Here is a 56346-nt window from a genome sequence, read left to right on the forward strand (position 1 = left end):
CGCCGCCACCGCCGCCACCGCCGCCACCGCCGCCACCGCCGCCACCGCCGCCACCGCCGCCACCGCCGCCACTTCCATTACCCTAAAAAATGTAGGGGCCGCTGAAACAGCGGCCCCTTTACATTTTTTAACCTGTCCGATTTTCAAAAATCAAAAATGTCCTCAAGAAAATCAGCCACCCGGCTTTTCTTTTTCTTCCGGTAATATTTGTCTTTTTTACCCCGGTAGCGGTCTTCATCTTCATAGCGCCGCTCATCACCCCGGTCACGCCTGCGGTCTTCCCGGTTCCGATCCTCATCCTGCGAGCGGTATTCACGACGCGCATCCTCTTGATGATCCTCGCGTTGGCGTTCGAGGCGTGTGTCACGTGACGAGGGAGGCGGTGGCGGTGCAACAGGTTCTGGGTTCGCAAGTTCCGGGGCAGGCCCAGCCTCAAATGCAGTACGGTCAATGATTTTATCAAGCTCACCGCGATCCAGCCAGACACCCCGGCACTGTGGGCAATAATCAATCTCTACCCCCTGACGTTCTGTGATCACCAGCTGCGCGCCATCCACCGGACATTGCATCTATTTCTCCTTCTTTGTTGACAGAAAACTGGGAACGCCAGGCGTGATTTTCAACCCACGGCTTTCCACCCGGCGGAAATCTGCAGGCGTTATTGCATAACAAGTGGCTGCCACGCAGGGTCAGGCCATCAAAACAAAGGCAAAAAGAATGAACTTCAGAAATCTGCGCGCCCCGGCAGCCATGGCCACCCTGCCCCTGCTGGCCGCCTGCGCCACCCCCTATGAACAATGCGTGAGCTTTGCCAATCGCGATGTGTATCAGATACAGCAGGAAATACGCCATCACCGCGCAAACATCAGCCGGGGCTATGCGGTTCACCGGCAATCCGTACCTTACACCGTGGCGAAGGATTGTGTGAATGAGGAAGGCACGACTTACCGCTGTGACGAAGTTCTTTACCACACGGTTGAAACCCCGGTGGCAATTGATGTGGGTTCAGAAGAACGCAAACTCTCGCGCCTGCTGCAGGATATGCCCGGTATTGAACGGGATGCCGCCCTGGAAATCAGAGGCTGCCAGGCACAGTTTCCGGAAGGCTAACGATCAGAAGACAGCGCCCACATCGTACATCACCGGTTCAAACCCTTTGAACAGTTCGGCCATGGCGCGATTGCGTGTGCGCATCTCAGGTGTGCGCAACATCGCCTGAAAATCTTCCCGTCTGCGCCATTGGGAATAATTCGCAATCCGGGTCTGGGCGTCATTCACGTGAAGCCCGGCGCCGATAAACCCCGGCTGATGAGAAATGAACTGTGCATAGGCATCTTCCAGGGATTCAAAAAGATCCTGGCACGTGGCCGGAGAACATTCAAAGGTCGTAATCACCGTCTGACGATCACTGTTTTCCCCGGGACGGATGGCTACGCTGGCTGTCGTATTGGCTGTCATAAGCTCCTCCTGTTCCAACAGGTTCGCACAGGTTCTGAAAAAAACAAAGGGCGCTGTGATGCGCCCTTTGCCCTGCTCCCCCTGCCAGCTGGCAGATCTGTTGATCCTGTCGCGTCAGTTTGGATTATCTACACGGGCGACCACGTGAATTCGCCCGCGTGATGGATTGGCCCAGGTAACCTTGACCTGATCCTTATCCGGGCCGGTTTCTGGTGTGACATAAGGCATATCCGTGGCCTGCGATCCGCCCGACATGATCGCACCTTCAGCGGTCACCGACATAACATTCCGCGCCCGTCCGCCAAAAGGCATGTGGGGTTCGAAATCCACCGTCCAGGTTTTGCTGTCTGTCGCCTGATCGAATTCCACCATCGCCGGGCTATGGGTTTTCTTGGTCACCGCAGTATATGTATTTCCTTCCCAACGCAGGTTCCGGCAACGACCAAAATCAAGGCTGGCAAAGCTTGAATCCAGCTTATCAACCTGATCCACCTGCCCGCTTAAGGCCTTAAAGACATTCCCGGAAACATTCATACCGTGAATAAAATGCCCCCCGCCATAAGGTTTCACGACAATCCAGTTGAACCAGGGCGCAACGTTGCTTGCGATAAATACATTGTCCGAAATCGTCAGCCCGCCGAATGAGTTTTCAGACTGAAAACCGGGATGGCTGTCGTATTCATTGCTCCACTCAATAAAACTGTTGTCCACATAATTGCCAACAAATGTTGTCGTACAATTCCCCAGCGCAATGATCACGCCCGGCATGCGCAACCCATCCGGAAAATCATCCCCCTGAAACCAGTGATTGTTCGCAAAAATATGGCCGCCGCCGCCCACAATGCCAAAATGGGCGAAACGGGTTGAACGATTGTCCCGGATCTTATTGTCGTTCGCGTTGGAATTAAAAGCGATCGAAACACGGCTCTGCGCCGCGAGGGATCCTTCCCCGGAAAAGAACTGGCAACGGTCAATTAACATGCCCTGACAGCCGCGCCCCGGTGAGGTGATGCCTTTGTCTTTCGGCTGGGTAAAGAAGCAATCCCGCACATGAAAGACAAGACCACCGGTTGCCAGCATCACCCCATTGGCTCTTTTTGACAGCAGAAATTCGATGTCAGACAGAACAAAACGGCTGAGGTTCGTGAAACCACTGAAATCAAGCGCATATTTGTGTCGCGTGAAAGTGTAGTTCTGCGTGCCTGCCGCATCATAAAGTGGCTGAGACAAGGTGACTTCCTGGGCGCTGACATTGACCTCCCGGACATAGATCTCACGACCAACACCATTGCCGGATACACGCGCACCAATCGGGATTGCGGCAATATTCGCAACATTGCTCAGGACCAGATTGTCTGAAACAGAATAGGTGGCAATCGAGGTCACGACCTCATCATCCCAACCAGCCGAAGCCGCACAGTCCAGCATACCGTTGCGGATCACACGACGGGATTTATAGGTGGTCTTATTGCCAACCGCCGCCTGCACATCAATCGGTTCCGTCAGTGTGATCTGACGCCCGCCAAGGTCCAGCGATTCATGGTCTGAGAAGTTGAAAAGCACCGCAATCGCACGCTTCAGCGCCTCAACCTCATCACCAAAAGCATCAATATAGGCCGGTAGATGATAATCTTTGGTCAGGGTCAGACGTTTATCAGCTGGCATGGTCACCGTGCCGGTAAACTGTGTCGGGTTTTCAAAAGTCACATGATCGGACAATAGGTAATTGCCTTCGGGAATGACCACTTTGCGCCCGTTCGCCGCAGCGTCAGCCGCCTCAAAGGCTTCCATATTGTCGGTAACACCATCCCCGATCGCGCCGTAATCCACCACATCCACAGTGTCGAGACGCTTTCCAACAAAGACATTGCTGATGTCTTCAATCTGAATGTCATCCACCCGGACAATCGCACCATTCGGGCCGGTAATATCAATCCCGAAATGACCGTACACCGGTTCACGCCCCCAGGGCATGTCCACTCCACCACGGGTGCCGGTGCCGACAATCGCGCTGACTTCAAACACTTCACCATGCCCGGTGATGGTGACAGAAGGCCCGGTTTCAGGAAGCCCCGCCACATGGCTGTTGCCTGCCGTCCCGGCCCAGCCAGCCACCCGCACAGAAGGCAGCGCACCGCTGATCACTTTCACACGTGTTTTAATCTGCAGATAGCACCCCGGCAGGATCGGCGTTTCACCCATATAGCGGATCTTCTGCGTGCCGGACAGTTTCAGCAGCTCAAGGCAGCCGCTGAAATCTGCATCGGCCGGTACAAAAGCCGCAGTTGGGCTGGTGTTATAGGTATCGGACCCCGGCGTGCCATCGCCTGAAGACCAGACATCAAGCCCACCCCGGAACTTCGGCGGCATCAGGACAAGCCCGTCTGTCACTGCTTTATTCATCACAAACCCCTTTTCGCATTGCGTGAAGGGCGGCAGCTTCCGGTGATCCGGCTGGCCCGCGCCCTGACGCGAAAAGAGGTATCAACAAGCGATTAACCCAGGCTGAGACCACCGTACGCTGCCCCTTGCCCTGCAGGTGTTGCCATGCAAATCTCTGGCCTATGACAGAAAACCCTGACACGCCCGTAATCGAATATTTCTACTCTATTCATTCCGCCTTTGCCTGGATTGGCGCGCGGAAGCTGGAAGACATCGCAAAGGCGTCCGGCCGCGGGATCATCCACAAGCCCTTTGATTTCATTCCGGTTATCACCGCCGCCAATGGCGGCACCTACCTGAACATTTCAGACGCGCGTATGAAATATTTCTTTGGCCGCGAAATTGATCGCTGGGCCGAATATCGGGATCAGCCCTGCATTCACACGCGCCCAAAATGGCATGATGAACCCCAGGCGCTGGCGTCCGGCATGGTTCTGGCCGCACAGGCGCAGGGCCTGAATGCAGATGCATTGTCCCACGAAATTCTGGGGATGCATTGGCGGGATGACGGCAATATCAACGGGCGCGATGATCTGGCCAGGGCCTGCCAGGCAGCGGGCCTTGATGCGGAACCCCTGCTCCAAGCCGCCCTCACCCCGGATATTCAGGCCCGGTTCATAGCCTGCACAGACGAAGCCATCACACGTTCGGTCTTTGGCTCTCCCACCTATGTGCTGGATGGCGATATGTTCTACGGACAAGACCATCTGGAGATGATGGAACGCGCGACCAAACAGCCATTCCGCCCCTCACCCGAATAAAAAGGCGCGCCTGAACCCCCAGACGCGCCTTTCAAATTCAAATTATGTCAGATCACTCAGACAAAAGCTTGCCATCCAGACCATCCCGGATCAGCTGAATGCTTTCTTCAACACCGTAAAGCGCCATGAAGCCCCCAAAACGTGGGCCCTGGCTTGCGCCCAGCAGCACTTCATAGAGTGTCTTGAACCAGTCACGCAGCGGTTCAAACCCGTGGTTCTTACCGATTGCAAAAACGATAGACTGCAGGAATTCGTCAGATGCGTAATCCACCTCGGGCAGCGGATCATCATTGCCCATGTCAGCGTTTTTCTTCGCAATCATCGCCAGTGCAGCATCGCCGTCATCCAGTGCTGTCACCAGATCCTCAAGCGCTGCACGTTCCTGTTCAGATGGCGCGCGGAACACACGTTCCGGCTTTACGAAATCATTGTAATAACGCACCGCAAAACCAGCCGCCTGATCCAGATCCGGGTGGGTTTCAGCAGAGGCCTCAGGCGCATACCGCTGGATAAAGCCCCAAAGCTGGTCTTTTTCCTCAGCCCCGGCAACCGCCGCCAGGTTCAGAAGCATCGCAAACGGCACAACCATATTGCTTTGCGGCACATCACCATTGTGGATATGCCAGACCGGGTTGTTCAGCTGTGCTTTCATGTCTTGCGTATGGAAGGCACGCAGCTGCTGGTGATATTCATCCACAGCCTTCGGGATCACATCAAAATGCATCCGCTTTGCAGTTTTTGGCTTGAGATACATGAAATATGACAGACTTTCAGCGCTTGCATAGGTCAGCCATTCATCAATGGAAATCCCGTTGCCAGAGGTCTTGGAAATCTTCTGACCATTGGCGTCCAGGAACAGCTCATAGGTAAAGTGATCCGGCGCGCGATGGCCCAGCGTGCGACAAATGCTGTCATAAATCGGCGTGTTGGTGCTGTGATCTTTGCCGTACATCTCAAAATCCACGCCCAAAGCGGCCCAGCGCGCGCCAAAGTCAGGCTTCCACTGCAATTTCACATTCCCGCCGGTGACAGGCAGGGTCCATTCTTTGCCGTTTTCATCGTCAAAAGTGATCGTATAGGTTTCGGCACAGACCTTTTTCATCGGCACATACATCACGCGGCCGGTTTCCGGGTGGATCGGCAGGAAGATGGAATAAGTCTGGCGGCGTTCTTCGCGCAGAGACTTCAACATCACCGCCATCACATCATCATATTTATCAACCGCGCGCTTCAGAACCTCGTCAAACTGACCAGAGCCATAAAATTCTTTGGCGGAATAGAATTCATATTCAAAGCCAAAGGTATCAAGGAAACGACACAGCATCGCGTTGTTATGATCGCCAAAGCTGTCGTGGGTGCCAAACGGATCTGGCACAGATGTCAACGGACGCTGCAAATAGGCTTCCAGGTCTTCCGGGTTTGGCACGTTAGACGGCACTTTGCGCATCCCATCCAAATCATCGGAAAAACAGATCAGCTTGGTCGGGATGTCAGAAATCACTTCAAAAGCGTTCTTAATCATTGTCGTGCGCGCAACTTCGCCGAAGGTGCCGATATGCGGCAGACCTGACGGGCCGTAACCGGTTTCAAACAGCGCATAACCCTTTTCTGGCGCGCCCTTAGCAAAGCGTTTAAGCACCCGGCGGGCTTCTTCAAAGGGCCAGGCTTTGCTTTGCATCGCGGTATCGCGCAGTTCAGACATCGTGTTCTCCATCCGGCCCGTTTATCGGGGCACATCATCAAGCGGTGGCCCAGTGCCACCCATCCGGTCTCTCTATGTTGCAACTGCGGCGTAAGTCAAGAAACAGCACCTTATTGCGCAGTGTTTTTGCGGCCCTTTTCCACGATCCAGCCCAGAATTTTCTGAACGTCTTCCCCCGCAGCCAGACCATCCCGCGCCGCGGCAAAATACCCCCGCGCAGATATGACAGCAGGCCCGCGCAGGCGTTGCAATGCGCCTGTCTCAAGGAAACTGTCCAGAACCCCGTCCCAGCACAGGCACACACCCTGCCCCGCAAGCCCGGCGTTCACAACCATCGCGTAAGAGTTAAAATCAAGCGTACGCGCCTTCCGCGGCACCGCCTGCCCCGCATTTTCAAACCAGCCCGGCCAATCATGCCAATGGGTACTTGCGGCTTCCATTGTCAGCAACGTCATCTGATTGATGTCATATTGCCCGGACGACATCTTACGCCGTTCCAGATACAGCGGGCTGGCCACCGGATATACATCATCCCCCAACAGGCGCTGTTCCCCCTGCACCCCATCGTCAGGCAGGCCAAAGCGGATCAGAATGTCACCGGGACGCTGGGTTTCACCATACTCCCGGCTTATGATACGAATCGTCAGCTCAGGGAAGCTGTCTTCCAGTTCGCCAAGATGCGGAATCAGCCAGAAGCCGACAAAACCAGACGGCGCAGAAATCGTCACCACTCGTTGTTCGGCCTTCTGCCGGATCTGTGAAACTGCGGCTTCTATCTGTCCGAACCCACCGTGCAATGCTTTCAAAAGGTCCCTGCCATACTGGGTCATTCGCACAGGTTTGTGGCTGCGATCAAACAAAGTGCAGCCCAGGTCTTCTTCCAGTGACGCGATCCGTCTTGAAACTGCCGGTTGTGAAACATTCAACTCTGCAGCAGCGGCTGTCAGCGTCCCATGGCGTGCCGCAGCATAGAATGCTGTCAAACCGGAAAACGGGGGGAGTCGCTCCATCTATCATAACCTCAACGTATAATGTTATTCACTTTTAGCTTATTGCGCGAATTGGGGAAACCCTTCTATTCAGATCACAACAACGCCATGCAACAGGATGTCCAGAATGCCAAATCTGCCCGAAATTGCCCCGGACTCTTCAGAGTTTGAAAATCTGACCGCTGATAACCTGCCCCATGCCCCACTGTCGGTAAATGCGGCACAGATCCCGCTCGCCGGTGGTACTGACCCGACATATGGCGAAGTCCAGTGGCGCACCCTGATCAATGGCACGGAAACCACAGAACGTGATCTGGTGCTGGGCATCGCAGAATTCGGCCCCGGCCACCGCCTGAAACCCCACCGTCACGATCCGGGCGAATTCTACCTGGGCCTTGAGGGCAGCGGCATTGTCACCATCGACGGCGTCGAACATCCGATCACCCCCGGCGTTGCCATCTATATTCCCGGCAATGCGGAACACGGCACGGTCGCCGGCCCGGACGGGCTGAAGTTCACCTATGGCTTCCCAAACGGGCGGTTTGAAGACATCGAATATCGCTTTACACCGGAAACGTAAGCACCATCTGCGTTTCCTGTCCCCGGCACAGCGCGGGAGTTGAACCTCCGGCGCTGTGCCCCTATGCTGCAGTCAGGCACAAGACAGTTATAAAAGGACGCCCGATGTCTGAGCAGATCCCACATTCCTTTACCCCGCAGGATGCGCTGGTTGCGATTATGTTCGCCGAAAGCGCCTCAGACGAAAACATCGGCACTCCTGAGCTGCTGACAATTGAACGTATCGTCAATCACCTGCCTATTTTTGCAACCTATGACGCAGACCGCCTGCGCACCGTCAGCCAAACCGTTCTGGATCTGTTTTCTGAGGAAGACGGGCTGGATGCGCTGTTTGGCCTCGTGAAAGACGCCTTGCCAGAGGTTCTGTTTGAAACCGCTTATGCGCTGGCCTGTGATGTGGCTGCCGCCGATGGCCGCCTGAAAGAGGGCGAATTGCGCATGCTGGCAGAGATCCGCTACGAGCTGGACATCGACCGTCTGCATGGCGCAGCGATTGAACGCGGCGCACGTGCCCGTCACATGGTTCTGCCCACCGGGGCTTAAACCCGTAACGACATCGCGAAAAGCCGCCCTGTTTCAGAGGCGGCTTTTTTCATGTCCGGTCGAGATGTAATCCTGCACCATCTCCCGTGCCCGTCCGCAGGCGGCAGGAAGATCAAGCCCCAGCGCCCGGAAACAGGCGATATAGGTGGCAAGCGTACAGCCCGTGCCCCGCCTGCTTTGGGTCAGACGCGGTCCACAAAAAGACAACTGCCGATCACCCAGAAACAGAACATCACAGCTGTTCTCACCTGCTCCATGCCCGCCCTTCACCAGCACAGCACATGTGCCGTGCCCCCGCACAAGCAGGGCCTGCCGGTTGAGATCCTCAGTTTTCTCGCCGCTTAGCCAGGCTGCCTCATCCAGGTTCGGCGTCACCAGTTCTGCCCTGGTGACAATCGGGCTTAACCCCATCTTGTCACTCAGCATACCGCCGGAACTTGCCCTTATCACCGGATCAAAGATCACTGGCAGATCGCAACCTTCCAGCATCTGCGCAATGGCAGATGCCACCTCGCCTGCCCCAACCATGCCGATCTTCACCGCCCCGACCTTTGCATCGCCCAGCGCCGCCTGCATTTGCCTCCCAATCAGATCTGTTGGCACCGCATGCACGGCCTCCACCGCCTGATCCGTCTGCGCTGTCACGCAGGTAACAACCGGCCGCACCATCACGCCCAGTTGCGCGGCCGCTGTAACGTCCCGGCTGATCCCCGCCCCGCCACTGCTGTCTGTCCCGCCAATGGCCAGAATGACAGTCACCGACAGACCTCAAGCCATTCCCGCACCCGCGCTTCCGGGTATTTCGCCTGCATGACATCGGTAACGACCGCAACGGAATCCGCCCCGGCCTGCAACACACCCGGCGCACGTTCCAGGGTTAACCCGCCGATCGCAACCAATGGCGTCTTCCCTGCCATGGCTTTCCAGCGCGTCACGCGTTCCAGCCCCTGCGGCGCCCATTTCATTTTCTTCAACAGGGTTTCATAGACCGGCCCCAGGGCAACATAGGCAGGATCATAAGAAAGGGCGCGATCCAGTTCTTTCTCATCATGGGTAGACAGCCCGTATTGAATACCGGCCCGGCGCAAAGCTGCAAAGTCGGCAGTTTCCATATCTTCCTGTCCGAGATGAACAAAATTACAATTCAGATCCAGCGCCGCCTGCCAGTAATCATTCACCACCAGCTGCGCCCCATGCACCGCGCAAATATCGCGCGCGCGGGCGATCTGACGGCGGACCTCGGCTTCCGGTTCATCCTTAATGCGCAACTGCACCAACCTCACGCCCTGAGGCACCAGAAGTTCCAGCAGGCTGACGTGACCTGTGATCAGATAAAAACGTTCCATTATGCAAGCTCCGCAATGCCGAATACCGGGGTGGATGGCACGGCCATATCGCGTTTTGGCATAGGGTCGGCCAGATATCCCCGACGCCCGGCCTCGACCGCCTGCGCCATGGCCTGCGCCATCACCGCAGGATCACCAGCTTTGGCGACGGCAGTGTTCAACAGAACCGCATCACAACCCAGTTCCATCGCACGGGCCGCATCAGATGGCCGCCCGATACCGGCATCAACAATCAGCGGCAACTCCGGAAAATGCGCCCGCATAGACCGCAGCGCGTCCGGGTTGCGCAACCCCTGACCTGACCCAATCGGCGCGCCCCAGGGCATCAGAACCTCACAGCCCGCCGCAATCAGCTTTTCCCCGACCACCAGATCATCGGTGGTATACGGGAAGACCTGAAACCCTTCCCTGGTTAGTTCCTGTGCCGCCTCAACAAGGCCAAACACATCGGGCTGCAGCGTATCCGAATGACCGATGACCTCCAGTTTGATCCAGGTCGTGCCAAAGATTTCCCGCGCCATATGGGCGGTGGTGATCGCCTCACCAGCGGTGTGACAACCCGCTGTATTGGGCAGAATTTGCACATTCAGATCGCGCAGCCTGTCCCAGAACCCTGCCCCAGACCCGGCGCTGCTTTCGCGACGCAGGGATACCGTGATAATGTCGCAGTGACTGGCAGAAATCGCATCTTTCAACACTTTGGGTGAAGGATATTGTGCGGTTCCCAAAAGCAGGCGCGAGGATATTTCTGTTCCGTAAATCAGCATCCCTCACCCCCCCTGCATTGGCGCGAGGATTTCCAGCCGGTCTCCGTCTTTCAGGACCGCCCCCGCACGAAGTTCCCGCGGGATAAACAATCCGTTCAGCGCGGTGGCTATGCTGGGCGTCGTGTAGTCAAGTTCGCTCAGCGCGGCTTCAACCGTGTCAGCTGACACGCTGATTTCTTCCGCATTTACAATGATCTGTTTCATGATGCCTCTTGTCTCTGAGGTGAAAGATGTGCAGCCGCCGCACGCGCAAGTGCGGGCGCTATCAGAAAGCCGTGACGGTAGAACCCGTTCACATGCAATGTCTCGCCCCGCCATTGAACCCGCGGGATGTTGTCGTCAAACGCCGGGCGCAAACCACTGCCGGTTTCCACAATCTGCGCCTCTGCAAAACCCGGATGCAGTGCAAATGCCGCACCCAGAAGTTCCAGCATCGCGCGTATCGTCACCGGGCCAGGGGCATCCGATTCAACCATGGTCGCACCCAGCATGTAATAACCGTCCCCGCGCGGAACGACATAGACCGGCACGCGCGGATGCAGCAGACGGACGGTCCGGGTCAGATGAACATCCGGCGCATGGATCAGCGCCATTTCCCCGCGCACAGCCCGCAAGCCAGGCAGATGTGCGTGCATGCCCCGGCAATCCACATCAACGCGATCCGGTGCCTGGGTATCCCAGAGAATCTCAACGCCCAGACTTTTTACCGCATTCACCAGATCCGTAAGGGCCTGGCGCGGATCAAGATGGGCTTCGTCCTCAAAGAACAATCCACTGCTGAACCGTCCGGACAAAGCCCCCTCCAGATGGCCGATCTCATCCCCGCTCACGCTACGGTGCCGTTCGGTACGGCGGGCAAAACGGGCAAGTTCCGCCTGATCACGCGGCGGGGCGACAACCAGCGTGCCGCGCCGCGTGACCGGGGTGAACTGCGCCCACCAGTTGATGGCACCAGCGCCAAGGCGCACGACCTCAGGTTCTGCGGTTTCGCCTTCGCACCAGGGGGCAAGCATCCCCCCGGCAAACCAGGAACAGCCATTGCCTGCAAGCCCTGGGGCGCGGTCAAAGATCCGCACCTTTTCCCCGCGTTTGGCCAGTTCATACCCACAGGCGAGGCCGGCAACACCGGCCCCTGCGATAGTGATCATTCGCCCGCCTCAAGGGCTGGTTCCTCAAGCGGCATATAAAGTTCTCCCCCCACACGGAACTTTTCAGCCATGGCTTCCATACCTTCTTTCTGTGCCTCTGCCCGGATGTCATGGGAAATCCGCATGGAGCAAAACTTCGGCCCGCACATGGAACAGAAATGCGCAACCTTATGGGCTTCTTTCGGCAGGGTCTGATCGTGGAATTCCCGCGCAGTATCCGGGTCCAGCGACAGGTTGAACTGATCTTCCCAGCGGAATTCAAACCGCGCACGCGACAGCGCATCATCGCGCCGCTGTGCCCCGGGCAACCCCTTTGCCAGATCCGCCGCATGGGCTGCGATCTTATAGGTGATCACCCCGGTTTTCACATCATCCCGGTCCGGCAGACCCAGATGTTCCTTCGGCGTCACGTAACACAGCATCGCACAGCCGAACCAACCGATCATCGCGGCCCCAATGCCCGACGTGATATGGTCATAGCCCGGCGCAATATCCGTGGTCAGCGGCCCAAGCGTATAGAACGGCGCCTCATCACAGCACTCCAGCTGCTTATCCATGTTCTCTTTGATCTTATGCATGGCCACATGGCCCGGCCCTTCGATCATCACCTGACAATCCTTCGCCCAGGCGATTTTGGTCAGCTCGCCCAGAGTTTCAAGTTCAGCAAATTGTGCTTCATCATTGGCATCCGCAATGGAACCAGGGCGCAGACCATCGCCAAGGCTGAACGCCACGTCATACTGACGGCAGATGTCGCAGATCTCATCGAAATGTTCATAGAGAAAGCTTTCGCGGTGATGATGCAGACACCATTTCGCCATGATAGAACCGCCACGGGACACAATCCCTGTCACGCGTTCAACGGTCATGGGCACCATATGCAGACGCACACCGGCATGGATTGTGAAGTAATCCACGCCCTGTTCCGCCTGTTCAATCAGTGTGTCGCGGAAGACTTCCCAGGTCAGATCCTCGGCAATGCCGTTCACCTTTTCCAGCGCCTGATACATCGGCACGGTTCCGATGGGCACCGGTGAATTGCGCACAATCCATTCGCGGGTGTTGTGGATGTTACGGCCGGTGGAAAGATCCATAACCGTGTCCGCGCCCCAGCGGATCGACCAGACCATTTTATCAACTTCTTCCTCCATGGAGGACGTCACGGCTGATGTGCCCATATTGGCGTTGATCTTCACCAGAAAGTTGCGCCCGATGATCATCGGCTCTGATTCAGGGTGGTTGATATTTGATGGGATGATCGCGCGGCCTGCGGCAACCTCATCACGTACGAATTCCGGTGTCACATAGTCGGGGATATTTGCCCCCCAGTCATTGCCATCACGCACCTCTGTTGCAGCCTCGCGCAGCTGGTTTTCGCGGATGGCAATGAATTCCATCTCAGGCGTAACAATGCCCGCGCGGGCATAGGCAAGCTGGGTCACGGCCTTGCCATCCTTGCTGCGCAGCGGGCGCGGTTTTACAGGGAATTCCGGCGTCAGACGATCACCTTCGACAAATCCGTTATCAGCGGCCTGAATTTCACGGCCCTCATATTCTTCCACATCACCACGGGCGAGGATCCAGGCGCGGCGCAGTTGCGGCAGGCCCTTGCGGATATCAATCTGCACATCCGGATCCGTGTAAACACCAGAGCTGTCATAGACCGGCAGCGGCGGCTCACCAGCGGTGGGATGCACAGCAATTTCGCGCATCGGCACGCGGATATCCTGGTAGATTTCCCCCGGCACATAGATCTTACGCGCGGCAGGCAGACCACCTGTGGTGATTTTCGGGTTGGGTATATTCATTTTGGCGCTCCTCAGGCTCATAGCAAAGAAGACACCAGATGAGTGTGGGGAGGAGGCAAAGGCAGCCTTCCGGGGGCTCCCTTTATCTTCGGCGCGCAGTCTTCAGGTGATCAGCCTGGTCGTGCGATCCTGTGCTTCCTACGCCAGTGTCAACTGGGTCAGGTTCAAAGGGTCGCGACAGTGCAGCACGCTGCTATTCGCCTCTCAGTCCCTCTCTGGGACTCCCCTGCGTTCTTTTTGGGTAGTGCGTTCATCTGGCCGTAGCAAGAGAAAATGATAAGGCCAGACGGCAGAAGGTGGAAAATGCTGTCAGAAAGCAGAAGCAACCACACAAACAAGATACAGCAAGGCACTGATAAAAATCGAAAATATCAACATCACACCAAGCACTCACAAAATAACGCACCCGCACGGCTTGCCTCACTCACATGCGGAAAACTCATACCTACTGACAGAAAAACCGCTTTTTTGTTGTGAAGTATTCAGGCTATTCCTGTCCCGGGTGATATGCATCACCCACCTCATACTATGGGAGAAACGGATGGAAAACCTCTGGGCGGTTACAGCTCCGACGTGCGGACCCTATGCACGACTGGAAGCCGACATTCAGGCGGATGTTGCGATCATTGGCGGCGGCTACACCGGGCTGTCTGCAGCACTGCATCTGGCAGAAGCCGGGAAATCCGTTGTCTTGCTGGAAGCCCGCACCATGGGTTACGGCGGGTCTGGCCGCAATGTTGGCCTGGTCAACGCCGGGCTCTGGACCCCACCGGATGAAGTCGAAGCCCTGATCGGTGAAACCGATGGCAAAAAGCTGAACGCCACCCTGGCCGGTGCGCCCGCCTATGTCATGGCGCTGATTGAAAAACACGGCATTAAGTGTGAGTTGACAAAAACCGGCACCCTGCATTGCGCCCATAGCGCAAAAGGTTTTGCCGATCTGGAAAACCGCTTTGTCCAGCAAAAAGCCCGCAAAGCCCCTGTCTCACTTCTGTCCCCCGAAGAGGCCGCAGAACGCATCGGCTCTGATCGTTTCGCCGGTGCCCTACATGACGCCCGCGCGGGTACAATTCAGCCGCTGGCCTATGCCCGGGGCCTTGCTGTCGCAGCTGATAAAGCCGGGGCACAGCTGTTTGAGGACAGCGAAGTCACCACGATGGATCAGGATCAGAACGCATGGCATCTGCGCACCCGCGAAGGTTCTGTCCGTGCGAAGCATGTGATCGAGGCCACCAACGCCTATGAAACCAGGCCTGACAGCCCACGCTATACCCCCGTCTATTACATGCAGGCCGCAACCGATCCCCTGCCCGCCGACCTTCTGAAAACCATCCTGCCCGGACGCGAAGGGTGCTGGGATACAGCGATGGTCATGTCGTCTTTCCGGCTGGATGCCGCAGGACGCATGATCATTGGTGGCGTCGGACAGATGGATGGTATTGGCGAAACCACCCATCTGAAATGGGCGGCCCGTAAGATGATCAGCATTTTCCCACAACTGGAAGGCCGCAGCATGGCGACCGCCCTGCATGGGCGCATCGCAATGACCAGTGATCACGTCCCGAAGATCCTTCAGACCGGTGACACAAAAATCTCGATCTTTGGTTATTCAGGCCGGGGCATCGGGCCGGGCACAGTCTTTGGCAAAGCCGCCGGAGACTGGGTTCTGAAAGCCGACAGTTCTGTCCTCCCCGTCTCACCAGTAACGCAGTATCGCGAAAAACGCGCGGGTCTTATGGCGGCATATTATCGTGCAGGTGCCATCGCGACCCACATGACAGACGCCCGCCGGACGTAAGCTGAAAAGAAAAAGGCGCCCGTGGGGGAAACGGGCGCCAGGGTGGAACGAGGGACAGAGGGAAGCGGATGTTCCAATCGTGCTTCCTCTCATACATTTAGGTACGAATCTGAGGATAGGAAGGGTTTGTAACCGCTTCGTGAAAATCCTGTGCAGATATCCGCCTGGACGCCTTAGCCTTTGGTCACCGCATACAGCCCGACAGCCGCTGCGTTTGAAACGTTCAGCGATCCGAAGCCACCCGCAAAATCGACCTTTACCAGATGATCGCAGGTTTCTTTCGTACGTTCCCGCAGCCCCGGCCCTTCAGCGCCCAGAACAAGCGCCACCGGACGGCCACTGTATTGCGCTGAGGCCTCTTCAATGGTCATCTCAGCCGTGCCATCCAGACCCAACAGGATGTAACCCATCTTGCGAAGGTGTTCCATCGTGTCCGCCAGGTTCTTCACCCGCAGATACGGCTGACGTTCCAGCGCACCGGACGCAGTTTTCGCAAGCGCCCCGGTTTCTGGTGCAGAATGGCGGTGTGGCGCAATCACGGCGCGGGCCCCGAACACTTCCGCAGACCGCAGGATCGCACCGACGTTATGTGGATCCGTCACACGATCAAGCAGCAGCAAACGCGGCACCTGGCCATCCGCCGCCATGCAACATTCGTCAATGCTGCCCCAGTTCAGTGGCTTCACCTCAAGTGCTGCCCCCTGATGCACGGATTGCTTGTCCAGCGGCACGTCAAATTTGCGCGGATCGGTCATCTCTGGCTCAATCCCGCTTTTGGCAATATCTTCCGCCAGCTTGTCATACGCATTCTTCGTCACAACCAGCCGCAGCTTTTCCCGCTCCGGGTTCAAAAGCGCATCCCGCACAGCATGAAGGCCAAACAGCCACAGCGTCTCCTGCGCGGAAGCGCGGCGCGCCTGTTCTTTCTCAACAACCCATTTTGGCTTTATCATCGTCTGACCCCTGATTTGCGGTCTTGGAACACCGCCTGAATACCGCTGGCTAAAATGAACCCTGTCGCCGCCGGACGCAAGCAGACATTTGTTGTGAAATTTTGCCAAAAAATCTGCGTTTTCCTGTTGACGCCCCCCGCCGGTAACTATAGATCCGGCGACAGGTTGGGCGACAGGCCGCAAGGTGTGGCAGGGGACTGTAACTCCCTCGAGGCGACTCACGCCTGGTTCGATTCCAGGGTCGCCCACCAACCTCCTAACACTCTCCGCGATTTGATATAACTGCTTAGGCAGGGCGCTCCTTTTCGCGTCGCCCCCTCCCCTCGTCATCCGTCTGGCAGAGGATGGTGATGTCCGTGGATGTGCCGGTTTCTTTAAAATCTTTAATGCGCCGGAGGATCGAAGTTTAAACTCTTTAAACAGGGGCAAGGTCAGGCTTTCCATCCTTGACCCGTGCGGTCCGACGCGGGAGGCTGTGCGGGTTAAGAAAAAGTTATTGGAGCATAAACATGACCAAAGCCGGAATTCGCCTGACGCCTAAAGAACCTGATTTTGAGCCAGGTTCACGTGGGTTCACATACAAACTGGATGGGAACGGCGAACCGACAACTGAAGGTGTGGAACAGATCGACTTTCTGGATCGAAGCGCGACCGGCAAGAAGCTTTCAGATCTTGTTGACCGCTTGGAAAGCCCGACAGTGATTGCGCTGGATGGTTCATGGGGCAGTGGAAAATCCCAGTTTCTGAAACTCTGGTGTGGTGCGCATCAGATTGAGAATGACGGCAAAGCCGACGTGATTTACTTCGACGCCTTTGAACATGATTTTCTGGATGATCCGCTTGCCTCTTTGATAGCCCGGCTTGGGGAAACCCAAGAGCCGGGCAAAATGCAAAAGGTCAAAACGGCGCTGTTCAGGTTTGGAAAGCCTTTTGCGCGTGTCGCGCTGGCTGTGGGCACTGCCGGAGCTTCAGAAGCCACGGCGGCTGTCGGTGATGCGCTCATAGGTAAAACGGCTGAAGAAATTGAAAAGCTTTCGGAGAAATTCTGGGCGCGGGAGACAAGCAAACTAGCCGCGATGCAAGAGTTTCGCCTCGCTTTGACAGCGTTGACTGAGCCAAACGATGGCATGCCGACAAAAAAGCTGGTCATTATCATCGACGAGTTAGACCGCTGCCGTCCGGATTATGCGCTGTCGATGTTGGAGGTGATGAAGCACTTCTTCGCCCTGGATGGCGTGCATTTTGTGCTGGGTGTGAACTTGAAGGAGTTAGAGAACTCGGTGAAGGCGCGCTATGGGCAGGGGATCGATGCGGCGCGGTATTTGCAGAAATTTGTGCATGTTGAGTTGAATTTCTCGGCGTCAACAAATTCTAGAGGAGGTGGCCTTCCTGTGTATTATGAAACGTTGCAACGAAAAATGCATGAGGGTGATTCCTGGATGCACGCAAGGATCCTAATGTTGCTTGGTAGAATTCCCGCTGAATTTGAGCCATCTCTAAGAGACATTCAAAAAATCATCGCGAGCGTCGCAGTTTGCTCGGACACCAACTTTATTCACGAGCTGGAAATGACGGCGCTCGCAATGATGACCATTCTAAAGGTTGCCAATCCTACACTGCTCAGAGACATGTTATCATCTGAGGCTGGGGTGGAAAATGTATGTCGGTACTTTGGCATTTCTGAGCGAGACAAATCTGCGTTTAGTGATGAGCGTGGTCACATGTATTGGGTTGCCAAACTGACACAGGATCCCGGAACAACTTTGACGGATGAATTTAGCGGAGCATTCAATGGGGTGGGAGTTGACAACGCGAACAAACATCTGAGAACCAGTTTTCTTCCCAAAATTTACAATCGTACTTTAGCGACGTTTTCACTGAATATCTAACCCCCATTGCCCCGGCAGACCCCCTAGGATAAAAGCGCCCTCAAACCTTATTCAACGGAGCATCCTCATGGCCGCTTATCAATATGTCTATCACATGGACGGTGTGTCCAAAACCTACCCTGGTGGTAAGAAATGCTTTGAAAACATCAAGTTGTCCTTTCTACCGGGCGTAAAAATCGGTGTGGTCGGCGTCAACGGTGCCGGTAAATCCACCCTGATGAAGATCATGGCGGGCATGGATAAGGATTTCACCGGCGAAGCCTGGGCCGCTGAGGGTGCGCGCGTGGGTTATCTGCCGCAGGAACCAAAGCTGGATGAAAGCCTCTCTGTGCGTGAAAACGTCATGCTGGGCGTGAAGGCGAAGAAGGACATTCTGGATCGCTATAACGAGCTGGCGATGAACTATTCTGACGAAACCGCCGAAGAAATGGGCCGTCTTCAGGATGAGATCGATTCACAGAACCTCTGGGATCTGGATTCTCAGGTGGATGTCTCCATGGAAGCCCTGCGCTGCCCTGCGGATGATGCGGATGTGGCAAGCCTGTCCGGCGGTGAAAAACGCCGCGTGGCCCTGTGTAAGCTGCTGCTTGACGCGCCTGACATGCTGCTGCTTGATGAACCAACCAACCACCTGGATGCGGAAACCATCGCCTGGCTGCAACAGCACCTGATTGATTACAAAGGCACAATCCTGATCGTCACCCACGACCGGTATTTCCTTGATGCAATCACCGGCTGGATCCTGGAACTGGACCGTGGCTCAGGCATCCCGCATGAGGGCAACTATTCGTCCTGGCTGGAAGCCAAGGCAAAACGCCTGGAACGCGAAGCCAAGGATGACAAATCCAAGCAGAAAACGCTTGAGCGGGAACTCGACTGGATGCGTCAGGGCGCGAAGGCCCGTCAGGCGAAATCCAAAGCCCGTATTTCGGCTTATAACGAACTTGCCAACCAGTCCGAGCGCGAAAAACTGGCCAACGCCCAGATCGTTATTCCAAACGGTCAGCGCCTTGGGAATAAGGTGATTGAGGTCAATGGTCTGAAGAAAGCCATGGGTGACAAGCTGTTGGTTGAAGACCTGACATTCGCCCTGCCACCCGGTGGTATCGTTGGCGTGATCGGCCCGAACGGCGCCGGTAAAACCACGCTGTTTAAGATGCTGACCGGTCAGGAACAGCCGGATGAGGGCACGGTTGAATATGGCGACACGGTGCAGCTGTCTTACGTGGATCAGTCGCGTGACGATCTGAAGCCGGATGAAAACGTCTGGGAAGCGATTGCCGATGGTCTGGATGTGATCCAGCTGGGCGATGCCGAAGTCAACGCGCGGGCTTATTGTTCCGCCTTTAACTTCAAAGGGTCCACCCAGCAGAAGAAGGTTTCTCTGCTGTCCGGTGGTGAACGCAACCGTGTGCATATGGCGCGCCTGCTGCGCTCCGGCGGTAACGTGCTGCTGCTCGATGAACCGACCAACGACCTTGACGTTGAAACCCTGCGGGCACTGGAAGACGCGCTGGTGGATTTCGCCGGCTGTGCGGTGGTGATTTCCCACGACCGTTTCTTCCTCGACCGGATCTGTACCCACATGCTGGCCTTTGAGGGCGACGCGCATGTGGAATGGTTCGAGGGCAACTTCGCGGATTACGAAGAAGACAAAAAACGCCGCCTCGGCCCCGACGCCCTGGAGCCAAAGCGGATCAAGCACAAGAAGTTTGTGCGTTAATTTTAAAAGGCCCCGATTTTCGGGGCCTTTTTTTTCTGATAGCCCTCTTTAAATTACTTACCGGAGATCACAAATACTTACTCAAATAACAACTTAAAGGATATTCATGCTAACTTTTTCTCTCCCATCATTCTTGAAAATGTGTCAACTAGACAGCCATGGCCGACACGCTGCACTAGATGCGAAACTAAATAAACCAAACTCCGGATATCCATTTCATCGCCCCCTGCGAGATGCAATAAACGCGCATATCGATGGTGCAGACCAAGCAGACATTGATGAAATTCTAAATGCACCTTCTCAAGAGCACCAAAGGCGTTACAACCGAAATGCATTTGATGCTTTCGTCAAACGTTTTGGAAAAGACAAATCTATAGCAATCGTACGCGAAACGGAGATTTACCCAGTTCACGCACATGGAATCGAAATCACTGTTAGCCCTTGGTTCTCAACTGTTGAAAACGGGCACACATACTTGCACGTCGTTTGGGCGACTAGCAAACCAGCATTGGAAAGAAGAAACGCAAACATTGGCTGTCTGATCTTGTCCGAGAGTTTTTCCTCTACGCGCTACGGGAATAGTACATTTTGCGTGATGGATCTTACAAAACCAATCCGTTTTTCAGATAAAACTGTTTCAGCAAAAACATCTGTGATCCTCGATGATGTTTGCAGGTCCATTTCAAGTTTAGCCAAACAGGTTTAATTTCGAGAGACAGCGCCTGACCCTGGGTGGGTGCGAAGCGCCCTCCCGTGGGGAGGGGCGGGCGCTACCCGGCTTTGCCGGGTGGGCGGAGTGGCGAAAATCACCTTTAAACTCTTTAAACTTCCAGCGTTTCGAGGTTTAAAGAGTTTAAAGAAACCCAATGAAAGCCCCCATGCGTCACCATCTGCCACATGCTGCCCCAAACGAGACCATTGGTCTGCTGGGCGGGTCGTTTGATCCGCCGCATGAAGGGCATCTGCATATTTCGGAAGAGGCACTGAAACGGTTTAATCTGGATCGGATCTGGTGGCTGGTGACACCGGGCAACCCTTTGAAATCACGCGGCCCTGCCCCGCTGGATCACCGTCTGGACGCCTGTGAAAAACTTTTACAGCATCCGCGGATTGAGGCCACAGATTTTGAACGCCACAGCGGCACGCGCTACACGGCGCAAACCCTGCAGGCCCTGTTCAAAACCTATCCCCGCACCCGTTTCATCTGGCTCATGGGCGCCGATAATCTGGCGGATTTCCACCGCTGGGACAGCTGGAAATGGATCATGGAAAACGTCCCTGTCGGCGTGCTTGCCCGCCCGGGTCAGCGCACCGCTGCCCGGATCAGCCCTGCAGCGAAACGCTTTGAATTTGCACGGATTTCCGGGAAAGAAAGCCACCGACTGGCCCATGCAGACAGCCCCGCCTGGTGCTTTATCAATGTGCCGATGAGCAAAGCGTCCTCCACCGCGATCCGTGCGACAGGTGCCTGGAAAGGTGGAGCCGGCACGCAAAGCGGTTGAGATCACGCGCGGCCTCTGGCACAAATCATTTCATGTGTTTGCAACGGTTTTACAGGGCTTTTTCATGACCTCAGTTTTTACGCGCCGCGATGTGCTGGCTTCCCTTCTGGCAACCTCCGCTACCGCCGCCTGCGCCAATGCCCCCGACGTCAGCCCCTATCCCACCGCGCGCCCCGCCAACGCCCGCGCCCTGGCTGCGCCTGGCGCTGAACGGCTGGTTGCCGCTGCAGAACTGGGCAACAGCGCGAAGGTCGGTTTTGTGGTGTCCGACACGCGTACCGGTGAAATCCTTGAGGCGAAAAACCCCGTCCTGCCCCTGCCCCCGGCCTCTGTCACCAAGGCCCTGACCACGCTCTATGCCCTGTCGCATCTCGGCACAGGTTATCGTTTCACAACAAAGCTTTACGCAGATGGCCCGATTTCCGGCGGGCGGCTGAATGGCAATCTCTGGCTGGTGGGTGGCGGCGATCCGACGCTCGACACCGATGACATGGCCACGCTGGCCCGGTCCCTGCGCGCCGCCGGTGTGACAGAGGTCAGCGGAGAATTCCGCGTCCAGGCCACAGCCCTGCCCTATATCGCAGAGATCGACCCGGATCAGCCGGAACATGTGGGCTATAACCCCGCCATTTCCGGGCTGAACCTGAACTTCAACCGTGTGCATTTTGAATGGAAGCGTGCGGGCAGCGGCTACGATGTGACCATGGACGCCCGCAGCGAAAACTACCGCCCGGATGTCAGCACATCACGCATGGAAATCGTCAGTCGCGATCTGCCGGTCTACACCTACAGCGCCCGCAATGGCCGTGATCAATGGACAGTCTCGCGTCAGGCGCTTGGCGGCAGCGGCAGCCGTTGGCTGCCTGTGCGCCATCCCGAGGCTTATGCGGGCGAAGTCTTCCGTACCATGGCGCGTGCAAACGGCGTGTCACTGGGGCAACCCCGCATGGTCAGCGCCGCCCCCGCCGGGCGCGTGATTGCGCAACATCATAGCGAAGAACTTCCGCTGATCCTGCGGGACACGCTGAAGTATTCCAACAACCTGATGGCCGAGATATCAGGTCTCAGCGCAAGTGCAGCAACGGGCAATCGCCCCGACAGCCTTCGGGCCTCTGCACGGCAAATGGGATCCTGGCTTGAAAGCCGGATGGGCATGCGACGCGCCCGGTTTGATGACCATTCCGGTCTGGGCGAGAACTCACGCGTGTCTGCATCGGATATGGTCGGGGTTCTGAACGCCGCCGGCACCAGCGGCCCGTTGCGGCCTTTGATGAAGGAAATCCGCCTGAAGGAAGAAAACGGCGGCGGCGCGGGCAGTCATCTGATTGATATCCGGGCCAAAACCGGAACGCTGAACTTTGTATCATCGTTGGCCGGATACATTCGGACGCCAGGCGGTCGCGATCTGAGTTTTGCGACCTTCACAGCTGACCTGCCCCGCCGTGCCGCCATCGCCCGCAATGATCGTGAGGCCCCGACTGGCGCCCGCGGCTGGTCCCGCCGGTCCCGCGCGATGCAGTTGAAGCTGATTGAACGCTGGGCCGCAGTTTACGAAAGATAACCCCAAAACGAAAACAGACCGGCCTGATCAGACCGGTCTGCGTCCACACAATATTGCAGGATCTTATTCGCTTGCAGCGGCTTCTTCTGTCGCTTCTGCTTCAGGTTCCGCGGCTTCTGCCGGGGCCGGGCTGTGGCTTGCAAGGAAAGCCGCAAGATCCGGGCCGGAATCACCGAAACGCTGGGGGGCCATCGGCGAACGCAGGCTAGCATCGTCATTCAGCTCACGCAGGTAATTGGTCGGATGTTCGGCATAGGCCTGGATGTTTTCCTGATCCCAGACCAGGCCATTTTCAGCAGCCGCCTTGATACCTGCAGAATAACGGAACCCTTCCACAGAAGCTGCCGCGCGACCAATCACGCCAAACAGGTTCGGGCCGGTACGACCACCGCGCACGATCACATTGTCACCATCAGCGATTGCATGGCAGGATTTGCAGCGGTTGAAAGCGCGTTCGCCAGCGGCGGCGTCACCTTCAGCAAAAGCAGTGAGGGGGGCGAGGGCAAGAGCTGCCGTCAGAAAAATAGTGCGGTTCATGATTGCCTCTTCAGTAGTACATTACACGCGTTCTTCTACCAATATAGGCCAGCCTGCCCCGGGTTGTTACCGTGTTATTGTCGCAGGGGCTGTCTCAGTGAATTTCCGCCACAATAATAGATATTCGAGATGTTTTATGGTACCATAAATCAGGTTGTAACCAGTTCATTTGTTCCAGGCATTTTTACAGGACTCAGAACAATGAAACAGCAGATCAAAATTTCAACTCTTGGCATCGCCCTTTTGGCGACCACCCCACTGCACGCATTTGAATTTTCCGGGGGCGAGGTGTTCGTCAGCCGGCTGACCGACGACTTCAGCGGCACAACAGAACAAACGGATATCATCGGTGGATCCGGCGAATTGCGCTTTGGTGCCTTTGGCCTTCAGGCCGATGTCAGCAACCGGAACTTTGTTGCAGGTGACAACATTCCTTCCTGGGGGTTACACGGATTTTACACCTTTTCTGAGAACCTGAAAGCCGGGATCCACTATGGTCAGGAAGACTGGAATGGCTTTCGTTATTCCAACACTGGAATTGAACTCGCCTATCAGCGAGGCGCCTGGGATCTCGAGGCCTACTTCTACGAAGATCACGGGCTGGATGATGACTGGGATTCGACCGTTGGCGGGCTGAACGCAGAATTTGGCCTGAATGAACAGTTTTCCCTGCACGGTAATCTGGCCGTCAGCGGCGGGGATGATGATATCATTTACTATGGTATCGGCGGAACATGGCATCATCAGTCAGGTGCATTTGTCCGACTGGATGCCGGACGATTTGATGACCGGGATCGTGGTGAGGATGCGAATGTCTTCGCCCTGCGCGTCGGGTTTGAGTTCGGCAATGGCGTCACTTTCAGCCATCGCAACCTCAACGAAAATCTGCCCGGTTACGGAAACTGACCCACCAGGCGCAGGTGGTTAATCTGTCTGCGCCTCAAACACTTCGGTGAAGCACCGTTTCAGCGCCACATCAACATCATCCATCGTGACCGGCAGGCCCAGATCCACAAGGCTGGTGACACCATGTTCGGTAATCCCGCAGGGCACGATACCGCTGAAATGATCCAGATCCGGTTCCACATTGATCGAAATCCCGTGAAAACTGACCCATTTGCGCAGGCGCACCCCGATGGCGGCGATCTTATCTTCCTGCGGAGCACCGGTGATCGTCAGCGGCCTGTCATCCCGCTGCACCCAGACACCCACGCGTCCGTCCCGCTGTTCGCCCTTTACGTTGAATTCAGCCAGGGTTGAGATCACCCAGGTTTCCAGCTGTTCAACAAATTTGCGCACATCCCGCCCGCGTTTCGTCAGATCCAGCATAACATAAGCCACACGCTGTCCCGGCCCGTGATAGGTGTACTGGCCGCCGCGCGGACTGTCATAGACAGGAAAACGATCGGGATCGGTCAGGTCTTCGCGCCGGGCAGAAGTACCAGCGGTGTAAAGCGGCGGATGTTCCAGCAGCCAGATCGCCTCTCCGGCCTCCCCGGCTGCAATCTTTGCGACGCGGGTTTCCATCTCACGGCAGGCCACGTCATAATCAACCAGCCCCGAAGAAATCATCCATTCAACCATGTCGCGCCCTTTCCCGAGTCTCCCGTAGGTTTTAGCGCCCCCGTTTCAGAATGACCAGGACTGAAACCCACCCCGGAAGGTAACAAAGCACCGCCGCATTGACAAAGGCCAGAATTTTTCATCTTCCGGTGTTTTTTCCTCTTTCCTTCCGGCTTTCCCCTCGCTATGAAGCGACCACAGACTACCTGATCACGTGCGGTCGTGGCGGAATTGGTAGACGCGCAGCGTTGAGGTCGCTGTGGGGTAACACCCGTGGAGGTTCGAGTCCTCTCGACCGCACCATTTTCTTAAAAAATGGCACAATCCTATTAACCAGATCAGGATAATTGCTTCTATTGCGTAGCACTACGTCCACATTGACACCCAACCGTATACCAAACCAGGCGGTGCGAGTGGGGTCTGAACAACACCCACATGCAGGTCACTGGCAGCAGTAACAATAGTTACATTATTTGACGTCAGGCCAATGTTACTTATTTGCTTCGTTGTGGGATTGAGATTAATTCTGTTTTGCAAGCTTCGAAAGAAAAGCAAGGCGAAGAACAGTGTTCGAGAGGCAATTGATCTCTGCTGGAAGAAGCATCACCTGTCTGCATGTTCAGATACTCGGATATAGACACAGTTTCATTGTCTCCGGTTTTGCAATACACCGGAACCCAGGTGACCCCCTGGACGCGATAAACGGGGCTGGTTACATCCGAATTTGCTATTCGTTGCGATACGATATCTGCTATACACTGCCCGTCATCGCAGGTTTCCCGCGTCATGTTGACAAAGGCAGACAATTGATACATGCCTTCCGCGTCTGGCACGTATTCATCAGGTGCTTGATTGATAGAGAGGATCGGATAACTTCCCCGAGTAAGGTTTCTATCTGCGTAAATACTTCTCCAAAATAACAAATTTTCACCGACATTCAGACCGGTGTTCCAGGTGAACTCCCGGGGTTTCTCACACAGAGATACTAAACGTGAAAACTCACTTGATATGTCAGGCCTATCCTGGAGCTCATAATCACCGCAATTGATAATCTGCAACACAGGATAAGCAGACTGCTTGTAATAACGCACACCGAAAAATGTCCCGGCGATGCAAGCGGCAGAAACGGCGAGCACAACTATTTTCAGGCGCATGTTACTTTATCTCATAAAAAGTTGTCAGGTATTCGAATGATGAAGCTACACAACCTACACGCGCTCTGTCATGCCCTGCACAGGTTGCCGGTTTTTCAGGTGGCGCTGAATGAGGCGTTTCTGCTTTGCGCCGTCGGGAGTGTATCGCGCAGCAACCGGCACATAATCGGGTGCAGTTAGCTCTGGAAAGATAGCCATGATTTCTTCACGGGCCTCCGGGGACAGAGCCGCGAGCGTCCCTTTGCCGGTATAAAGGCTTTCCGTTGCCGCGTCTTCAGCAAAGACGACCTCATGATTGGCCAGCAGAATGTGGAAATACTCTACCTCTGTTACATTGGTATCAATCGCGATCCCTGGAAGGGCCGTCAGTCTGATCGCAGGTATCAAAACATCGGCCTGCCCAAACATGCGCAATGCGATCCTGGAACTGACCAGCATTCTGTGCTGACGTGAAACCAGAAGATCACGTTCAGGAAGACCATTCCCCAATGCGCCTGCGCAAATACGAACGGGCCAGAGCCTAGGATTTGCCGTCAGCGCGTGCAGATCAAACTGTTTTGAACCGATCCAGAGGATCTCCGAGTAGTGGCCGGTTTCGGTCTGGACTTTGACACCGGGGCGAAGTGTTTCCACCCTTTTCGCGCCGTCACGGGTCGCAATCCGGGCCCCACGTGTAAAACACGGCGCAATCAGATTGAAATCCGGGCCGCTGGCGCCGGTTGGGTTTTGCTCTCCGGTCACGGTCAGAACCGTCCCAGGCGGAGGAATATCGCCAAGCCATGCCGCGGCATCTGGTTCCTGCAGGCCGCTGTTGGGGGAGAAATTGAAACTCATCAGACGGTATGAATTTCCATCTGAACCAGACAAAACTAAGATATAGCTTGGCGTCACCACCTGCCCGGCACCATAGCTTGAACCATTGAAATTTACGTTTGCCGCCAGTGTCTGATTGCTATGCGCTTCGTCGAAAATCGAATTGGCATTATCGACCACAGTGACGCTTGCCGAAGTTCCACCACTCAGCCAGGTCAGCGTATCGCCACTGGAAAGTTCAGAAAGATGCGTGCCATCTTCAATAGGAAGGTGGCCCGGATTATCGGGATTCAGAAAGTTATCTGCCGAGAAGATGGCAAACTGAAACTCTGCCAATGTATCAACTACCTGTACTACGGATCAACATGTGCTCTTTGCGGCACGTTGTGCGTGATTACAGCATAAATGAATCTCTGTCTAATTGTGTTTTGATGCGGTGATCAGACAGGAAGATCAGCGAGGCCCCGGCCCTCTGCAGCATCGCCACCGGAAAGGGTTACGTCCCCTTCACCCGCCCCAGGATGAACTGCAACTCTTCAGACAGGCGGACACGTTCTTCAGGCGTCAGGAATGCGCCAAGCTCCACCTCGCGCGCGCCGTCCCCCCGCAGGGTCAGATAGTGCGGCACAGGGCCTTTGTTGCGGTGCAGTGTCACTGTGATCCAATAGGGATTGGCCTGCCATTCCCGGATCGCGCCTTTTGGCTCTCGCCGGGTCAGATGTACTGTGTCTGCGGTCAGTTCCAGCACTTCGGTCAAAGTCCCATCGCGGTAGCTGCGGTTAATGAAGAACCAGATCAGTGCAATGGCCCCCAGCAGAAAGGGCAGCATCACCCACAAAGGCCCCTGCCCCAGAAGCGCCAGAAGGGGCAGAAACAGCAGCGCTGATGTTGCCGCCATAAAGCGCACAAAATCTTTCTTCTTCAGTGAACGATAGGGCCAGGCCGTCAGAACAAGCGGCCGGCCTGCATCCACATGCGCATAAAAAGGGGCCCCGGTTTCCACCGGAGCCCCTGTATTCATGTCAGACCATTCATATGGCATCTGTGGCGAACCTCAGATTAATGTGAATGACTGCGATCCCACTCTTCCTGCTTTGGCAGGATTTCGAATGTGTGCTCTGGGGGGGGGGACGGCAGGGTCCATTCCAGAGTATCTGCATATTCGTTCCAGTAGTTCGCTTCGGTTTCTTTCTTACCCCACAGCAGGGAGTAGAACATCACGCCGAGGAAGAACAGGAAGGATGCGAAGGACAGATATGCACCATAAGAGGAAATCTCGTTCCAGTAAGCAAATGCCTCAGGGTAGTCGATGTAACGACGTGGCATGCCCTGACGACCCAGGAAGTGCTGTGGGAAGAAGGTCAGGTTTGCACCGATGAACATCATCCAGAAGTGTACGTGACCTGCCCACTCAGGGTATTTCTTGCCGGTCATTTTGCCGAAGTAGAAATAGATACCTGCGAAGATACAGAAGATCGCACCCAGGGACATCACGTAGTGGAAGTGTGCAACCACATAGTAAGTGTCGTGGTACAGACGGTCCATACCAGCCTGAGACAGCACAACCCCGGTGACACCACCAACAGTGAAGAGGAAGAGGAAGCCAAACGCCCACATCATCGGCGCTTTGAATTCGATCGAACCGCCCCACATCGTCGCAATCCAGGAGAAGATCTTAACACCTGTCGGCACCGCGATCACCATCGTTGCCATCATGAAGTAGGACTGCTGCGACAGGGACATACCAACGGTATACATGTGGTGCGCCCAGACAACGAAGCCCAGAACACCAATCGCGATCAGCGCCCAGACCATTGGCAGGTAACCAAACACAGGCTTGCGAGAGAACGTCGCAATCACGTGGCTGATGATACCAAAGCCCGGCAGAATGATGATGTACACTTCCGGGTGGCCGAAGAACCACAGGATGTGTTGGTACAGGATCGGGTCACCACCCTGGCCTGGCTGGAAGAAGCCTGTGCCAAAGTTACGGTCCATCAGCAGCATGGTGATCGCACCCGCAAGCACAGGCAGAGCCAGAAGGATCAGCCAGGCTGTGATAAAGATAGACCATGCAAACAACGGCACTTTGAACATTGTCATGCCCGGGGCACGCATGTTCAGGAAGGTTGTGATGATGTTGATCGCACCCAAAATGGATGAGGCACCGGACACGTGAACCGCGAAGATCGCAAGGTCCATAGAGTACCCGCCTTCAGAGGTGGACAGCGGCGGGTAAAGAACCCAGCCCACACCGGAACCGGACTGACCATTACCACCTGGTGCCAGCAGAGACGCCACACCAAGGGCAACACCTGCAATAAACAGCCAGAATGACAGGTTGTTCATCCGTGGGAACGCCATGTCAGGCGCACCAATCTGCAGCGGCATGAAGTAGTTACCAAAGCCACCAAACAGCGCCGGAATAACCACAAAGAACATCATCAGAACACCGTGATAGGTGATCATAACGTTCCAGAGATGGCCGTTTGGCGTACAGAGTTCATCTGTCGCAAAGAACCGTGCCCCTTCAAGGCACATGTACTGAACACCTGGTTCATGCAGCTCAAGGCGCATGTAAACGGTGAAAATAACAGAAATCAGACCCACCAGCGCCGCAGCGATCAGGTACAGGATGCCGATATCCTTGTGGTTTGTTGACATAAACCAACGGGTGATAAAATCACGCTCGTCATGGTGCTCGTCGCCGTGAATGGCTGCGTCTGCCATGCGGAGTCTCCCCAAAAATCTTCGTTCCGATACAGGAATCAGGCCCGCAAGCGGACACAGATCACCCATACATTTGAAACCGTCTTAGAGATATTCACACGCAGTCGCAACGATGCAGAGCGTCGCAGCAGGGAATTTCAGCAAAAAATATGCTGCCTGTGCAGTGATTTCAATCGCACGGCGAAGGAAACCTCGCACTGCACCGGATCAACTGCGTTGGACGCGACGGTGATTCTGAACGTCCGAAAGGATCACCACGTTTCCGTCAGACAGTGCTTGATCTCAAGTTAACTTGAGGAATTATCACCTGAGATCAGTACAGAATCACAGCCAAAAAGGAATGCCCCATGTCTGATCCCAAACCCGCCTATCTTGTCGCCAGTTCCTTCATGCCAAAGGGGCATCCCCCGTTGGACCCTTACGGCGAAGCCGCTCATCCGATCCTGGAGAAATGGGGCGGCGAGCTGATCGTTGCAGGAGAAACCGGGCAGTTCATGGATCACTTTGAAGGCGAATGGAAAGACAATGCCCGCTTCACCCTGTTTAAATTCCCAACCATGGCAGCACTACAGGGCTTCTGGCGTTCTGATGAATATCAGACCGTAAAACATCTGCGCACGGATGCAATCCCACCCAACTTCACCTTTGCGGTAGAAGGGTTCGATGCAGCGGAATGGGCCCGGGAAAATCCGGATCATGCCTATAACACCGACACCCCGGAGGATCAGAATGTTTGAAATCGCGCAGGGTCTTTGGCAGCTGCCCGTTGAACGCCGGTTCGGAACTCTGAACAGTCACGCCTATCTGATCGAACACGCGGAGGGCATGGATCTGATCTATGCCTCTGAAAACGACCGTAGCCTGGCGGGCGTAAACCGTATGGGTGGCGTTCAGCATATCTATCTGAGCCACAACCACGAAATTTCGCCAGGCGTGTTTCGCGCCCGCCAACAGCTGAACAGCAAGCTGGCCGGGCACCGCGCGATGCAGAAATATATGCCGGAAGGCACAGAACTGGACCTGATGCTGGACCCGGCGCAGAGGCAGATCCTTCCCGGTGGGGTTGAGGCCATATATACCCCGGGTCACACCGACAATAATATCTGCTATCGCGCGATCCTCGCGGATGGAACGCGGGTGTTGTTTGTCGGGGATGTCATCTACCCGGATCATGGCGTCTGGAAAACACTGGTCATAGAAGATGACGGTGGCACTCACATGGATATGCAGAACAGCCTGCAACATCTTGCCGGGGTTGAGGCCGATCTGATCCTGCCCTCAGTCTACCTTGGTCAGGCCCCGGACTGGAAAGCCCAAAGCCCGTTTTGCGCATGCCCAGAGCTGACCGCAGCCTGATCTGCACCTACAAAATGCGTCCCCCGGAATGATCAGTTCGGGGGACACCCTAAGGGGCAACGGTGTTCAACTGAACAAACCGAAGAACAGATACAGAAACCAGGCACATAAAGCGAACATCATCCCGAAGATGATTACGTCTGAACCCGAAAAATGATTGCCGGCCCGTCTGGCAATGCCGGCCTCGGCCCGCATTGGCTGAACATCAGTATACAAGGCCTGGCGGATGGATGTTTCAACCTGTTCAAACTGCAGAAGCGGGTCTTTCAGATGTCCTGCTGCGAGCCAGGTGGATGTGGCCACGCCGACGGCAACACTCAATTCCGATGACGAAACCCGTGGTACATCACCGTTATGGTCGCCGTTGTAGCCGTTATCAATCCAGTCCTGTTCAGGTGCAATCCAGGGGCGTGCACGATAAATGCGATATTGCAGTTCCAGCGCATTGCTCAGGCCGTAACATTTCGCAAAGCGTGACAGCTCTGCTGAAACCTCTTCACCTGTCACCCAATAGCTGAACGCAGATGTCCTGAACTGAAGGCTGGCAACCACATCCCAGGCAAGACCAGGATAGCTGTTCAATTCATACTTTCTGGACAAAACCGTGAGTTCAGCCAGAACCCATCGCGCCGCATCGATTACTGTATCGCGCCCATCCAGACCGTATCGATTAAACAGCTGCACGCCAACTTTCTTCAAGAATGTTTCATTGTCCCGCAACCAAAGCAACGCCTCTTGCCCGCCCTCTCCGAACTCCTGCACAAAAGCCCGCAGATCCTCGTTAAGAGGATTATAAAAGTCACGCTGCTTAAAGAAGATTTCTGAAACGGGCGTATTTTCATCATAACAATACGTGCCATCCCGGTAATCCGGGCAAAGATCGACGCGCCCCCCCAGAAGGTCCACCGCCTTCGCAACTGAATCCGGGTTGTTTGCAAGGTCTGCGCTGCGACAGGCATTCACCAGTTGGTTTAGCATCTTAACGGCTGCCTGCATCTGTTCTGATTTAAGGCTGCTTACGCTGTCATCTTTTGGATGCACACCGGCTGTTGCGTGTTTCATAAAGGATCGAAAGCGACAAAGCACACAAAGTGCCTCAAGGCCCGCATCACCGAATTCATCCTGAATTGCGCGGATATTATCCTGCAGGAAGCCATTCAACACACCCGCGCCATATCCGCTTGTGTCAGCGATCAGCTTGCGCATGTCATCGATTGTGATCAGGGGTTTGGAATACCGAGACAGCGCTTCGGCCTCTTTGTCTGCCATGTCCGAAGCGCGGGAATAAAACGAGGAAACTCTGAAATCATCCTGGAACATATCAAACTCACTTTACAAAAAAGCACCCCCCGGAAAACCGGAGGATGCTTTTAAATCACGGTCTGGTCAAATTCAGCCCAGCTTATCTTTAACCATTGGACCAACGGCACCGAAATCCATCTGGCCGGTGTATTTGCCCTTCAGGATGCCCATGACTTTACCCATATCACGGATGGATTCTGCACCGACCTCGGCAATCGCGGCTTCAACTGCGGCGCTGGCTTCTTCTTCAGAAAGCTGCTGCGGCAGGAAATCTTCGATTACGATGATTTCCGCGCGCTCTTTCTCAGCCAGCTCAATCCGCCCGCCTTCTTCATAGGCGCGCGCGCTTTCCTGACGCTGCTTCACCATCTTACCGAGAATGGCGAGAATTTCAGAATCGCCGATGCTTTCATCACCGCCCTGCCCGCGCAGAGAAATCTCACGATCTTTGATCGCGGCATTGATCAGACGCAGGGTCGACAGACGCGCTGCTTCTTTGTTTTTCATCGCCTCTTTCAAAGCGGCGTTGAGCTGGTTACGCATATTCCTGTCCTCATCCCGGGGGCACGCTGCGTGCAAATTTCGAACCCGGACCCTATCTGGTCTCACGCGGCGTTACAACCGGGTAACATATTTCACACCCGGTACACTGATACATGTCAAAAAATGCTGACATTCTCCCCGCACAGCCCTTGACCAAAATACGCCCTCCCCCTAGGTTCCGGCGAGTTTGAGCTGGAGAGTCGCCCCATGTCCACCGGAAACAATATTCCCGAAAATGCAACCGCCTGCCTTGCCCTTGCTGATGGCACTTTGTTCTTTGGACGTGGCTTTGGCGCCACCGGGGATTGCGTGGCAGAGCTTTGCTTTAACACCGCGATGACCGGGTACCAGGAAATTATGACGGATCCGTCCTATGCTGGTCAGATCGTCACATTCACCTTCCCCCATGTCGGCAACACCGGCGTCACCGCAGAAGATGATGAAACGGCTGATCCCGTTGCTGCTGGTATGGTCGTGAAGTGGGATCCAACCGCCTCATCCAACTGGCGCGCCGAGGCTGAGTTGACAGACTGGCTGAAAACCCGTGGTCGTATTGGCGTAGGAGGCATCGACACCCGCCGCCTGACCCGTGCGATCCGCCATGCCGGTGCCCCGCATGCGGCCCTGGCCCATGATCCGGATGGCAACTTTGACACCGACGCGCTTGTTGCAAAGGCCAAAGCGTTTTCCGGTCTTGAGGGTCTGGATCTCGCGAAAGACGTGACCTGCGCGCAAAGCTATAAATGGGACGAACAACGCTGGGCCTGGCCTGAAGGTTACACCCGCCAGGAAGCACCAAAGCATAAAGTCGTCGCACTTGATTACGGTGCAAAGCGCAACATTTTGCGTTGCCTGGCCTCTGCTGGTTGTGATGTGACCGTTCTGCCTGCAAATTCCACTGCCGCAGACGTTCTGGCCCATAACCCCGATGGCGTGTTCCTGTCTAATGGTCCTGGTGACCCTGCGGCAACCGGTGAATATGCTGTTCCGATGATCAAAGAGATCCTGAACACAACCGAGCTGCCCGTCTTCGGGATTTGCCTTGGTCACCAGATGCTGGCCCTGGCGCTTGGTGGTAAGACCATCAAGATGAACCACGGCCACCACGGTGCAAACCACCCGGTGAAAGATCTGGACACCGGCAAGGTAGAAATCACCTCTATGAACCACGGTTTTGCTGTGGATGCGGACAGCCTGCCTTCAGGCGTGGTGCAAACCCATGTGTCCCTGTTTGACGCAACCAACTGCGGTATCCGCATGGCGGATCGTCCGGTTTATTCGGTGCAATACCACCCGGAAGCAAGCCCCGGCCCGATGGATTCCATGTATCTGTTTGAACGCTTCGCAGAGGCGATGGACGCCCGCGCTTAACCGCCGGTATCTTCCGATTTTTTTAAAGCCAGCGAAGTATCTTCGCTGGCTTTTTTATTCACATATCCCCGCCAAACCTGTGGATAAACCCGTGGATATGTTCTGAATAAAGCTAAAAATAACCATATTAACTTATCTTTAACCAGTTTGACTCATCTGTGGATCACCCCGGAGAGAACACAAATGAACAATCGCGTTGTGAAATTTGCCCACACAGGAAATACCGGCCTGCGATCTGGTGAAGTAGATTGGCTGCAATCTGCCCCGGTTGTCGAACTGCGCACAGGGAACCCGGTGCAAATCCCACCTTCCACCGGAAGGATCAGCCCGCTGGAACAGATCCTGCGGGATATGAATTGCGTGCGTCCGGGTGATCTTCTGAAAGCGATCACCATACACGCACGGCAGGACTGTTCTCTGGGCGACATTCTTCTGGCCCGGGGCATGATCTCAGAGGATGACCTCCTCTCTGCTGAGGAACGCAGATGGAACTGCTGCCATATCAATCCGGAAATCCATGCGCCAGATCCGCGTCTGATTGCCCTGATCGGCACACGGTTTTGTCTTGAACACAGGGTCCTGCCCTGGCGGCAGATCGGGCAAAGCATCGTCCTTCTGACCAGCGATCCTGATCATTTCGCCAGGGCGACTGCCGTATTGCCAGATACGTTCCCGCCCGTTTCCATGGCGCTTTGTACGCAACGACGCCTGACAAATGCCCTTCTGGATCAGAACCAATTGTCCCTGGCGCAAGAGGCCGAAACCTGCGTTGCAGAAGACGAAAGCTTCCGAAGCCGCAAACACCACCTGCTCCGCTGGAAACTTGCGATACCCGGCATCGGCATTCTGGCGGCAGCTGTGTTTTTTCCCGCTGTATTTCTGGCGGGCCTTTTCTTCTGGTCCATCCTGACGCTGATGGCTTTCACAATCATGAAGGTCGCCGCCTGCTTTGCCCAACAAAAACACCACCGGGAACAGGCAAAGCAGGAAGCGCCCCACCCCCGCCTGGCTCCCCCTATCCGCCTGCCCAGGGTTTCGGTTCTTGTCCCCCTGTTTCGAGAAAACCAAATCGCAGAACAGCTTATCAAGCGTCTTTCTTTGCTGGAATATCCGCGTGAGTTGCTTGAAATTTGCCTGGTCGCGGAAGAAGACGACCTGGTCACACTGCACGCCATTTCCGAAACCGAACTGCCCGACTGGATGCGCCCGGTTGTCGTACCCGCTGGCAAGCTGCGCACCAAACCACGGGCCCTGAATTTTGCGCTGGATTTCTGTAGCGGGTCCATCATTGGGGTCTATGACGCAGAAGACGCACCCGACCCGGATCAAATCCATAAAATTGTTCGGCGCTTCAGCGAACGTGGACCCGAAGTCGTTTGTCTGCAAGGGGTTCTGGATTATTACAACGCCCGCACCAACTGGTTATCCCGCTGCTTCACTATTGAATATGCCACCTGGTTTCGTGTGGTTCTGCCGGGGATCATGCGCCTTGGTTTTGCGATCCCCCTGGGCGGAACGACCCTGTTTTTCCGACGCGCAGCGCTTGAAAAACTTGGACGGTGGGATGCCTATAATGTGACAGAGGATGCTGATCTTGGGATACGCCTGGCCCGTTACGGCTATCGCGCCGAGATCATCGAAACCGTCACCCATGAAGAAGCAAACTGCCGGGTTATCCCCTGGATCAAACAGCGTTCGCGCTGGATCAAAGGTTTTGCTGCCACCTGGGCTGTGCATATGCGTGCGCCCCGGTTGTTATGGCAGCAACTGGGGGCCTGGAAATTCCTGGGGTTTCAGATCATGTTCCTCTGCACCCTCAGCCAGTTTGTCCTTGCGCCGCTGCTCTGGTCTCTCTGGCTGGTTCCACTGGGGATCGGCCACCCATTGCATGCTATTCTGCCGAACTGGGTTTTTCTGTCTGTCGCCGGGCTGTTCATTCTGACGGAAGCCATCACAATCGCTGTCGGTATCTATGCCGTGTCCGGAAAAGAACACCGTTTTCTAAGCCTCTGGGTCCCCACCCTGCACTTCTATTTCCCGCTGGGGGCGTTGGCGTCCTACAAAGGGCTGTGGGAGTTGATCCTGTCCCCTTTCTATTGGGATAAAACCAGCCACGGCCATTTTCAGCCCGCTGACAACGCAGATTAATCCGTGCTTTCACTTTCCGCATTCAGACGCAGGCGGGTCTCAAAGGCTTTGGAAATATGCGCTTTCAACGCCGCAGCTGCGGTTTCAGGATCGCGCGCTTCAATCGCACGCACAACCGCATCATGTTCATCCAGAGCCGCCTGATCACGCCCCTCCGCCGCAAGCGACGTCGTCGCCAGAAGCGCCATAGAGCGATGCACAAGATCCAGCTGTTGCACAAGATACCGGTTGCGCGACGCTTTATGGATCTGGTGGTGAAACCGCCGGTTCGCCCGTGACAGGGCCTCGGGATCGCCCAGATGCGCCCGGTCTTCCTCAACCATCTGACGCAAAACGCGAATTTCCTCATCCGCCGCCTGACGCGCCGCAAGCCCTGCGGCCAGACCTTCCAGTTCTGCACGCACCACGTACAGTTCCGCCAGCTGGTTGTGATCCAATGAGGCCACAATCAGACTGCGCCCGTCACGTGTCAGCAGAGACTGCGTTTCCAGCCGCTGCAAAGCTTCGCGGATCGGTGTGCGCGACATGTCAAAGCGTTTCGCCAGCTCACTTTCCACCAGGCGATCTCCCGGGCGATAAACCCCATGATCAATTGCTTCCAGAAGCCGGGCATAAGCATCTTTGTTCGGGCTGAGCGTGTCTGTCATGATCTCTCTCATTGCAATCTACGTGACATTAGCCCCGCGCCCGGTCAGGGACAAGGGCTGTGCATGTCAGAAAAACAGCATTGCGGCATCGGGACAGAACCAGCTAAACCCAACTCACGCAACAGGATTACACTTATGCCAGACACCAACCGCCTTCGCGATGATTTCAGCCATGTCAGCCACTGGGTCTTTGACCTTGATCACACGTTGTATCCACCGGAAATGGCCCTGTTTGATCAGATCGAAACCCGCATGAGCGCCTGGGTCCAGGATGTGCTGAAAGTACCTGCTGCGGAAGCTGATCGTCTGCGCCGCCATTACTGGGAAAAATACGGCACCACACTGGCCGGTCTGATGCGCGAACATAATGTCGATCCTGAACGCTACCTCATTGATGTGCATGACATTTCCTTTGATCATATGACAATTGATCATGATCTGGTCAGCCATATCAAAGCCCTGCCCGGCCGCCGCATCGTCTATACCAACGGATCCGAACCCTATGCGCGCAATGTGCTTGCCGCGCGCGGGCTAAGCGATTGCTTTGATGCGGTTTATGGGGTTGAACACGCGGATTTTCACCCAAAACCCGAACGTCAGGCCTTTGATAAGGTCTTTGGCCTGGATGGGGTCGACGGCACGATTGGTGCGATGTTTGAGGATGACGCCCGCAATCTGGCGGTGCCCCATGCGCTGGGAATGCAATGCGTGCATGTGGCGCCGGAACATGAACCGGCGGATCACATCCATCACCACACCGATGATCTGACGGCTTTTCTGTCGCAGCTCACAGCTTAGCCCTTTCCCCCGCGCAAGCTCAGGCATAGGGTCAGCCCATGGAACGGACACACTGCGATATTCTCATTTCTGGCGGCGGGATCGCCGGAATGTGCGCCGCCGCTGCCTTTGGCAGTAAGGGATATTCTGTCATCTGCGTCGATCCGATGCCGGACAATGCCGCCTCAAAGCCCGATCTGCGCACAACAGCTTTTCTGCAGCCATCCCAGGCTTTGCTGGAAGCCGCTGGCCTTTGGGAGGGCCTAGGCCCGATTGCAGCACCTCTTCAGGTCATGCGCATCGTTGATGCCGGCGGGGAAAACCCGGAACCCCGCGTGGTGAAGGATTTTGACGCAGCAGATCTGTCGGACGCCCCCTTTGGCTGGAATTTCACCAATATGGCAATCCGCAAGGTCGCGCTTGCCCGCCTTAAAGCCCTGCCGAATGTAGAATTTCGCGCAGGCACCTCAACCACCCGCATCATGACACGTGAAAGCGAGGCCCTGGTCACTCTGTCTGATGGCAGCCGGATTTCCGCAAAACTTCTGATCGGCGCGGATGGCCGTCACTCCCCCACACGCGATGCTGTTGGCATTGATGTCAAAACCACCCGATATGGCCAGAAAGCCGTGGTCTTTTGTGTCAGCCATGATGAACCACACGGCAATGTCTCAACCGAAGTGCATCGCTCAGGCGGCCCTTTCACGCTTGTGCCCCTGCCGGATCAAAACGGGAAACATAGGTCGGCCATCGTCTGGATGGATCACGGGCCGGATTGTGTGGCGCGTATGGAATTATCTGATGATGAACTGTCCGCCGCCGCCACGGAACGTTCCGCCGGGATCAACGGCACACTGACCGTTGAAGGCCCTCGCGCGGTCTGGCCCATCATCAGCCAGATTGCCCCACGCCTGACGTCTGAGCGCACCGCCCTGATTGCCGAAGCCGCCCATGTTGTGCCGCCCATCGGGGCCCAGGGCCTGAACATGAGCCTGGGTGATCTGCGCGTATTGCTGGAAGCGACAGAAAAACATGACCTCGGCAGTCGCGCAATGCTGGATGCTTATGAAAAAGCCCGCCACCCGGAAGTGCGCCTGCGTGTGACCGGGATTGATATGCTCAACCGCGCAAGCATGGCCGGCGCACAGGGCCTGCGGGATATGCGCGCGGGTATGCTGAATGCTTTCTACGCAGTTGGGCCGGTGCGTAAAACGCTGATGAAAGCCGGATTGGGGATCAGGTAACGGGGGCCAGCCCCCGCCCCTGCGGGACTCCCCCGGAGTATTTGGGGAAAGATGAAAGGCGGCCGATAGTTAAGGGCCGCCTTTATTGTTTCAGCCAAACACCTGATCAAGTGCAGTTTCAAGCCGCGCAACAGACGCATCGACATCATAAAGCTTATCAAGGCCGAACAGACCAAGGCGGAAGCTTTTGTAATCTGCGCCCTCTTCCACCATCAGCGGCACACCGGCAGCGATTTGCATGCCCAATGCACCAAAGGCTTTGCCCGTCTGCACCTCCGCATTGTCAGTATAGCTGACCACAACGCCTGGTGCGCCGAACCCATCAGCCGCGACAGATTTGATGCCACGGTTTGCCAGTGCTTCGCGTACACGCGTGCCCTGCTCCCATTGTGCGGCCTCAAGCTTCTCAAATCCATATTCGCGGGTTTCGACCATTGTATCCCGGAACGCCTTCAGCGCATCAGTCGGCAGGGTCGCGTGATAGGCATGACCGCCATTCTCATAGGCTTCCATAATCGTCAGCCATTTCCCCAGATCCACAGCAAAGCTTGTGCTTTGCGTGGCTTTCACCACATCGCGGGCCCGTTCATTCATCATCACAAGACCGGCGGAAGGGGACGCAGACCAGCCCTTTTGCGGCGCAGAAATCAGCACATCCACGCCACATTCCTTCATATCCACCCAGGCACAGCCCGAAGCGATACAATCCAGAACAAACAACCCGCCATGTTCATGCATCGCATCTGACACAGCCTTCAGATAATCCTTTGGCAGGATCATCCCTGATGCGGTTTCCACATGCGGTGCAAACAGAACCTCGGGCTTTTCTTCCCGGATCTTCGCGACAACTTCATCCACCGGACAAGGCGCAAACGGCGCATCCACACCATTGCCCTGACGCCGTGCCATCATCACGATTTCTTCCGCCGGGATCGCGCCCATCTCAAAAATCTGGCTCCAGCGGAAACTGAAAAACCCGTTGCGGATCACCATCGCGTTTTTGCCAGTCGCCAGCTGACGCGCCACCGCTTCCATCGCATAGGTGCCACCACCAGGCACAAGCGCCACGTGATCCGCATTATACACATCCTTCAGGATGGATGAGATATCACGCATAACGCCCTGAAAGCTTGCGGACATATGGTTCAGCGAGCGATCCGTGAAAACCACGGAAAATTCCAGCATTCCGTCCGGGTCAATGTCATTAAGAAGTGCGGGCATCAAAGCCTCCTGTCAGATGTTTCACAAGTCATGACCTGAAACAGCCCCTCTGAGAACCCCGCATGGCACAAAAGATTTTCACGAAATGCCACAAAATATCGATGGCTTATTGCAGAGGCCCTGGCAGTTGTTCTTCGCTGAGCAGCACGTTTGCCTCAATATTCCCCACCCCCGGCAGGCTCATCATGCGACGGCGCAGGACCCGTTCAAAATCCGCAATATCGCGGGCAACAACCCGCACGCGGTAATCATACAGACCCAACACATGCTGCACGGACTGCACCTCGGGGATTGCCGCGATCGCGCGTTCAAAGTCATCCAGACTGACCCGCCCTTTGGTCGCCAGCTTAATCCCCAGAAACACGGTCACCCCAAACCCCAGCGCCTCGGCATCCAGTGCCACACGACGCCCGGCGATAATGCCTTCCTGTTCCAGCCGCCTGATCCGCCGCCAGGTGGCAGGTTGTGACAGATCCAGGCGCCGCCCCAGCGCGCCTGCACTGATCGTGGCATCTTTTGACAGGGCGCGCAGGATCGCGAAATCAATCTCATCCGGTTGGAAACTCATAACGGCAGCCCCCGGCTTGATTTGATCTCAGCCACCTGCATCAGGGCTTCGATATCGGCGATATGCGGCAGAGTCAGGATTTTACTGCGATACAGCTGTTGGTAATGTTTCATATCCCTTGCTAACACCGAAAGACGTACATCGACCTGGCCTAAGAATGTTTGTAATTCAACAACTTCGGGGATTTTACGAGCCTGCTCCATGAATTCATCAAAAGCCCGCGGCACGGTCTTATCCAGCGACACGCGCAGAGACACTTCCACCTCATACCCAAGCTTCGCCCAGTCAATCACCGCGCGCTGTCCCAGATAAATCCCCCCTTCCCGCATCCGTTCCAGACGACGGGCACAAGTGGCGGTGTTGGTTCCGGCCCGTTCAGCCAGTTCCGCGTTTGTCAAAGTCGGTTCTGCCTGCAACTGGCGCAATATCCTGCGATCCGCATCCGTGATTTGCATTGATTTTATCTCATTTTCCAAATGTGAGAATGATTTTCTCACTTTGGCGTGAAAATTACAACAAACAACAATTCATATCCGCCGCAAAACCCGCTATCCCTTCTCTCGAACTCAAAAGAAGGACCGCCGATATGCGCGTTTACTACGATCGCGATTGCGATGTTAACCTGATCAAAGAAGCCAAAGTTGCAATCCTGGGCTATGGTTCCCAGGGCCACGCCCACGCGCTGAACCTGCGTGACTCCGGCGCGAAAAACGTTGTTGTTGCTCTGCGTGAAGGTTCTGCCTCTGCTGCGAAAGCCGAAGCTGAAGGCCTGAAAGTTATGGGCATCGCAGAAGCTGCGGCTTGGTGTGACGTCATCATGTTCACAATGCCCGATGAACTTCAGGCTGAAACATACAAGAAATACGTACACGACAACATCAAGCCAGGTGCAGCAATCGCATTCGCACACGGCCTGAACGTACACTTCGGCCTGATCGAGCCTAAAGAAGGCGTTGACGTGATCATGATGGCGCCAAAAGGCCCGGGTCACACCGTACGCGGCGAATACACCAAAGGCGGCGGCGTGCCTTGCCTTGTTGCTGTGAACACAGACGCGACCGGCAAAGCGCTGGAAATCGGTCTGTCCTACTGTTCCGCAATCGGTGGCGGTCGTTCCGGCATTATTGAGACCAACTTCCGTGAAGAATGCGAAACTGACCTGTTCGGTGAGCAAGCTGTTCTCTGTGGCGGTATCGTTGAGCTGATCCGTTGTGGTTTCGAAACCCTCGTTGAAGCTGGCTACGCCCCTGAAATGGCTTACTTTGAGTGTCTGCACGAGACAAAGCTCATTGTTGACCTGATCTATGAAGGCGGCATCGCGAACATGGATTACTCCATCTCCAACACCGCGGAATACGGCCAGTACGTCACCGGCCCACGTATCCTGCCATACGAAGCAACCAAGAAAGCCATGAAAGAATCCCTGCAGGACATCCAGTCCGGTAAATTCGTACGTGACTTCATGCTGGAAAACGCTGTTGGTCAACCAACCATCAAAGCATCCCGCCGTGCAAACGACGAGCACCAGATCGAAGTTGTTGGTCAGAAACTGCGCGACATGATGCCATGGATCTCTGCTGGCAAAATGGTCGACAAAGCGAAGAACTAAGCTTCACGCATTACCAGATATCAAAGCCCCTGCAATCGCGGGGGCTTTTTTGTGACCAATCTTGCGCATCCCGATACCGATCTTGCGCAACCGGACCTCCCTCTGTTCTCAGATCGCATTTGCGGCCATACTTCCAATGCCAGCGAAACAGCCAGCACGGAGATTATCATGCCGCATCAGATCCTTCCCCGCGAAGCCTATACCAGCCAGACCTGGTTTCAACGCGAACAGGAAACGCTTTTTGACGGCCACTGGCAACTGGCCGGGTTTGACGGTGACTTTTCCGAGACCGGTGATTACATCACCCTGCGCGCCGGGCTGACCCCGCTTTGCGTGGTGCAGGGCAATGACGGCGAACTGCGCGCATTTAAGAACCTTTGCCGTCATCGCGGCACGGAACTTCTGGAAGGGCGCGGCAATGCGGGTAAAACCCTGGTCTGCCCCTATCACCGCTGGACTTTCGGCCTTGATGGCCAGTTGCGCGGCATCCCGGATCGTGCGGAATGCTTCCCGGATCTGGATCGCAAAGCCAACAATCTGCACGGCGCCGCCATTGGCCGCTGGAAAGGGATGATCTTTGTAAATTCCGATGCAAGCGCAGACTTCACCGCATGGATCAGCCCGTTGAACACCGCCCCCTTCCCTCATGACATCAACGATCCGGCCTTAGAGCACAGCGAGACTTTCACCTACCGCATCCAATGCAACTGGAAGGTCTTTTATGAAAACGCGATTGATGGCTATCACCTGGCCTATCTGCATGAAAAAACCCTGGGCGGGCCAAAACCCGGGCTGAATGAATGGGAACAGCACGGCGATCACCTGATCTGGTATTCGACAGAACGCGACGGCATTCGCAACCGTATTCCGATGTTTGTCGAACAACAGGCCGCAGGCACCGGGATGAAGAAAATCAAGGGCGCGGATGATCCGGGCTATGGCGGCGTTTATATGCTCTATCCGCTGACCATGATCGTGCCTTCGCCCTGGTCTCTGACGATTTCAACGCTCGAACCTGTGGATGCAACAACCACGATCCTGCGGTCGCGAACATGGTCTCCCAAATCATGGTGGAGCTACAAAGAACCGCTGGACGGCACCCCGGGCTATGATCCGGAAACCGGGCTAATCGAAAGCAAAAACTGGACAGATCACCCGCTTGAAACCGGGGATTTCCAGACCGAAGACGTCTGGGTTTGCGAGAAAATGCAACGTTCCATGGCCTCCCCCCACTGGTCCGTTGCAGCACTTGCCAAAGGTGCAGGCGCAGAAGATCCCATCCGCAGCTTTCAAAGCCAGGTCGCGGATGACTGCGCCACAGAATAATAGTTGACGCTGACAATAATTCAGGGTTCTCTCAGCGGGTTTGTTCCCGCCGGGAGGCCCCATGTCACAGCAACCTCAAATCACCCCATCCTCCTGGATCATGATCGCCCTGCTGGGCGTCACCTGGGGTGGCACATTCATGGTGATGGAACTGGCCCTGCGGGGGATCACCCCGTTCTGGCTTGCTGCAGGACGAATCGGTTTTGCCGCACTTCTGCTGACGGCGATCTGGGGGGCACAGGGGTTTAAACTTTTTGAACAGCGCCCGGATGCCCGTGCCATTGCAGCCCTGATCTTTGTTGGTCTGTTTTCCACCGCCGTTCCCTTCATGCTTTTGTCCTGGGGACAACAATATGTGACATCCGGCTTCACCGGCGTATCCATGGCGGCCATTGCGCTGATGGTCCTGCCGCTTGCGCATTTCTTTGTGCCCGGCGAACGGATGACCTGGCGACGGGCGCTTGGCATGTGTATCGGCTTTGTCGGTGTCTACCTGCTGATTGGTGGCACGGCGCTGGACAGTTCCGGCAACGCCTTTGAATGGGCCGGACGCATTGCCGTGCTCCTGGCAACCCTGTGCTATGCTGTCAGCTCAATCTCTGTGCGCCGGTTGCCCCCGATTGATTCCATGGGTCTCGCGGCGGTTCTGTTGCTGATCGGTTGCCTGCTGGTGTTTCCCGCAGCGCTGATTACCGAAGGCCTGCCCCCCGCGATCAGTGGCATGACATTCTTCTGGGTGTCTCTGCTGGGCCTTGTTCCCACCGCAGCGGCCAATCTGTTGCGCGTCGTGGTCATCCGCACCGCAGGCCCGGTTTTCATGTCCCTGGTCAACTACCAGGTTCCGGTCTGGTCTGTGGTCTTTGGCGCCTGGATCCTGTCAGAAGATCTGCCCCCGGCCCTGTTTCAGGCTCTGGCCCTGATCCTGGCAGGTGTGGCACTGGCACAATATGGCGCGCTGAAACGTCTGTTCACCCGCAGCGCGCCAAAATCCTGAGACTTACAGGTTGTCTTCAATCAGGGCGCAAAGCCCTTTCACCACGCGTTCCAGCATCACAGCATCCGTGCATTCTGCCATGACCCGGATCAGCGGTTCTGTACCGGATTTGCGGATCAGCAGACGACCTTTGCCCGCAAGCTCAGATTCAGCATCTGCAATCGCCGCTTTCACCACGTCTTTTTCCAGCGGGTCCTGCCCGGCTTCGTAGCGCACGTTCTGCAGAAGCTGCGGCACGGTTTCAAAGGTTTTGGCAAGCGCGCTGGCAGGTTTGCCTGTGCGCACCATCTCGGCCACAAACTGCAGACCTGCGGCCAGTCCATCGCCGGTTGTGCCGTAATCCGTCATCACAATATGGCCGGATTGCTCGCCACCAAGGTTATAACCTTCCGCGCGCATCGCCGCGACAACATGACGATCGCCCACTGCGGACCGATGCAGGGCAATGCCCTTGCCAGACAGGTAGTTTTCAAGCCCCAGGTTCGACATAACTGTCGCCACCAGCGTGTTCTTATTCAACCGGCCTTCCTCAGACCAGCGGGTCGCCAGAAGCGCCATGATCTGATCGCCATCCGCAACCTGACCCTTTTCATCAATCACAATGATCCGGTCCGCGTCCCCATCCAGGCACAGGGCCACATCTGCCCCATGGGCGATCACAGCTTCTGCAGCCGTTTCAGGATGGGTTGAGCCACAGTTTTCGTTGATATTAAAACCATTTGGCGCAACACCCAGGGGGATCACCTCTGCGCCCAGTTCCCAAAGCACCAGCGGTGCCGCGCGCCAGGCTGCACCATTGGCGCAATCCAGGACAATCTTCAGCCCGCTCAGGGACAGATCCTGCGGGAAGGTTGTTTTAACATTTTCAACATAGCGCCCGGTTTCATCATCCACACGTTTCGCGCGGCCAATGTTCATCGGTTGGGCCGGTTGGATGTCTTCCTGAAGAAGCGCTTCAATCGCGGCTTCGTCCTCGTCAGACAGTTTAAACCCATCCGGGCCAAAGAACTTGATGCCATTGTCATGATGCGGGTTGTGTGAGGCAGAAATCATGATGCCCAGATCCGCACGCATGGATTGCGTCAGATAGCCCACGGCAGGCGTCGGGGTTGGCCCAAGCAGCAGAACATTCATACCCGTACTGGTCAGACCGGCGGTCAGGGCGTTTTCAAACATATAGCCAGACAGACGTGTATCTTTTCCAATCACAACCCGGTGGCCGTTTGTGCCATCTGTGCGAAAATGACGCCCGGCAGCAGCGCCCAGCTTCAGCGCCATTTCAGCCGTCATTGGCCAGGTATTGGCCAGCCCGCGTACACCATCGGTTCCGAAAAGTTTCTTACTCATATCACTGCCTTTTGTTCTTCCGCCTCAGCTCGTCGCTGCAAACAACACCATGGCCTGGCGCGTTTCAGCCACGTCATGGGCCCTTATTATCTGAATGCCCTGCGCAATTGCAGCAAGCGCAACGGCAACAGAACCCACTGCGCGATCTTCCGCCTGTGGTGCATTGCCCAACGTGCCAATGAATTTCTTCCGCGACGCCCCCAACAGAACAGGCACGCCCAGCCCGTGGAACAGGCTGATGTTCTGCAAAAGCGCCAGATTGTGATCCAGCGTCTTGCCAAAGCCAATGCCCGGGTCCGCGATGATCTGATCGCGGCTGATCCCAAGGCTTTCTGCAAATGCGATACGTTCTTCAAGGAAATCATAGACATCCAGCAGCACGTTTTCATATTGCGGATTGTCCTGCATGGTGGTCGGGTCACCCTGAGCATGCATCAAACAGACCGGCGCGCCTGCTGCGGCTGTGACCTGTGCAAGTTCCGGCTCAAAGGTGAACGCCGCCACATCATTGATCACATCAGCACCGGCTTTCAGGGCTGCAGCCCCGACCTGCGCCTTGCGTGTGTCAATTGAGATCGGCACGTCAGACCCCGACCGCACCGCTTCAATCACCGGCACCGTGCGTGCGCATTCCTCGACAACTGGCACATAGGTTGCGCCGGGGCGCGTGGATTCCCCGCCAATGTCGATGATATCCGCACCCTCGGCCGCCAGGGCCTGGGTCCGTGCGAGGGCCGCCTCTGGCGCGTTAAACCTGCCACCATCCGAAAAACTATCCGGCGTCACGTTCAGAATGCCCATGATCTTTGGCGCATCAAAATTCAGGCCCGCAATATCAGCCCGTGGTGCCGTCAGGCGCGCGCGCGCATCTTCCGGCAGATCCGCAACATGCACAAAACCCTGCGATCCGTTCCGCGTCAGATGTTCCGCATGGGTGAACCAGGACCAGCCGCCCGCGATAAACAACGCATCCTCAGGGCGTGCAGCCCCTATTTGCGCCAGCGGGCGGTAATAGCTTTTCTCTGCACTCATGCCTGATCCTCCAGCATTTCCACACCACCGCCACCCAGCTCATCCGCCAGCCATTGCGCCTGTTCCATCGCGCTGCCCGACACAGGTGCGCCCATTGTGTCAAACAGCATCCGCGACGGGGCCCAGACCGGCACACGTCCGTTCTTCAGGGCCCAGTCCAGTTCTGTGCGCGTCGCAATCACATCCATCAGATCATGCGCCGCCGCAATGCGCCATGCGTTTTTCTCTGCTTCCAGCAGGGTCATCCGGGCATCGGTCACCACATCAAATCCTGCTTGCGCCGCAGCTTCCGGCACAATCACCACAGGACCATCGGGCAAGATATCCACACCCTGCCCCGCAGGCACGACGACAATCTTAGGCACAGGCCCGGTTGCAGCCTCAACCTCAACCAGACCAGTCTCGCGCACGATCTCAAGCCCCAAGACGAAAGGCCCGCGATCTGGCTTTTCGATGCGCAGAAAGACCCGCTTCGCCTGTGGTTCCAGCAGGACCCGCGCCGCAATCCGTTCTGCGAGCGTTTCCAGCAGATTCAGCCGTTCCGCCGCCAGTTCATAATCAATCGCTTCCGTGATTTTGTCATAAGACAGGATCGCATCCACATCATCGCCCGCAGCTTCGCCCGGCGATGCAATCTCAACCGCCACATTGAAACGCAGGCGCTGCAGAACATCGCGTTCCAGCTGAAACGCCCCGACTTCAACCGCAACCTCATAGTCGCGCAGGGACAGACGATCCGCCACACCCTCCAGCGCCAGCGCCTCTGCCCGCATCACAGGATGGCCAAACACAGCTATTGTTTCTTCCGACATGGTTTTCCTCATCGCGCTCACAGCTTTACGCCTTCATACCTAAAGCCACGCATAGGATGAACCCAAGAAAACGCCACCCCAGGCAAAAGAAACGTAGAGCCGCATTACAAAGTGTAAAAATGCTTCGGTATCCCGCAATCTGTCAGGTGGCGATGAACCTCATGTGGTTTCCTGCTCTTTACAGTACTCAGAAAACCACATTTCCATCCCGATCGTCACGAGTGTTTGCATAGCCGAGACCGACAAGATGCCGCCACCGCCGCTTGCATCCTGTCGTGCGCTAAAGCCGATATCCGCGATGTAACTGCCTTTCGGAAGGTTCTGCCCGTCTTTTTCCAGCCAACGTTCAAATTCAAAGAGTTGTGCAGACAGATCCCAGGTCTCGTCGCAAAGCCACGCCAGGGATTTAGATTTCTCCTCAGCCGCTGAGGTATCCACACAATTAGAGAAAACATTGATTGGCATTCAGGACCTCACTGTTGGACGTTGCCAACATCATCGCAAGAACAGCTGAATATAAAACAACCGGAAAACGTGGCGCGGAGTGTCACGATATTGATTGCGTTGTCTTGGGATTGAAGCTGTCGTTAGCGGTATGGTGCTCACTGCCGCCCTGACAAACAAAAACGCCGCCCTACAGGCGACGTTTCAGAAATCAGTTATATTGCGACAGACGCTGGGGTGGTTTGTAGAACAAATGCACCCCAATTGCGGCTGTGCGGTTGAACTGGCGTGCCCAGCGTGGGTTCACCGCGCGGGTGTGGTAATAGGTTGCGCCGCTTGTCAGGCTGCGTTCGCCGCCGTTCAGCATGGTCGCAGCCACTTTCTGCACCTGGTCATACGCGCGGGGCTCATTCACAATTTCAGCGCGCCCATCACAGGTATAGGTGAACTGGCACTGGTATTTACGGCCGGTGCCCTGATTGATCACACCGCAAACACTGTTTGGAAAACGCGCGCTGTCCACACGGTTGAGGATCACCTCAGCCACGGCAAACTGGCCTTCCACGCTTTCGCCACGTGCTTCGAAATACAGGGCTTCTGACAGGCAGGTCAGATCTGCGCTTGCGGCAGGTGTTGGCTGGGCGTTCACCCAGTCACGTGTATATTCCACATCACCCGCAGGCGTTGCAGTGCGTGCCGCATCGCGGGTTTCCACGGGTGGCAAAGTCAGTTGGCGCAGACGGCTTGTCCGTACTTCCCCAAGGGCCGCACGTTCCGCACCAATCATCATGGTCAGTTGTTCAGCGAAGTCACCTTCTGCCGGGTTGGTTGTATCTGCAACTGCACCAAAACCGGTGAGCGCAAGGATAAAGCCCGCGGCAGCGGTCATACGGTAAAAACTCATGTCATCCATCCATCGTTAAAGACAGCTGTTCCCCAGAACAGGTATCCGTAATTTCCGTCGTCCCGTTGTCGCGGTGAAGTATGAGAAGAGAGTTAACATTTCAACCCAGCCAAGGGCGGTGATCGGTAGATCAGCACCTTTTCGCCCCATTCAGAGGGAAAAATGCGGCAAAAACATCACTACTCAACCCTGCCGATTGTCAAAGACGGGTCGCACCCGCCTTCATTGCGCCACATTCATCAGCTTAGGCTTGGTGATTCTAACTCTCAATCTGATCCTTCAGCGCCAGATGCGCCCCCGCAAGCCAGGCCACAGGCACCCGGAAGGGCGAACAGGATACATAATCAAATCCGGCCTGCCGACAGAAGGCAATCGACTCGGGATTACCGCCGTGTTCCCCACAGATCGACAGGGTGACATCCGGCTGGGATCGCCGCGCGCGTTCTGCCCCGATCTCAAGCAATTCGCCTACGCCATCGGTATCAAGCGTGTGGAACGGATCCTCTGCATAGACTTCCTGGCGTACATATTCCGACATAAACCGCCCCGCATCATCGCGCGACAAACCGTAAGTCATCTGGGTCAGGTCGTTGGTCCCGAAGCTGAGGAAGGAAACATGTGGTGCGATTTCCTCTGCCCGCAGGGCCGCGCGTGGCGTTTCCACCATCACCCCCAGACGGAAATCAAATTCAACGCCGGATGCCGCACGCACCTGGGCCGCCACCAGATCAATGCGGGCCTTGACGATCTCAACCTCGCGCATGGCCGAAACCAGCGGGATCATGACTTCTGGTATAATCGCCTGCCCTTCTGCAGAAACCTCGGCCGCGGCTTCAAAGATCGCCCGCGCCTGCATATCGTAGATTTCCGGCACGGTGATCCCCAGACGCACGCCGCGCATACCCAGCATCGGGTTGAATTCAGACAGGGCTTTCACCCGCCGTTCCACATCAGACAGCGGCAGGTCCAGCGCCCCGGCCAACTCCCGCATGCCTTCACGAGTATGGGGCAGGAATTCATGCAGGGGCGGGTCAAACAGGCGAATACAGACCCGTTCCCCCCGCATAATTTCAAACAGCTTCTTGAAATCCGCCCGCTGCATCGGCAGTAAACGATCCAGCGCCGCAGCGCGATCATCGGGGGAGTTCGCGAAGATCATCTCGCGCATCAGGGTCAGGCGGTCATGTTCAAAGAACATATGTTCCGTGCGGCACAACCCGATGCCCCGCGCCCGGAAACGCCGGGCGATTTCCGCATCTGCAGGCGTGTCGGCATTGGCGCGCACCTTAATGTCGCTCACATCCTCAGCCCAGGTTAAGAGCGTTCGGAACCCGTCTTCAAGGGTGGGTTCCAGCAGTTCAGCAGCCCCATCCAGCACGTCACCGGAAGACCCGTCCACTGTGATCAGATCGCCTTCGCCCAGCTCACGGCCATCCGGCAGGATCAGGCGTTTTTCCTTGCGTTTCAGCTTCAGATCAGAGGCGCCCACAATACAGGGCAGACCCAGACCACGGGCAATCACCGCCGCGTGGCTGGACATGCCACCGCGTTCGGTCAGCACGGCAGAGGCCGCATGCATGCCGCGAATATCCTCTGGCGCGGTTTCGCGACGCACCAGAATACAGGCTTCATCACGGGCCTGGCTGGCCTGGGCCGCTGTCGCAGAAAATACGATCTTGCCGGTGGCAGCGCCCGGGCTGGCAGCAATGCCTTTCAGCAGCACATCACGGGGGGCATCCGGGTTGACCTGCCGGTGCAGAAGTTCGGTCAGCGCGCGCGGTTCAATCCGCAACAATGCCTCTTCCCGCGGAATAATCTTATCATTCGCCAGATCCACCGCCACACGCACGGCAGCAGGCGATGTGCGCTGCACCCGGATAGCATCCAGAATGCGCAATTCGCCGTTATCCACGACAAATTCCACTTCCATTTCCTCGCGCAGCTTTTCACGCAAGGACGCGCCATAACCGGTCAGCGTTGCGTAGCACTTCGGGCAGAGTTCTTCCATGGATGTGCCGCGTGCATCCTTCTGCAGGAACACCGCATCCCCATCCAGCGCGTCGCGCCCCTGGCTCTGACGTTTATAGCGGCCTTCGATCTGGCGGTGGCCGGTCTGAGGGTTGATGAACCGAATGACACCTGATCCACATTCACCACTGCCCAGACCAAAGATCATTTCCTGCACCACAAGACCCAGCCCCGCATCCGCAGGCGCGCCTTTGGCCTGACGCAAGAGGCGCGCGGTTGTGCCTTCCCAGGCCCGCGCCATGGATCGCAGGACCTCTTCCAGCTGATGGGCCGGGTCCTGGGGGAATTCTTCTTCGCATTCAAATTCATAGGCTTCCAGAACGCGTTTCAGCGCATCCGCGCTGTCGCTGTCATCGACCTCAAATTCATCCGGGTCCAGCCGCGCCACATGCACCGCATAGGATTGCACAAACCGGGTATACAGCCGGTCTGCCGCTTCCTGGCCCAGTTCTTCCGCCATCACCTTATGCCGTGCGGCATTCATGCCGATGTTCAGGATCGCCCCCGGACCACCCCAGTCGGGATCCTCAGAGGAGGGCCGCACAGAGACCACAGGCCTGTCGCCAAAGCTTGCCAGCATATCCTTCGCATCCGGAACCTGCCCCTGCGCAATGCCGCGAACGCAATCGAAACTCAGCGCGACCGTACGCGGCACGGGCATATTCAGGCGGGTCAGCCGTTGCAGACATTTCGCCCGCCCGCCGTGGGAATTCACGGCAATCGGGGCCCCTTCGGTGATCAGGGTATAGGATGTAACGGGCTGGTCAGGAGTATTCTGCACTGCGGCACCTTTTCTGCTTCATTGCAGCATAGCGCGTTTATGGCATCTGACAAGCAATGCATCATCCGTGGCGGTTTTTCTGGCGAAAAACCGGAAGGGGGCCAGCCCCCATCCATCTGCGATGGATTCCCCCGGGATATTTAGACTGAAAAGAAAAAGGGACCGCCGCCAGATTGAGGCGACGGTCCATTATGACAAGCTGTGTCAGCCTTCGACTTTGGTCAGGTCCGCCACGGAAAGGCAGATAGTGCGGATGCGGGACAGAAGGTTCAGGCGGTTGCGGCGCACGACCTGGTTGTCTGAATTCACCTGTACGGCTTCAAAAAACGCATCTACCGGCGCGCGCAGGGCGGCCATTTCGCCCATGGCGGCGGCGAAATCTTCCGCTTTCATAGCAGGGGCGATTTTTTCTTCCGCCAGATCCAGCGCGGCAAAAAGCGCCTTTTCGCTGTCATCTTCGGCGAATTTCACATCCGCGCCGTAGGAATATTCGACACCGTCTTTTTCTTCGGCCTGGGTCAGCAGGTTATTCGCGCGCTTAAAGCCCTGCAGCAGGTTTTCACCATCGTCAGTCGCCAGCAGGGCTGAGAGCGCTTTGGCCCGGTTGACCAGCAGCACCAGATCATCATTGCCGTCCATCGCAAGACAGGCATCGATCACATCATGACGAATGCCCTGATCCTTCAGGAAGACTTTCAGGCGGTCGTGGAAGAAGGAGAGGAGGTGAGAAATTGCGACTGCTGCATTTTCAATTGCAACATCAGCAAGCTTGTTAACAAACTCTGCTCCATCAACCTTAGACTTAGCATCCTCAACAGCTTGAGAGGCTACATTCGATGCTTCATTAGGCAGGCTATCGACAGCGGCCTTGAGTGTTTCCATCTTCCGAGAAACTTCAACGCCAGAAATAAACCCAGTCAAACGGGCATTATGCTTAAACACAACGTCCGCCAATTCCATCCGCACCCCATTCTCCAGCACAAGGCGGATCACGCCAAGGGCGGCGCGGCGCAGGGCGAATGGGTCTTTGGAACCTGTGGGTTTCTCATCAATCGCCCAGAAGCCGCACAAAAGGTCAAGCTTATCGGCCAGCGCCACGGCAACGGAGACATCAGAGGTGGGCACGTCATCAGACGGGCCAAGCGGGGAGTAATGGGCCTCGCAGGCCTCCGCCACTTTCGCAGGCAGACCAGCGGCGGCGGCGTAATACCGCCCCATAAGCCCCTGAAGTTCCGGGAATTCATAAACCATTTCTGAGGACAGATCCGCCTTGGCCACACGCGCCGCCTGTTCCGCCAGATCCGCATCTGCGCCCACAACGGGCGCCAATTCACGGGCGAGCGCGACGATACGTTCGATCCGTTCTTTCTGGGAACCCAGCTTGTTGTGGAACGTCACGTTCGCGAGGCTTGCCAGCCAGGGTTCCATTTTTTCACCGGTCGCAACGCGCAGGTCGTTTTCCCAGAAGAATTTCGCGTCTGACAGACGCGCAAACAACACCTTCTGGTTCCCCGCCAGAATGGTCGCGCCATTGTCTTTGGTTTCACGGTTGGCAACGGTGATGAATTTCACGATTTTGCCGGATTTCGGATCGCGCACAGAGAAGAACTTCTGATGTTCTTTCATAGAGGTCTGAAGCACCTCAGGCGGCAGATCAAGGAAGTCATCGGCAATATCACCCATCAGCACGACAGGCCATTCCACAAGACCTGCAACCTCACGCAGAAGGCCGGGATCTTCGACGATCTCAAGGCCCTGAGCGAAGGCCTGATTTGTGGCATCCTGCCAGATCATGTCCTGACGTTCCGAGGCGTCCAGAATGACATGGGCGGATTTCAGTTTCGCGGCGTAATCGTCAAAAGACGTCACAGAAATGCGGCCCGGGGCCATGAAACGGTGGCCTTCGGTGAAGTCACCGGATGTGATGCCGTCGATGTCCATCGGCACAACGGTTGCGCCGGTTTCATCAGACAAAAGCGCGATGATGGAATGCAACGGACGCACCCAACGCAGGCTGCCGGTGCCCCAGCGCATGGATTTCTGCCACGGGAAGTTGCGGATCGCGCCTTCCAGAACTTCAGCGATAATATCTGCGGCCGGGCGACCAGGCTTTACGATGGTTGCAAAGTAAAACGCGCCCTTCTTTTCGTCACGCTCGACCAGATCTTCACGGGCAACCCCTGCCCCGCGCAGAAACCCTTCCAGCGCTTTTTCAGGCGCGCCCACCTTCGGGCCGCGGCGTTCTTCGCGCACTTCCGGGCTTTCGCCCAGCAGGCCTTCTACGGCCAGAACCAGACGACGCGGGGTCGAGAACGTCCCGGCAGAGGCATAGGTCAGACCGGCATCTACCAGACCATTGGTGACAAGTTTCTTCAGGTCATCCGCGGCTTTCCCCTGCATACGGGCGGGGATTTCCTCAGAAAAAAGTTCAATCAGAAGATCAGGCATGGTCGTGGCTTTCGGGCTTATCTTATTCGGGTTCGGATTTGCGGCGTGTTACGGGCGGGACGGACAGTGATCGGGCACAGGGCGGCCGTCTTCAAAGACTTCTTTGCCGCAGGCGTTCATCTGATGCCAGACAAAACCGCGCCCGTCTGGCATAATGGCAATCACGCGGTCAAAGCCCCAGTGGATGTCTTTCTGACCGAGGAAGGCAATGGCTTCACCGCGTTCCAGCGCTTCACCCACCTCAACCGCATCATAGCAGTCAAACCAGGCAGGCGCGGTCAGAGGCGTTGCATCTTCAAAGGTCACATAGGTTTCGGTCATCATCGCCTGGCTTTGTGGCGTTGTGAAACAGGCACGGTAGCGCAGGGGCGAGCTGTCTGAATCAATGCCCTCAAAATCTTCAAAGATGATTTCTTCCGGCAGATCCGTGGCCAGAGAAACAACTTCCACACGTCCGTCAGCACCTGCGGGGATTTCGTCATAAAAGGCGTAAACCTGAAGGTAATACATCAGGATGCCTGCGGCGATTGCACACACAAGAATGCTCCCTGCAAGAAATTTTCCCATTGGTCCGGTCTCCGTCTTTGGTACAAGTTACGATTGCCAGCCCGCCCCGCGCATGGCACAGAGCCTTTATTCAGCCTGACATAAGGAAGACAAAATGTCCGATCCCTTCGCAGTGTCCATGTTCGGGGCACTTTTTGCAGTAATGAACCCCTTTGTAAACCTGCCAGTTTTCCTCAGTCTGACTTCTGCACTTGACCGCCCTGCCCAGCGCAAAACCGCACTGCAGGTGGTGTTTTTCACGTTGATCACATGTGCTGTTGTCGCCGGGGCGGGGTCTGCGATCCTGAATTTCTTTGATATTTCCGTCGATGCCTTCCGCGTGGCCGGCGGTCTTGTGCTGGCGCAGATCGGGTTTCATATGCTCAATGGCAGTGAAAGCAGCGCTCACCACGGCACAGACAGTGAGAAAGAAGAACACAATCAGCAGGACAACATCGCCTTTTACCCCATGACCTTCCCGATGCTGGTGGGCCCGGGCACGATGACCACGCTGATCCTGTTCTCACATAAGGCGGATACGCTCACAAAATGGATCACCTATGGTGCCGTTACCGGCGCGGTTCTCCTGATCCTGCTGGTGGTTCTGTTCTTCGCCGGGGATATCGGGCGTTTTCTGACCCAGACCATGCGCAACATCATGACCCGTATAATGGGCATGATCCTTGTCGCCATAGCGGTTGGTATGGTTGTTGCGGGTCTGAAGGTGCTGCTGCCGGGCCTTGGCTGACCCGGCAGAACAGGTTTAAGCGATCCAGGCGGCTTTGCGTTTGTCAAAGAACGCACCGATGCCCTCGGAACTCTCGCTGTCTTCCCAGCGCCCGGCAAGCGCGGCAATCGACATATCAATGACGTCGTCATCAATGCGCGGGCCAAGGGCGCGCGCCAGCGCCTTGGCGTCCGCAACCGCGCGTGGCGCACAGGACAGATAAGGTACGACCTCGGCCTCAACGGCGGCATCCAGTTCCTCAGAGGTAACAACCTTCGCCAGCAGATCCATGTCATGGGCTTCATCTGCGGTGAAAAGGCGGGCGTTCATAAAGACACGCCGCGCCTTGCCTTCGCCCATGCGGGCCAGAACATATGGTCCGATGGTCGCCGGGATCAGACCCAG

At 56.0% G+C, this 56346-nt stretch carries 54 protein-coding genes, 2 tRNA genes and 1 riboswitch (1 of these 57 only partly in view); of the genes, 23 read left to right on the plus strand and 33 right to left on the minus strand.

Translation table 11 applies throughout. From position 1 onward, the window contains the following. Positions 1–143: 143 nt before the first annotated feature. Positions 144–569, minus strand: a complete 426-nt coding sequence (locus H1D41_RS18480) for a TFIIB-type zinc ribbon-containing protein (protein WP_394355393.1) — start codon at positions 567–569, stop codon at positions 144–146. Positions 570–717: 148 nt separating this feature from the next. Between H1D41_RS18480 and H1D41_RS06235 the strand changes: the two genes are divergently transcribed. Then, the gene (locus tag H1D41_RS06235; protein WP_228848084.1) at positions 718–1110 is read left to right on the plus strand and encodes a hypothetical protein; all 393 of its coding nucleotides are present in this window, start codon (positions 718–720) and stop codon (positions 1108–1110) included. 3 nt (positions 1111–1113) lie between these two features. Here H1D41_RS06235 and H1D41_RS06240 read toward each other — a convergent pair whose 3' ends face one another. Both H1D41_RS06240 and H1D41_RS06245 read right to left on the minus strand, forming a co-directional pair. Continuing rightward, entirely contained in the window at positions 1114–1458 is a 345-nt protein-coding gene (locus H1D41_RS06240; protein WP_107497665.1) for an antibiotic biosynthesis monooxygenase family protein, read from the minus strand. 114 nt (positions 1459–1572) lie between these two features. Beyond that, entirely contained in the window at positions 1573–3861 is a 2289-nt protein-coding gene (locus H1D41_RS06245) for a glycosyl hydrolase family 28-related protein (protein WP_228848085.1), read from the minus strand. Positions 3862–4022: 161 nt separating this feature from the next. Here H1D41_RS06245 and H1D41_RS06250 point away from each other — a divergent pair, with 161 nt between their 5' ends. Then, positions 4023–4661 (plus strand): 2-hydroxychromene-2-carboxylate isomerase, encoded by a 639-nt coding sequence (locus H1D41_RS06250; RefSeq protein WP_228848086.1) that lies wholly within the window; start codon positions 4023–4025, stop codon positions 4659–4661. A 52-nt stretch (positions 4662–4713) separates the two neighbouring features. Here H1D41_RS06250 and H1D41_RS06255 read toward each other — a convergent pair whose 3' ends face one another. Further along, positions 4714–6363, minus strand: coding sequence for a lysine--tRNA ligase (locus tag H1D41_RS06255; protein ID WP_228848087.1), 1650 nt, complete (start codon positions 6361–6363; stop codon positions 4714–4716). Positions 6364–6473: 110 nt separating this feature from the next. Then, positions 6474–7373 carry a LysR family transcriptional regulator gene (locus H1D41_RS06260; RefSeq protein WP_228848088.1) on the minus strand — a complete coding sequence of 300 codons (900 nt, stop codon included), beginning with the start codon at positions 7371–7373 and terminating at the stop codon, positions 6474–6476. A 106-nt stretch (positions 7374–7479) separates the two neighbouring features. Here H1D41_RS06260 and H1D41_RS06265 point away from each other — a divergent pair, with 106 nt between their 5' ends. Beyond that, entirely contained in the window at positions 7480–7932 is a 453-nt protein-coding gene (locus H1D41_RS06265) for a cupin domain-containing protein (RefSeq protein ID WP_228848089.1), read from the plus strand. 104 nt (positions 7933–8036) lie between these two features. Beyond that, positions 8037–8474 carry a tellurite resistance TerB family protein gene (locus H1D41_RS06270; RefSeq protein WP_107497660.1) on the plus strand — a complete coding sequence of 146 codons (438 nt, stop codon included), beginning with the start codon at positions 8037–8039 and terminating at the stop codon, positions 8472–8474. 33 nt (positions 8475–8507) lie between these two features. Here the strand turns inward: H1D41_RS06270 and thiD are convergent, their stop codons facing one another. The 6 genes from thiD to thiC are packed head-to-tail and all read right to left on the minus strand — an operon-like array spanning position 8508 to position 13543. Continuing rightward, on the minus strand, positions 8508–9233 hold the full coding sequence (gene thiD, locus H1D41_RS06275; protein WP_228848090.1) for a bifunctional hydroxymethylpyrimidine kinase/phosphomethylpyrimidine kinase: 726 nt from the start codon (positions 9231–9233) through the stop codon (positions 8508–8510). Next, on the minus strand, positions 9230–9820 hold the full coding sequence (locus H1D41_RS06280; RefSeq protein ID WP_228848091.1) for a thiamine phosphate synthase: 591 nt from the start codon (positions 9818–9820) through the stop codon (positions 9230–9232). Before H1D41_RS06280 ends, thiD begins: the two co-directional genes overlap by 4 nt. Further along, positions 9820–10587, minus strand: a complete 768-nt coding sequence (locus tag H1D41_RS06285; RefSeq protein WP_228848092.1) for a thiazole synthase — start codon at positions 10585–10587, stop codon at positions 9820–9822. Before H1D41_RS06285 ends, H1D41_RS06280 begins: the two co-directional genes overlap by 1 nt. Before the next feature lie 3 nt (positions 10588–10590). After that, positions 10591–10791 (minus strand): sulfur carrier protein ThiS, encoded by a 201-nt coding sequence (thiS, locus tag H1D41_RS06290; RefSeq protein WP_228848093.1) that lies wholly within the window; start codon positions 10789–10791, stop codon positions 10591–10593. Then, positions 10788–11735: an FAD-dependent oxidoreductase gene (locus H1D41_RS06295; protein ID WP_228848094.1), complete on the minus strand. Its 948-nt coding sequence runs from the start codon at positions 11733–11735 to the stop codon at positions 10788–10790. Before H1D41_RS06295 ends, thiS begins: the two co-directional genes overlap by 4 nt. After that, positions 11732–13543: a phosphomethylpyrimidine synthase ThiC gene (gene thiC / locus H1D41_RS06300; RefSeq protein WP_228848095.1), complete on the minus strand. Its 1812-nt coding sequence runs from the start codon at positions 13541–13543 to the stop codon at positions 11732–11734. Before thiC ends, H1D41_RS06295 begins: the two co-directional genes overlap by 4 nt. A 118-nt stretch (positions 13544–13661) precedes the next feature. Further along, positions 13662–13781: riboswitch (TPP riboswitch) on the minus strand. 303 nt (positions 13782–14084) lie between these two features. Between thiC and H1D41_RS06305 the strand changes: the two genes are divergently transcribed. Then, positions 14085–15341, plus strand: coding sequence for an NAD(P)/FAD-dependent oxidoreductase (locus H1D41_RS06305; protein ID WP_228848096.1), 1257 nt, complete (start codon positions 14085–14087; stop codon positions 15339–15341). Between the two features lie 173 nt (positions 15342–15514). On the opposite strand, the gene rlmB is transcribed toward H1D41_RS06305, so the two are convergent. Further along, on the minus strand, positions 15515–16294 hold the full coding sequence (gene rlmB / locus H1D41_RS06310) for a 23S rRNA (guanosine(2251)-2'-O)-methyltransferase RlmB (protein WP_228848097.1): 780 nt from the start codon (positions 16292–16294) through the stop codon (positions 15515–15517). Between the two features lie 167 nt (positions 16295–16461). On the opposite strand from rlmB, the gene H1D41_RS06315 reads away from it, so the two are divergent. The 6 genes from H1D41_RS06315 to dacB all read left to right on the plus strand — a co-directional run bounded on the left by H1D41_RS06315 (position 16462) and on the right by dacB (position 22969). Continuing rightward, positions 16462–16545 (plus strand) — tRNA-Tyr (locus H1D41_RS06315). Between the two features lie 258 nt (positions 16546–16803). Beyond that, the gene (locus H1D41_RS06320) at positions 16804–18183 is read left to right on the plus strand and encodes a KAP family P-loop NTPase fold protein (RefSeq protein ID WP_228848098.1); all 1380 of its coding nucleotides are present in this window, start codon (positions 16804–16806) and stop codon (positions 18181–18183) included. Between the two features lie 67 nt (positions 18184–18250). Continuing rightward, positions 18251–19906: an energy-dependent translational throttle protein EttA gene (gene ettA, locus H1D41_RS06325; RefSeq protein WP_228848099.1), complete on the plus strand. Its 1656-nt coding sequence runs from the start codon at positions 18251–18253 to the stop codon at positions 19904–19906. Positions 19907–20012: 106 nt separating this feature from the next. Further along, complete coding sequence (locus H1D41_RS06330) at positions 20013–20612, plus strand: hypothetical protein (protein ID WP_228848100.1); 600 nt, start codon at positions 20013–20015, stop codon at positions 20610–20612. Positions 20613–20772: 160 nt separating this feature from the next. Then, on the plus strand, positions 20773–21408 hold the full coding sequence (locus tag H1D41_RS06335) for a nicotinate-nucleotide adenylyltransferase (protein ID WP_228848101.1): 636 nt from the start codon (positions 20773–20775) through the stop codon (positions 21406–21408). A gap of 64 nt (positions 21409–21472) precedes the next feature. After that, the gene (gene dacB, locus H1D41_RS06340) at positions 21473–22969 is read left to right on the plus strand and encodes a D-alanyl-D-alanine carboxypeptidase/D-alanyl-D-alanine endopeptidase (protein WP_228848102.1); all 1497 of its coding nucleotides are present in this window, start codon (positions 21473–21475) and stop codon (positions 22967–22969) included. 63 nt (positions 22970–23032) lie between these two features. On the opposite strand, the gene H1D41_RS06345 is transcribed toward dacB, so the two are convergent. Then, positions 23033–23506: a c-type cytochrome gene (locus tag H1D41_RS06345; protein ID WP_228848103.1), complete on the minus strand. Its 474-nt coding sequence runs from the start codon at positions 23504–23506 to the stop codon at positions 23033–23035. A gap of 201 nt (positions 23507–23707) precedes the next feature. On the opposite strand from H1D41_RS06345, the gene H1D41_RS06350 reads away from it, so the two are divergent. Then, complete coding sequence (locus tag H1D41_RS06350; protein WP_228848104.1) at positions 23708–24412, plus strand: hypothetical protein; 705 nt, start codon at positions 23708–23710, stop codon at positions 24410–24412. Positions 24413–24430: 18 nt separating this feature from the next. On the opposite strand, the gene lipB is transcribed toward H1D41_RS06350, so the two are convergent. Beyond that, positions 24431–25090: a lipoyl(octanoyl) transferase LipB gene (gene lipB, locus H1D41_RS06355; protein ID WP_228848105.1), complete on the minus strand. Its 660-nt coding sequence runs from the start codon at positions 25088–25090 to the stop codon at positions 24431–24433. Between the two features lie 195 nt (positions 25091–25285). Between lipB and H1D41_RS06360 the strand changes: the two genes are divergently transcribed. Next, positions 25286–25372, plus strand: a tRNA-Leu gene (locus H1D41_RS06360). Positions 25373–25563: 191 nt separating this feature from the next. Here H1D41_RS06360 and H1D41_RS06365 read toward each other — a convergent pair. The 4 genes from H1D41_RS06365 to H1D41_RS06380 all read right to left on the minus strand — a co-directional run bounded on the left by H1D41_RS06365 (position 25564) and on the right by H1D41_RS06380 (position 29766). Continuing rightward, on the minus strand, positions 25564–26223 hold the full coding sequence (locus H1D41_RS06365) for a hypothetical protein (protein WP_228848106.1): 660 nt from the start codon (positions 26221–26223) through the stop codon (positions 25564–25566). Positions 26224–26277: 54 nt separating this feature from the next. After that, a complete protein-coding gene (locus H1D41_RS06370) occupies positions 26278–27372 on the minus strand; it encodes a Hint domain-containing protein (RefSeq protein WP_228848107.1) in 1095 nt (364 codons plus the stop codon). A gap of 160 nt (positions 27373–27532) precedes the next feature. Further along, positions 27533–28057 carry a DUF2244 domain-containing protein gene (locus H1D41_RS06375; protein ID WP_228848108.1) on the minus strand — a complete coding sequence of 175 codons (525 nt, stop codon included), beginning with the start codon at positions 28055–28057 and terminating at the stop codon, positions 27533–27535. 38 nt (positions 28058–28095) lie between these two features. Next, entirely contained in the window at positions 28096–29766 is a 1671-nt protein-coding gene (locus tag H1D41_RS06380; protein WP_228848109.1) for a cytochrome c oxidase subunit I, read from the minus strand. A gap of 347 nt (positions 29767–30113) precedes the next feature. On the opposite strand from H1D41_RS06380, the gene H1D41_RS06385 reads away from it, so the two are divergent. Beyond that, complete coding sequence (locus H1D41_RS06385; protein WP_228848110.1) at positions 30114–30503, plus strand: DUF1330 domain-containing protein; 390 nt, start codon at positions 30114–30116, stop codon at positions 30501–30503. Beyond that, positions 30496–31122, plus strand: a complete 627-nt coding sequence (locus tag H1D41_RS06390; protein ID WP_228848111.1) for an MBL fold metallo-hydrolase — start codon at positions 30496–30498, stop codon at positions 31120–31122. Before H1D41_RS06385 ends, H1D41_RS06390 begins: the two co-directional genes overlap by 8 nt. 66 nt (positions 31123–31188) lie before the next feature. On the opposite strand, the gene H1D41_RS06395 is transcribed toward H1D41_RS06390, so the two are convergent. Continuing rightward, positions 31189–32442, minus strand: coding sequence for a hypothetical protein (locus tag H1D41_RS06395; protein WP_228848112.1), 1254 nt, complete (start codon positions 32440–32442; stop codon positions 31189–31191). A gap of 72 nt (positions 32443–32514) precedes the next feature. Continuing rightward, complete coding sequence (locus H1D41_RS06400; RefSeq protein ID WP_107497639.1) at positions 32515–32967, minus strand: GatB/YqeY domain-containing protein; 453 nt, start codon at positions 32965–32967, stop codon at positions 32515–32517. Positions 32968–33174: 207 nt separating this feature from the next. Between H1D41_RS06400 and carA the strand changes: the two genes are divergently transcribed. Both carA and H1D41_RS06410 read left to right on the plus strand, forming a co-directional pair. Further along, complete coding sequence (carA, locus tag H1D41_RS06405; RefSeq protein WP_228848113.1) at positions 33175–34338, plus strand: glutamine-hydrolyzing carbamoyl-phosphate synthase small subunit; 1164 nt, start codon at positions 33175–33177, stop codon at positions 34336–34338. Positions 34339–34521: 183 nt separating this feature from the next. Next, on the plus strand, positions 34522–36486 hold the full coding sequence (locus tag H1D41_RS06410) for a glycosyltransferase family 2 protein (protein WP_228848114.1): 1965 nt from the start codon (positions 34522–34524) through the stop codon (positions 36484–36486). Here the strand turns inward: H1D41_RS06410 and H1D41_RS06415 are convergent. Further along, positions 36483–37133 (minus strand): GntR family transcriptional regulator, encoded by a 651-nt coding sequence (locus tag H1D41_RS06415; RefSeq protein WP_228848115.1) that lies wholly within the window; start codon positions 37131–37133, stop codon positions 36483–36485. The two genes, H1D41_RS06410 and H1D41_RS06415, sit on opposite strands and share 4 nt — an antisense overlap. A 135-nt stretch (positions 37134–37268) precedes the next feature. Here H1D41_RS06415 and H1D41_RS06420 point away from each other — a divergent pair, with 135 nt between their 5' ends. Both H1D41_RS06420 and H1D41_RS06425 read left to right on the plus strand, forming a co-directional pair. After that, positions 37269–37931, plus strand: a complete 663-nt coding sequence (locus tag H1D41_RS06420; RefSeq protein ID WP_228848116.1) for a pyrimidine 5'-nucleotidase — start codon at positions 37269–37271, stop codon at positions 37929–37931. A 38-nt stretch (positions 37932–37969) separates the two neighbouring features. Continuing rightward, positions 37970–39154, plus strand: a complete 1185-nt coding sequence (locus H1D41_RS06425; protein ID WP_228848117.1) for a UbiH/UbiF family hydroxylase — start codon at positions 37970–37972, stop codon at positions 39152–39154. Positions 39155–39244: 90 nt separating this feature from the next. Here H1D41_RS06425 and H1D41_RS06430 read toward each other — a convergent pair whose 3' ends face one another. The 3 genes from H1D41_RS06430 to H1D41_RS06440 form a co-directional block, all read right to left on the minus strand. Next, positions 39245–40375, minus strand: coding sequence for an aminotransferase class V-fold PLP-dependent enzyme (locus H1D41_RS06430; protein ID WP_228848118.1), 1131 nt, complete (start codon positions 40373–40375; stop codon positions 39245–39247). 106 nt (positions 40376–40481) lie between these two features. After that, on the minus strand, positions 40482–40943 hold the full coding sequence (locus tag H1D41_RS06435; RefSeq protein WP_228848119.1) for an Lrp/AsnC family transcriptional regulator: 462 nt from the start codon (positions 40941–40943) through the stop codon (positions 40482–40484). Then, complete coding sequence (locus H1D41_RS06440) at positions 40940–41398, minus strand: Lrp/AsnC family transcriptional regulator (RefSeq protein WP_228848120.1); 459 nt, start codon at positions 41396–41398, stop codon at positions 40940–40942. Before H1D41_RS06440 ends, H1D41_RS06435 begins: the two co-directional genes overlap by 4 nt. A gap of 131 nt (positions 41399–41529) precedes the next feature. Between H1D41_RS06440 and ilvC the strand changes: the two genes are divergently transcribed. The 3 genes from ilvC to H1D41_RS06455 all read left to right on the plus strand — a co-directional run bounded on the left by ilvC (position 41530) and on the right by H1D41_RS06455 (position 44872). Next, on the plus strand, positions 41530–42552 hold the full coding sequence (gene ilvC / locus H1D41_RS06445) for a ketol-acid reductoisomerase (RefSeq protein WP_228848121.1): 1023 nt from the start codon (positions 41530–41532) through the stop codon (positions 42550–42552). A gap of 168 nt (positions 42553–42720) precedes the next feature. Continuing rightward, a complete protein-coding gene (locus tag H1D41_RS06450; protein WP_228848122.1) occupies positions 42721–43878 on the plus strand; it encodes an aromatic ring-hydroxylating oxygenase subunit alpha in 1158 nt (385 codons plus the stop codon). 61 nt (positions 43879–43939) lie between these two features. Continuing rightward, positions 43940–44872 (plus strand): DMT family transporter, encoded by a 933-nt coding sequence (locus tag H1D41_RS06455; RefSeq protein ID WP_228848123.1) that lies wholly within the window; start codon positions 43940–43942, stop codon positions 44870–44872. 3 nt (positions 44873–44875) lie between these two features. On the opposite strand, the gene glmM is transcribed toward H1D41_RS06455, so the two are convergent. From glmM to H1D41_RS06495, 8 genes are all read right to left on the minus strand, one after another. Then, the gene (gene glmM, locus H1D41_RS06460) at positions 44876–46219 is read right to left on the minus strand and encodes a phosphoglucosamine mutase (RefSeq protein ID WP_228848124.1); all 1344 of its coding nucleotides are present in this window, start codon (positions 46217–46219) and stop codon (positions 44876–44878) included. A 24-nt stretch (positions 46220–46243) separates the two neighbouring features. Next, positions 46244–47251: a dihydropteroate synthase gene (gene folP, locus H1D41_RS06465; RefSeq protein WP_228848125.1), complete on the minus strand. Its 1008-nt coding sequence runs from the start codon at positions 47249–47251 to the stop codon at positions 46244–46246. Then, positions 47248–48063 carry a dihydroneopterin aldolase gene (locus H1D41_RS06470; RefSeq protein WP_228848126.1) on the minus strand — a complete coding sequence of 272 codons (816 nt, stop codon included), beginning with the start codon at positions 48061–48063 and terminating at the stop codon, positions 47248–47250. The genes folP and H1D41_RS06470 overlap by 4 nt, the downstream gene beginning before the upstream one ends. 159 nt (positions 48064–48222) lie before the next feature. Further along, a complete protein-coding gene (locus H1D41_RS06475; RefSeq protein WP_228848127.1) occupies positions 48223–48528 on the minus strand; it encodes a hypothetical protein in 306 nt (101 codons plus the stop codon). 190 nt (positions 48529–48718) lie between these two features. Beyond that, the gene (locus H1D41_RS06480) at positions 48719–49411 is read right to left on the minus strand and encodes a cell wall hydrolase (RefSeq protein ID WP_228848128.1); all 693 of its coding nucleotides are present in this window, start codon (positions 49409–49411) and stop codon (positions 48719–48721) included. Positions 49412–49670: 259 nt separating this feature from the next. Beyond that, entirely contained in the window at positions 49671–52220 is a 2550-nt protein-coding gene (locus tag H1D41_RS06485; protein WP_228848129.1) for a putative PEP-binding protein, read from the minus strand. Positions 52221–52424: 204 nt separating this feature from the next. Beyond that, a complete protein-coding gene (glyS, locus tag H1D41_RS06490; RefSeq protein WP_228848130.1) occupies positions 52425–54668 on the minus strand; it encodes a glycine--tRNA ligase subunit beta in 2244 nt (747 codons plus the stop codon). A gap of 48 nt (positions 54669–54716) precedes the next feature. After that, the gene (locus H1D41_RS06495) at positions 54717–55235 is read right to left on the minus strand and encodes a DUF6446 family protein (RefSeq protein ID WP_228848131.1); all 519 of its coding nucleotides are present in this window, start codon (positions 55233–55235) and stop codon (positions 54717–54719) included. Positions 55236–55329: 94 nt separating this feature from the next. Between H1D41_RS06495 and H1D41_RS06500 the strand changes: the two genes are divergently transcribed. Next, a complete protein-coding gene (locus H1D41_RS06500) occupies positions 55330–55962 on the plus strand; it encodes a MarC family protein (RefSeq protein ID WP_228848132.1) in 633 nt (210 codons plus the stop codon). 15 nt (positions 55963–55977) lie between these two features. Here H1D41_RS06500 and H1D41_RS06505 read toward each other — a convergent pair whose 3' ends face one another. Beyond that, positions 55978–56346: the 3' portion of a crotonase/enoyl-CoA hydratase family protein gene (locus H1D41_RS06505; RefSeq protein ID WP_228848133.1), read on the minus strand. It continues 423 nt past the right edge of the window; the window shows 369 of its 792 coding nt (coding positions 424–792); its start codon lies off the right edge, out of view — the gene reads right to left on this strand; it ends in the stop codon at positions 55978–55980.

Origin of the sequence: Halocynthiibacter styelae (genome assembly GCF_016123485.1) — a bacterium.
GTDB lineage: Bacteria > Pseudomonadota > Alphaproteobacteria > Rhodobacterales > Rhodobacteraceae > Halocynthiibacter > Halocynthiibacter styelae.

What these genes read in the sequence shown, in the direction of transcription:
- H1D41_RS18480 (WP_394355393.1), bottom strand. Translation starts at nt 569, where the DNA reads ATGCAATGTCCGGTGGATGGCGCGCAGCTGGTGATCACAGAACGTCAG.
- H1D41_RS06235 (WP_228848084.1), top strand. Translation starts at nt 718, where the DNA reads ATGAACTTCAGAAATCTGCGCGCCCCGGCAGCCATGGCCACCCTGCCC.
- H1D41_RS06240 (WP_107497665.1), bottom strand. Translation starts at nt 1,458, where the DNA reads ATGACAGCCAATACGACAGCCAGCGTAGCCATCCGTCCCGGGGAAAAC.
- H1D41_RS06245 (WP_228848085.1), bottom strand. Translation starts at nt 3,861, where the DNA reads ATGAATAAAGCAGTGACAGACGGGCTTGTCCTGATGCCGCCGAAGTTC.
- H1D41_RS06250 (WP_228848086.1), top strand. Translation starts at nt 4,023, where the DNA reads ATGACAGAAAACCCTGACACGCCCGTAATCGAATATTTCTACTCTATT.
- H1D41_RS06255 (WP_228848087.1), bottom strand. Translation starts at nt 6,363, where the DNA reads ATGTCTGAACTGCGCGATACCGCGATGCAAAGCAAAGCCTGGCCCTTT.
- H1D41_RS06260 (WP_228848088.1), bottom strand. Translation starts at nt 7,373, where the DNA reads ATGGAGCGACTCCCCCCGTTTTCCGGTTTGACAGCATTCTATGCTGCG.
- H1D41_RS06265 (WP_228848089.1), top strand. Translation starts at nt 7,480, where the DNA reads ATGCCAAATCTGCCCGAAATTGCCCCGGACTCTTCAGAGTTTGAAAAT.
- H1D41_RS06270 (WP_107497660.1), top strand. Translation starts at nt 8,037, where the DNA reads ATGTCTGAGCAGATCCCACATTCCTTTACCCCGCAGGATGCGCTGGTT.
- H1D41_RS06280 (WP_228848091.1), bottom strand. Translation starts at nt 9,820, where the DNA reads ATGGAACGTTTTTATCTGATCACAGGTCACGTCAGCCTGCTGGAACTT.
- H1D41_RS06285 (WP_228848092.1), bottom strand. Translation starts at nt 10,587, where the DNA reads ATGCTGATTTACGGAACAGAAATATCCTCGCGCCTGCTTTTGGGAACC.
- thiS (WP_228848093.1), bottom strand. Translation starts at nt 10,791, where the DNA reads ATGAAACAGATCATTGTAAATGCGGAAGAAATCAGCGTGTCAGCTGAC.
- H1D41_RS06295 (WP_228848094.1), bottom strand. Translation starts at nt 11,735, where the DNA reads ATGATCACTATCGCAGGGGCCGGTGTTGCCGGCCTCGCCTGTGGGTAT.
- thiC (WP_228848095.1), bottom strand. Translation starts at nt 13,543, where the DNA reads ATGAATATACCCAACCCGAAAATCACCACAGGTGGTCTGCCTGCCGCG.
- H1D41_RS06305 (WP_228848096.1), top strand. Translation starts at nt 14,085, where the DNA reads ATGGAAAACCTCTGGGCGGTTACAGCTCCGACGTGCGGACCCTATGCA.
- rlmB (WP_228848097.1), bottom strand. Translation starts at nt 16,294, where the DNA reads ATGATAAAGCCAAAATGGGTTGTTGAGAAAGAACAGGCGCGCCGCGCT.
- H1D41_RS06320 (WP_228848098.1), top strand. Translation starts at nt 16,804, where the DNA reads ATGACCAAAGCCGGAATTCGCCTGACGCCTAAAGAACCTGATTTTGAG.
- ettA (WP_228848099.1), top strand. Translation starts at nt 18,251, where the DNA reads ATGGCCGCTTATCAATATGTCTATCACATGGACGGTGTGTCCAAAACC.
- H1D41_RS06330 (WP_228848100.1), top strand. Translation starts at nt 20,013, where the DNA reads ATGCTAACTTTTTCTCTCCCATCATTCTTGAAAATGTGTCAACTAGAC.
- H1D41_RS06335 (WP_228848101.1), top strand. Translation starts at nt 20,773, where the DNA reads ATGAAAGCCCCCATGCGTCACCATCTGCCACATGCTGCCCCAAACGAG.
- dacB (WP_228848102.1), top strand. Translation starts at nt 21,473, where the DNA reads ATGACCTCAGTTTTTACGCGCCGCGATGTGCTGGCTTCCCTTCTGGCA.
- H1D41_RS06345 (WP_228848103.1), bottom strand. Translation starts at nt 23,506, where the DNA reads ATGAACCGCACTATTTTTCTGACGGCAGCTCTTGCCCTCGCCCCCCTC.
- H1D41_RS06350 (WP_228848104.1), top strand. Translation starts at nt 23,708, where the DNA reads ATGAAACAGCAGATCAAAATTTCAACTCTTGGCATCGCCCTTTTGGCG.
- lipB (WP_228848105.1), bottom strand. Translation starts at nt 25,090, where the DNA reads ATGGTTGAATGGATGATTTCTTCGGGGCTGGTTGATTATGACGTGGCC.
- H1D41_RS06365 (WP_228848106.1), bottom strand. Translation starts at nt 26,223, where the DNA reads ATGCGCCTGAAAATAGTTGTGCTCGCCGTTTCTGCCGCTTGCATCGCC.
- H1D41_RS06375 (WP_228848108.1), bottom strand. Translation starts at nt 28,057, where the DNA reads ATGAATACAGGGGCTCCGGTGGAAACCGGGGCCCCTTTTTATGCGCAT.
- H1D41_RS06380 (WP_228848109.1), bottom strand. Translation starts at nt 29,766, where the DNA reads ATGGCAGACGCAGCCATTCACGGCGACGAGCACCATGACGAGCGTGAT.
- H1D41_RS06385 (WP_228848110.1), top strand. Translation starts at nt 30,114, where the DNA reads ATGTCTGATCCCAAACCCGCCTATCTTGTCGCCAGTTCCTTCATGCCA.
- H1D41_RS06390 (WP_228848111.1), top strand. Translation starts at nt 30,496, where the DNA reads ATGTTTGAAATCGCGCAGGGTCTTTGGCAGCTGCCCGTTGAACGCCGG.
- H1D41_RS06395 (WP_228848112.1), bottom strand. Translation starts at nt 32,442, where the DNA reads ATGTTCCAGGATGATTTCAGAGTTTCCTCGTTTTATTCCCGCGCTTCG.
- H1D41_RS06400 (WP_107497639.1), bottom strand. Translation starts at nt 32,967, where the DNA reads ATGCGTAACCAGCTCAACGCCGCTTTGAAAGAGGCGATGAAAAACAAA.
- carA (WP_228848113.1), top strand. Translation starts at nt 33,175, where the DNA reads ATGTCCACCGGAAACAATATTCCCGAAAATGCAACCGCCTGCCTTGCC.
- H1D41_RS06410 (WP_228848114.1), top strand. Translation starts at nt 34,522, where the DNA reads ATGAACAATCGCGTTGTGAAATTTGCCCACACAGGAAATACCGGCCTG.
- H1D41_RS06415 (WP_228848115.1), bottom strand. Translation starts at nt 37,133, where the DNA reads ATGACAGACACGCTCAGCCCGAACAAAGATGCTTATGCCCGGCTTCTG.
- H1D41_RS06420 (WP_228848116.1), top strand. Translation starts at nt 37,269, where the DNA reads ATGCCAGACACCAACCGCCTTCGCGATGATTTCAGCCATGTCAGCCAC.
- H1D41_RS06425 (WP_228848117.1), top strand. Translation starts at nt 37,970, where the DNA reads ATGGAACGGACACACTGCGATATTCTCATTTCTGGCGGCGGGATCGCC.
- H1D41_RS06430 (WP_228848118.1), bottom strand. Translation starts at nt 40,375, where the DNA reads ATGCCCGCACTTCTTAATGACATTGACCCGGACGGAATGCTGGAATTT.
- H1D41_RS06435 (WP_228848119.1), bottom strand. Translation starts at nt 40,943, where the DNA reads ATGAGTTTCCAACCGGATGAGATTGATTTCGCGATCCTGCGCGCCCTG.
- H1D41_RS06440 (WP_228848120.1), bottom strand. Translation starts at nt 41,398, where the DNA reads ATGCAAATCACGGATGCGGATCGCAGGATATTGCGCCAGTTGCAGGCA.
- ilvC (WP_228848121.1), top strand. Translation starts at nt 41,530, where the DNA reads ATGCGCGTTTACTACGATCGCGATTGCGATGTTAACCTGATCAAAGAA.
- H1D41_RS06450 (WP_228848122.1), top strand. Translation starts at nt 42,721, where the DNA reads ATGCCGCATCAGATCCTTCCCCGCGAAGCCTATACCAGCCAGACCTGG.
- H1D41_RS06455 (WP_228848123.1), top strand. Translation starts at nt 43,940, where the DNA reads ATGTCACAGCAACCTCAAATCACCCCATCCTCCTGGATCATGATCGCC.
- glmM (WP_228848124.1), bottom strand. Translation starts at nt 46,219, where the DNA reads ATGAGTAAGAAACTTTTCGGAACCGATGGTGTACGCGGGCTGGCCAAT.
- folP (WP_228848125.1), bottom strand. Translation starts at nt 47,251, where the DNA reads ATGAGTGCAGAGAAAAGCTATTACCGCCCGCTGGCGCAAATAGGGGCT.
- H1D41_RS06470 (WP_228848126.1), bottom strand. Translation starts at nt 48,063, where the DNA reads ATGTCGGAAGAAACAATAGCTGTGTTTGGCCATCCTGTGATGCGGGCA.
- H1D41_RS06475 (WP_228848127.1), bottom strand. Translation starts at nt 48,528, where the DNA reads ATGCCAATCAATGTTTTCTCTAATTGTGTGGATACCTCAGCGGCTGAG.
- H1D41_RS06480 (WP_228848128.1), bottom strand. Translation starts at nt 49,411, where the DNA reads ATGAGTTTTTACCGTATGACCGCTGCCGCGGGCTTTATCCTTGCGCTC.
- glyS (WP_228848130.1), bottom strand. Translation starts at nt 54,668, where the DNA reads ATGCCTGATCTTCTGATTGAACTTTTTTCTGAGGAAATCCCCGCCCGT.
- H1D41_RS06495 (WP_228848131.1), bottom strand. Translation starts at nt 55,235, where the DNA reads ATGGGAAAATTTCTTGCAGGGAGCATTCTTGTGTGTGCAATCGCCGCA.
- H1D41_RS06500 (WP_228848132.1), top strand. Translation starts at nt 55,330, where the DNA reads ATGTCCGATCCCTTCGCAGTGTCCATGTTCGGGGCACTTTTTGCAGTA.